A 57671-nucleotide genomic window follows, 5' to 3' on the forward strand; every position below is an offset into this window, starting at 1 on the left:
TTTATAACATCAGTTACTGGAAAAAGCAGGAGTATTGAATTATTGATTGAAAAAGATCAGTTACCTGAATTTAAGTAAGGGCAACTGATCAAAATATATGTGAAAGAGTACTAGTAATACATACTTAGGCAGACTAGTCAGTAAAGTGGTGTTATCAATATTTGCAGAAAAGGTGTTAACAGCAAAATATAAATGCAGCGCTAAAAATGGTGTCAGCAATATAAAGTATGAATAAGCTTTATCTTTAAGGTACAGCGACTTACTAATGAGTAAAAATACTAAAAGTAACGCTAACAAAGGAAGGCCTAAAGTAACGATATCAACCATTGATAAAGCAAAGTTAGGTGACAAGTCATAAAGGGCTGAAAGTACTTCGGTTGGAATCGCAATAGCCGAGCCATAACCTATGACTGGTATAGATAAATAGGCAAATAAACAGCCAAAAATAAATAAAAGTAGTACGTTATATTTCATAACCCCATTCCATGGTTTGTTCATTATTAGCCTTACGCTAACTAATAATGAACAAATAATCCACTACTTTTTCAGTACCTTACATCGTTAAAATGTCTTAACTTTAAAGGCTAGGTTTTCTACCGCACAGCCTGTACTACTGGTGTTTACACGGTAATAATGAGTATTGTCAGTGGCATTTAAGTCCAATAAAAACTCATCGTGCTGGGCTACTGCCTGCTGCTCTTGAGTTAAACACATAGCTTGTACAAGCGAACGTAATTTAGCATCTGAAAATATTGTGCCGAAACGCTGCATCGGCAGTGGCGGAATTTTAATACTAGGGAGTGCATAATCAACTGTTCGTTTAGCGAGATTAAAACCATCCTTTGTTACATCAATAACTGCACCAGCAGGCCAATAACTGATTGCTCCGTTGTTTTTAGCGTCAGATTTAACATGCACGACACCGCTTTTACCAATCACCGTCATTAGTGCGGTTTCACCAGCTCGAATTGATACAAGGGCGGTGGTCTCATCAATGCCAAAGCCATGCTGTTGCCCGGTATCTGCTAGTAATCTTGCCAAACGCATTGTTCTGTTGCGCTCGCTAAAGTGTGTATCAAGAACACCATAAGTAAAGCTGCCAAGCCCACCTTGTTTTTCATAGGTAAGACTATCAGCCGAAATCTTATCACCGCATTCATTTTCACAGCGCTCACTCGGCGCAGACACCGCAAACGAGCCTTCTCTCATTGCCGCTAAACTTGTACCATTTGAAATCATCGGCACTGTGCCGTAGGCATTTTTACCACCACTTTGCACCGCTGTACCTGCGCTTGTGCCAACAAGTAATGGTCTTTGTAAAATTGCGTGAGTCCAAGGATATTGCTTACCGTTATCATCAAACAGTACTTTTCTGGTTAAACTCTGATCGCCACCGTTAAACATAATCCCCGTGGCATTTTCAATTAGCTCAACTAAATGATCGACCCCTTTATCACAAAGCGATTTTTCGGCCTTAATTCGATCAGGGTAAATTGTCTCACGATTAAAAACGCCCATAGAGTCAGTGCGTAAAGAATCCAAACTCTCACATTGCTTACTGGTAATCGCTTTTGCTAAGGCGGGGGTTAGAGGTAACCAGCTTGATTCTACACCAGTAAAGTCTAATAGCCCTTCATAAAAGTCAGCTGATTCATATGGGTCTCTGCTTGAAGCCGTTACCGCTAAAATTGTTGGTGATTCTGTGGTTGTTTTTAATGAAGCAGCAACAAAGTCTAAAATATCATTGGCTGCACGTTCGTTATTATCACTTGTACTAACCTGCTCTTTTTGACGGGTAGAATCTGTATTTAATACAGCGACTTCAAGTGAGTCTATGACAAAGTTGTATTCTGAATCAGTGAGTTCGTTTAGTAACTTGTTATCTAAATCACGCCATGCCCATAAAATATCACTTTTAGTGATCACGCCTGACTTTTCACGTGCAATCTGTGCTAATACCTTAAGCGTTTGCTGACGATTTTTTTTATTCTTTGTTGGCCAATTTGTCTTTATTGCAGATAAAGCATCATTATTTAATCGATATTGATTAGTTTGTTTACCACTAACCTGTTTATTAGAAAGACAATTTTTAGGGCTCATACTTGAGCAGGTGGTCAAAGATCCGCCGACTAAGACCAACGTTTGCTGTTGATCATTTGCATAGACATTGCTGCCAAATGATGCGAAAAACAAACCAAATACCAAAGAAAAAGCTGAAGTTTGATATTTAGTCTTTTGCTCCTTAAGGATGTTCATATTGTTACACTCTTGTAAAAAAATATTAGAAAATTGCTTGCGCAGCTTTTTGTTGCTTGCTATAAAAAAAGGAACATTTAAAAACGCGATTAAGCTAGCACTGTATAGCTAGCTTTGTCAAAAGACCTTACGGATTGGAATTATGTTGAAAAACGCATTATCGCTTTGCACATATTTCTACTCACCACACTACCTTTCGGAGTGGTTTGACGAGTAGCCACACCTCACTTCCTGTGAGGGGCTAGTTGTGTCTATAACCCACTGCCCTGTCTAAAAATTATAACAATTATTCAAAACGTCACGGTTTTGCCGTGTGTTTTTTAAGACAAAGGTAAATCAATATGTTTCGTCAGTTATCAATTGCTGTAGCAATCAGTGCTGTGCCCAGTACAAACTGTGTATGCTCAAAACGACCAACAATCAGAAAAAATTGAACGAGTAGAAGTAACAGGATCACGAATTAAAGGGGTTGATTTAGAAGGAACCATCCCGCTTACAGTGCTTGACCAAGATGCAATCAAGCGCTCAGGAGCGAACACTATTCATGAATTATTAAAAGATTTATCCGTTTTTAAAGGCGGATCTGGTACCTTTTCTACATCTGAAAGTGGTGGTACATCAACCTCAACGCCAGCGGGTCAATCCGCTGCAAGCTTAAGAGGTATGGGCCCCTCAGCTACATTAACACTCATTAATGGCCGCCGTGTAGCACCTAGCTCGTTCGCAGCAGGCACTGAAAACTTTGTTGATGTGAACTCAATTCCGCTTGCTGCAATCGAGCGCATTGATATTTTAGCCACTGGCGCATCAGCAATTTATGGTGCTGATGCTGTCGCTGGTGTTATTAACTATATTCTCAAAGATGACTATCAAGGAGCTGAAGTAAACACTTCTTACACCAATAGTTTTGACAATCATGACGAAGCTAAGAAGCAACTTAACTTAGTCTACGGAACCAATATCGGTGAAAGTAACTTAACGATATTTGCTGATATTTACGACCGCAATGCCTTTAAAGCGACCGACAGAAGTTATACCGCAACACCTAATCTAGTGAATGGTTACTCATATTTACCGAAACTTGAGAACTCACCAAACATTTATTATTACAGCAGCCGAGATGGCAATGAACTACCAGCGCCAAACTGTAAAACAGAGCTTGTCACGACTGAGTATGGTGAGCAAATTTGTGCTTACTATGCTAACCAAGATGATTACCTAGAAACCCCATTTGAAAGCCTTTCAACTGGCTTTATGTTTAACAGCAGCTTAGGTGATTTAGATTGGCATACCGATTTCTTCTATAGCCAAACTAAATCAAAAGCCTATTCATCACCTGCACCAATCAATCAAATAAACGACGATGATGGTCCTTATATCATAGAAGATGCGCTATTCATTTATGATAACGCTGATGGCAGTAACGACCTTATGGAACAGCTTTATATTGATCCATTTACCACTCAAGCAGGACGAGAAGTGTATGGCTTTGCATTTGATGCACGTTTTAATTCACCGCGTACAGTTGAAGTTGAAACTAAAAACTTTCGCTTAGTCAGCAGCCTAGCAGGTTACATTGGGGACTGGAGTTGGGAGTCGGGAGTAACCTTCTCTCGTTCTAAGTCAGAGCAAGAAGCGATTGATGGAATTTACAACCGCTACCAATTTCATGCTGCAATCACTGGTGAATTATGCTCTGACGGATCATTAGCTACATACGATGGAACACAGCTCAATTGTTCGCAAGGTCAGTTAATGCCATTCTACAACCCTTTTTTACAGGGTGATGCTAATAATGATGCGGTGCTTGAACTTGCAAAAGCAAACCCAAGTAGAAGTGGTGAAAGTACAGTTTACGGATGGGATTTAAACTTTAATGGCGATTTATTTACGTTTAATGAGTTACCCATTTATGCTGCATTTGGTATTGAAGCTCGACGAGAAGAATTAAAAGATATTCCATCGTTAGACTCACAAGCCCGTCCTGAAAATGGTTATTTAGTTGATGTTTTTGGTTTTGGCTCGAGCTTATCAGAAGCAGACCGTACGCAATACGCTGCATTTGTAGAGTTGAATGTGCCACTCACTGAGCAGCTAGAACTGCAAGTTGCTGGTCGTTACGATCATTACGATGACTTTGGTGGAACGTTTAACCCTAAAGTGGGTTTAAGCTACCGCCCTTCAGATTCTCTAATTATTAGGAGCTCTTGGTCAACGTCGTTTAGAGCACCTTCATTAACTCAAGCTGGTGTAAAATTACGTACCACACAATCAAGCTTTGATTGCGGCGCAAATCAGGCAGTTGCAGACTTATACTGTATGGGTGATGGTACAGAAGTCAGTGTTAACAGCCTAGAACTTGGGAATCAAGCACTCAAAGCCGAGGAATCTGAAGCGCTCAGCATTGGCTTTGCATGGAGTCCATCTGTAAATACCAATCTAACTGTCGATTATTGGCATTTTGATCATGAGCAAGTCATCGATACCAATATGACTGCAGTGCTAGATAGAGCAATTACAGATGCTTCTCTTCGTCACTGTGGCTTAGTACCACAAGGGCAACAAGGTATTTCGTACGAGCAGCAGCTGTGTGAAGTAACCGATAATGCTGGCCTTAATATCGAAAGTGATGGCGCTAATCTTTCAGAGATCCTAACAAACTACATTAGTGAGTTTAATCCGCGCGAAGATGAGCTATTCCTGCCACTTTTTAGAGACCATGTTATTCCACTGGAAAATACCGGCACACAAACCTTAGCGGGAATTGACTTTAAGTTCGATCATCGTTTTCTTTTTGCAAAAGGCAATTTAACACTCGCTTTCGATGGTACACACTATTTAGAGTTTGAGCGAAATAAACCTGGCTCAGATGCAATCGAAAAATTAATCGGTACTTATCGCTACCCTGAAAATGTAGGCAGATTTTCTATTGATTGGGAAGCAGAGAGTTATTACTTAAATCTCGGTGCCAATTATACCAGTAGTTATGAGGATGATATCGAAGGGCTGCGTGGTCGTGAAATAGACGAACTAGAAGAGCTTGGCGAGCTTAACGAGGAGTTAAAACGTGACGTTGATGACTGGTTAGTATGGGATTTATCAGCTGGCTATTTTGTCAATGATGCATTATCAATCCGCGCTCGTATTGATAATATCTTCGATAAAGAACCGCCTAAACTATATGGTTCAAGCCGCGGGTTTGATTCAATCAATCATAATGCATATGGCACTCGCTATACGTTGAGTCTGAGCTATCGCTTTTAACATTAATGTGGGCGGCTCTATGTCGCCCACATTGCTAAGTTTGTGTTATCAATAACTCAAACTCGCGGCTCTCAGTGTTAATCTTTCTCAGCAAGGGCTACAATACCTTGCTTTTCTCACATTCTTCGAACAATCGTTAAGTGACTTTATGAAAAACAAACAGTTTGCGATGCCTGATGCGAGCATCATTTTGTTATGCGTCGCAGTCATCGCCTATTTAACCAGTTTATTTATAACACCCGGTGTGTTTAATGCCGAACAAGATAGTCACAGTGTTGAATTATCACAGTATCAAAAAGCAACAGAACATACACCACCCGCCATTTTTGCAGAAGGAGGAGGCATTGGTCTAGCCAATGTATTGTTTGAAGGCTTAGTCTCTGGTGACAAATATGGTGCAGCCATCGGGGTAATGGCATTTATTTTAATCACAGGTGGCGCCTTTGGCGTTATTTTAAAAACGGGTGCGATTAATAACGGCATTATGGCGCTGATTAATAAAACACAACACGTAGAGTGGATATTCATTCCTTTGCTATTTGTGCTTTTTTCATTAGGAGGCGCAGTATTTGGTATGGGTGAAGAAGCCATCGCCTTTTGTATTGTGTTATTCCCCATTATGAAACAACTCGGTTATGATGCAAAAGTAACTGTATTAACAACTTATGTTGCGACACAAATTGGCTTTGCTACCTCTTGGATGAACCCATTTAGTATCGCAATTGCTCAATCAATTGCAGAGATCCCGGTGTTTTCTGGTGCCGGATTCAGAATGGTTGCGTGGCTGGTTTTTACCTCATTTGGCCTTCTATTTACTATCCGATATGCTAATTCAATCAGATCGGCAAAGAACCTAAGTGCTCAAGAAAATAACAAGTCAATTAGCTTAGACAGCGCAGATAAGCTTATCTTAATAACCTTTATTGCAGGTATTATTTGGGTTATTTGGGGCGTGATGGCTCGGCAGTATTATATTCCTGAATTAGCAGCGCAATTCTTTTGCCTAGGTATTGCTTGCGCTGTAATCGCCAGCCTATTCAAAAAACAAACTGCCAATGAAAGCGCAAACGCATTTAAAGAAGGAGCCCAAGAGCTCTTACCTGCAGCGCTTTTAGTGGCACTTGCAAAAGGCGTTATTTTAATACTTGGCGGTAGCGATTTAACGTCGCCTTCAACCCTTAATACTTTGCTTTACTATAGCGCCACCAGCATCTCAGTTGTGCCCGATTATATTGCTGCTTGGGGCATGCTATTATTTCAAAGTGTATTTAACTTCTTTGTTTCGTCAGGTTCAGGACAAGCAGCCATAACAATGCCGCTAATGTCGCCGCTCGGTGATTTGTTAAATATCTCACGTCAAATTGTGGTGTTGGCATTTCAGTTGGGTGATGGTTTAACGAATATTTTTATTCCTACTTCTGCTAGTCTCATTGGCTGTTTAGGTATTGTTAAATTAGATTGGAGTGAATGGGCACGTTTTATTTGGCGCTTCACTTTAGCTTTGTTTGGCCTTGCCAGTGGTTTTATTTTTCTCGCACACTTTATTAACTATCAGTAAAAGATTTAATTATGTTAACACTTATAAAAGGCGCAGACGTTTTCGCCCCCTCACCTTTAGGCATTCAAGATGTTCTTATTGCTGGCACAAAAATAGTTGATATACAGCCTGAAATAACTATCGATACCTATCAGGGGATTACCACGGTCGATGGCACTCATTGTATTTTGGCCCCGGGGTTTGTAGATTCACTCGTTCATATAACTGGCGGTGGCGGCGAAGCTGGCTTTGCAAGTAGAACACCAGAAATGAACCTGACTGATGCAACACTGCATGGTACAACAACCGTTATTGCAGCTCTTGGCACTGACTCAAGTAGCCGAACTCATAGTAATTTGATTGCTAAAGCAAAAGAGCTGAAAGAGCTTGGGCTCAACGTTTTTTGCCATTCGGGCTCATATCATTTACCTGCGAAAACACTGACAGGCTCAATCACCAGCGACTTAATGTACATAGATGAGTTTATTGGCGTGGGAGAAGTTGCTATATCTGATCATCGCAGTAGCCAACCCACAGTACAACAGCTTGCAGAACTGGCTGCAGAGGCAAAAGTGGCCGGCATGTTAAGTGGTAAAAAAGGCACTGTCAGCATTCATGTTGGCCCTGTTGACACACATTTATCGTTATTACATGAGGTTGATAAGCTAACCGATATTTCGCTGGCACAATTTTACCCAACTCACATGAATCGTAATATCGACTTACTTAATGCTGGGGTCGATTTTTGTAAAGCCGGTGGCACTATCGATTTTACTACAAGTACAACCGAGTATGACCTTGCTCATGGTGAATACTCTGCCGCACACGCACTAGCTTACTGCCTAGAGAATAAAGTCGACCCAACAAAACTAACCATGAGCTCAGATGGCCATGCAAGCCTTCCTATTTTTGACAAAAGCTTTAACCTGCTTGGCCTTGAAGTAGGTAAAGAGTCCACATTGCATGGCTCGTTTGTAGAAGCAGTGCAAAAATATAATGTTTCGATTGAACACGCTTTAATGGCTGTTACATCAAACCCTGCGCAGATACTGGGTATAAATAAAGGTGTAATTAAGCAAAATGCAGATGCCGACCTTGTGTTACTTGATAAAACAACGCTTGCGCCAACAGAATGCTGGTCAAAGGGTGTTCATATGGTGAGTAGAGGCAAAGCCCTTGTGAAGGGCGCCTTTGAGTAAGGCCGCATCGGCGGCCTTAAACACTATGCTAAACATGTTCAGAAATGCGAGTAACGAGTAGTTGCTCGACTTTCACTCCTTCAACATCGACCACTTCAAACTTATAGCCACCGTAATTAATAAACTCTGCACGTTTAGGCAGGCGTTTCATGGTGTAGATCAAAAACCCTGCGACTGTTTCGTAATGAGACTGTTCAGGGAACTCTTCAATTTCAAGGACCTTAGCAAGCTCAACCACAGGTGTTAAACCATCGACCAGCCAAGATGAATTATCACGTTGAATAATTAACTCTTCACCCTGGTGGCTAATTAAGTCGCCCATAAATCCTTTCATTAAATCTTTAACAGTAACAATACCTACCATTAGCGCGTACTCATTAACCACTACGGCAAACGGCTCTGCCGCTTTTTTGAAAGTATTTAGCGCCTCTGAAAGACTCAATGTTTCTGGCAGATAAAAAATATCTTGGCTTATTAATTCATTATCGATTTCGGCAGTTTGCCCTTTTAGCACCTTGCGTAAGATATCTTTTGATTCAACCGAGCCAATTAATTTATCTAAACTACCATCACACACTAAAAAGTGATTATGAGGGTGCTCAATAATTTTGGTTGCAACTTCTTGAGCATCAGCTTTTACATCAAAAAACACAATTTGATCGCGAGGAGTCATCACACTCGATAAAAAACGTGCTTCTAAATCAAATACATTGCCAATTAGCTCATATTCTTGTTGCTGTAAGCTGCCGTACTCTGCCCCTGCATCCATCATCGCAACGATGTCTTCTGTGGTGACAATATCTTCTCGTTCAGCGGGTACTTTAAACGCGCGTAAAACCAAATTAGTTATACCATTAAAGAAAACAACAAAAGGAGTTAACGCAAAAGTCACCCAGCGCATAATGGACACCACGTTTACCGCAACCGCCTCTGGCATAATCATGGCTAACCGTTTAGGTAATAAGTCAGCAAATAAAATAAACAAAGAGGTAATACTCAAAAACGAAATTAAAAAGCTGATTTGACTCAATAACGGGCCTTGATAAATCATGCCTAAGATTTGTTCTATGTAAGGAGATAATGCTTGCTCACCAACAATACCACCTAAAATGGCAATTGCGTTGAGGGCAATTTGTATCATGGCAAAAAATGCCCCAGGTTGCTCTTGCAAGCTAAGCACTGCTTGGGCTTTTTTGTTGCCTTCGTCCACCATCACTCGTAATTTGATCTTACGAGATGCCGCAATCGCAATTTCGCTCATTGCAAACAATGCACTGATCAAAATTAAAATCATGATAATGAGTAAATCACTCATTGTAGCTCCTAATAATTAAGCGCATTCAGAGTGTTGAATGCAAACAACTTTTTGCTCGTTTAGGCTACATAGAGTTTGGCGAGAATGGACAAAAAGCAGCTGATTATAGCCACTTTGTAGTAATCAACAAGTGCTATTTTTAATCGTTAGCAGCAAAGCCTTTATTTAATTTTTCAAGAGTCACAGGATTGATATTTTTATTGCAAGCAAAGTATAACTGAGGTGTGCCAACGGGCAGTTTAAATATCGGTTTTAAATCTTCAAGGGTGCTGTCGTTATCGCGCTCATATTTAAATTGCTCATCACTAAGGATAACTAAATCGATACTTGAGCGTCTGCTTTTCAGTATATCGTAAATGTTGTCAAAACTATCAAGTAAGATCAGCTGATTACGCTCATCAAAGCCGTTTTCTTTTAGGTAAATGTGTGAATAGTTATTTTTTAATACTGCAATTCGGTATTTCTTAGCTTCATCTATGTTAGCTATAGTTACTTGCTCAGATTTAAACGAATAAAATGACGCCGAAAAGCCACCAATTTTCGCTACCCAAGTAAACTTATCTTCGCGTGCCGGAAGCCTTGCCATAGAAAAGATGCAGGTATTGCTATCACGCAATGCAGCGTTATATGAAATTGACCAAGAATTTACTGACAGCTTATAATCTACGCCACTTTTTTCTAAACCTGATTTAACTTTATCAACCACAGTGCCAGTTAATACGCCATTTTCATCTAGGTATTGAAAATTAGGAAAGTTTTCGGTCACCACAGTGATCGCTGCAAAACAAGGTTGCAGAAAAAGCAGCAATGACAGGGTTAGAATTGTGCGCATGATGAGCGATACCAAATAAATTATAATTATTTTTTATAATAATATAGCTCGAAGTTGCAGATATTGAAATATTATTTAGTAAAAAGGAATGAGCGGAAATAGGGTGTTTCCGCTCTAGAGTCAATTACTTATTCATTGCATTAATTAAGAATGCTGAGATTTTAGCGCCTTCTCTTAGCGTTGTTTCAGAACTTGTTTGACCAATTAATGAGCTGTCTGTGAATGGTGCAATTTCCATCATGTCAGCACCAGTAATTGGGAACTCGTCAGCCAATGCAAGTAGAATGTCTAATGCATGCTGAGGTGTTAAACCGCCGGCTTCTGGTGTTCCTGTCGCTGAAGCAAAGCTTTCATCAAGTGCATCAATATCAAAGCTCACGTAAAGCTCATCAACATTATCTGCTTTAAGCTGTGCAATTACTTCTTTAGCAACTGCTTTAGCGCCACGTTCAATGATTTCATGTGCCCAATGTTGTTTAACACCAAACGTGTCTTCCCAATGTTGCTTAGGCTTACCACTAGAGCGGATACCAAATTGAATTAAGTTGCGTGGAGCTGGTAAGTACTCAAGAATATGTGTACACCATGAACCAAAGCATAAATCGATACCTAAACGTTCTACTAATAAGTCTGTATGAGCATCAAAATGAATGATTGCAGTGCGTTTACCCGCATCACGCTTTGCTTTTAAGTAAGCTTTTGTCAGCGGGTAGCTAATTGAATGGTCACCACCGATACCAAAAATCCCCTTATCTGGGTAATTGGCATAAAAGCCGTCACAGACATCTTCAGTGATAGACAAAGGCGATACATGATATTCGCTTTTTTCATCAGCATATAACGCTTTTTGACAGTTTGTAATGGTTGCATCGTTAAGGTATTTATCATGAAGTAAATGTGGGATCACACGAACATCACCTAAATCAAAGGCGCGCGCTTGTGGTTGTTGATCAATCAAGGTAGAGCGTAAAAATAATGGACCCCAGTTAGCACCACGTAAAATACCACCTCCACAGTCAGAGCTAATACCTAAAATTACCGCTTTGTGTTCAGACTCTGCCAGTGTTTCAAGTGACTCTTTCCAAAGCACATCAACATTATCTGTTTGGCCGTATAATTTAGTACGCAGCGCATCTTTACGTTCTTTTGCTGTATTAACTGTAAATACGCCATCGCCAGGAGGACAAAGACACTGACTTAGTTTTTCGTGGAAGGCTTTTTGTGTGTTACTCATCTCTACTCCGCTGATCTTTATCTGCATATTCATGCGTAATTAAAAAAGTTACGCAATTAAGTTTGTGTATAGTCTGGATTTTTGAGACTCAACAATCACTTGCTCAACCAAACCTATAACTCACTGATATTAAATAGTTATAATTTTAATGCAGATGAATTTAAACTGCTCTAGTCAAATAAGAGCGCTGTATTTGGGCAGGTATAACATGCGCGAAAAGAAAGTCAAATTTTGCGGCAACCTAGGTGATTGCCGCTATAGATTTATATTCAAACGAAGTGAATACTCATTATTCATAGCCTCTTGGCTTCTTGGTTTTGATTACTGCAATGTAAGCATGCCAACTGGCATAGCTCAATAAAGGCATAATAACGATAAACCCAGCAGTGCCTGTAATAAAGCCGACAAACACTAAACACAAGATCAAGCCAGCCCAAACAACCATAGCACCAAAATTGGTTTTAACCGCGTTCATCGAAGAAATTACCGCAGTCATAATATCAACACGGCGTTCCATCATAATTTGCGGGGTAAATGCTGAAATCGCAAATACAGTGACCAGTAAAATACCACCAACCATACTACCTAGCGTTAAAAACGCAGATAACTGCTCAAAACTCGGGTTAACAACGTTCGGGTACAATGCATGAATAAGTGCAGCTAAGCGCATCCAAACAATCATAATTACCATTAATAACACCGCAAAGCCCCATTCACCTGCTGGGTTTCTAAACATCGATTTAAGGCTGTGCATTAAAGTGGGTTTGTGGCCTTTTTCAAGCTCCCATGCAACATCGTAAAGTCCGGCAGCAAAAGCAGGGCCAATTAATGCAAAGCCAACGACTGCAGGCAATATAACTAAGTGCGTATCAAACTGATAAACAAAATACATGATAGTCGCAGGTATCAAGGTAAATACTAATCCGTAGACTAGACTCAGTATGGGCGCATTAGCGATATCTTTAAATGCAAGTGCTAACCAATGAAAAGGCGCACCAATTGAAATTTTCGAGCTTTCTAAACAGCGTGCAAACTCATGGTGTTTACTCATAGAAGATGAAGCAGGCATAATATATCCTCTTTTATCGTTACTTCTTTAGGTTTAGGTTATCTGTGCGATTCTTGCAACATTGGTGATCTAATAGGACATCTGTCCTGTACTTTAAACGCATATGATTAAAGTATTACGCTTTAGACAAAAATAAGGTTTAATAATGGAAAAGGTATTTCACTTAGGGCTTACTCGTCAGGACTTAAACGGCGCAACCCTTGCGATTGTCCCTGGCGATCCTGACCGCTCAGCACGCATTTCAACACTTCTCGATAACCCTGAATGCTTAGCGAAGACCCGTGAATTTCATGTATACCGAGGTGAGCTAAACGGGCACAGCGTTGTAGTTTGTTCTACCGGTATTGGCGGCCCATCTACATCAATTGCTGTTGAAGAGCTTGCTCAGCTAGGTATTGATACCTTTTTGCGTATTGGCACGACCGGTGCAATTCAGCCACACATTAACGAAGGCGACATTTTAATTAGCCAAGCTTCAGTTCGTTTAGATGGTGCTAGCCAGCATTTCGCACCACTAAGCTACCCTGCTGTGTCTGACTTCTTTGCAACACAAGCGATGGTAAATGCATGTGATAAGCTAGGAATTAATTTCCACATTGGTATTACTGCATCGAGTGATACTTTCTACCCGGGTCAAGAACGTTACGATACTTATTCTGGCTATGTTCCTCGCTCATTCCAAGGCAGCTGTGAAGAGTGGCAAAAACTAGGCGTGATGAATTATGAAATGGAATCAGCAACACTATTTACTATGTGTGCTGCCCTTGGCTTACGCGCAGCCTGTGTTGCAGGGGTATTAGTAAATCGTACTAAACAAGAAATTCCGAATGTTGACCACGGCGAGATTGAGAAAAAATCAGTCGCCGTCGTCATTGAAGCTGCAAAACTATTGCTAAGCTAGTTTAGCAACACAGTGCTCAAATGCTGGTGGGTTTGCAAAGCTTGCCAGCACACTTTTAGCCACCTCATATTGATTTTCTGCCCCTTGTGTTTCTAACAAGGTGATTGACTTAACTGTTTTATCATCAAAGGTTAAGCCCGCAAGATAAAACTGACTCAATGCACTTTGTAATGGCGAAAGGCTTGGGCTATAGGCTGCATTTTCAGCATAACTTCCGTAAAAGTCACCTTCATCAAAAGTCGTTAATTTAACCGCACTAAAGTTACCTGTGTAAGGCACGTATGCATTGAGTGCCAATTGAATAAGTTTAGCATCATCAATCGAAAGATCAGTAAACTGTTTATCGCTTTGCTTATTAGAAAAAAAACAGGCTTCATTGCCTAGGTCTTTCGGGCCAAATGAATAAGGTAATAACTCATGAAGATTAAAATCGCGTTCTGGCAATAAAATCTCAAGTGAGTCTGCGGTGCTCAATTCATTCATAAATTGACGGCAGTAACCACAAGGTGCATCGCTAATAGCAATTTTTAACACTGCTTGCGCGCCATTAAGCCATGCATTATTAATGGCTGATTGCTCAGCATGAACGACCAAACTCAATGCTTGATGAGAAAACTCAACATTTGCGCCAAAATAGAAATTTGTCTCGCCTTGCTTGTTTAACCCTACAGCAATAGCGCCAACATAGAATTTAGAAATAGGCGCGACAGAAAATAAACTTGCGACGGGTACACAGGCTTTTAGTAACTCAAGTTGGCTAACTTGAAACTGCTGACAAAGAGAAGAAATATCAGATTGAGATAAGATGCCACGTTGCTGTTTAAGCTGGGCAAAAAGAGAATTTTTTTGTTGATCATTGAAGCTAAACGGCTCTGAATTTTGAGCTAGTTTGCTTGCATCTATCCTAGTTGCTGTCATAACAAATTATAATTATTAATTGGCTAAACAGTTTAAAAGGTTACGTAATGAATTGCTAGGTTTTGGCGGTAAACATCAAGGTAAATCGCACAATAAAAGCTAAAAATTAGCGGTATTTGTAAGCCCAGATATACACAACAAAATAGCGATGACAAGCTCGACCAATTATTGACGAACCAGCCAATTTTTTGCTTTGTTAAAACATTCAAAGTTTTCAGCTTGTAAGTTATAGCGCTTTGCTTTTTGCATAAATAAGTCGTGCATAAATCCATCAAAACTTACAACAATTGCTACAACAGCTTCTTTCAAAGAGTTTGCCACTTCCGGCATGATGGTGAATAAATCAGCAGGTGCGAAATTGTGCGTCATTTCAGACACATCAACGAGTATTTTCTTTGACCCATGTAATTCTGAATATTGTTGGGCAATTTGGTAAAAATTTATCACATCCTGTGCACTAGCAGTCCCTCTTAACGTCATCATCACGAGTGACGTCGATGCATCATAAGTGATGCAAGTAGACACGTTTGGCATAAGTTACTCTAAAAAAGCGTGGGGGTTGATTTGGCTTAACAGTAGCTGAATCAAAAAGCTGGGCTATTTTATTAATATCGCCTCTCTAGTCAACACCTAGCAATAAAATAGGTATGACCAGTTGTGAAATTCAGATTTTAGGATTAGATCTAATTTAAAGAATTGTTATGCAAATTCATACCTCATTTACTTTAAACGCAAGTATGAATTTTCCTTTCATAGAATCAAACTTTATCAGATAAACCTATATTTAGTTAAAATTTATAATATTTAGCGTTATTTAGACAGCAAAATGGGTGAGCAATTTTTATGCTCATTTTTTAATGGATTGGTGTGTCATGAAAGCGCGATTGGTTATATTATTTGGCTTGAGTTTGTCAATGCGCTGATTTAAATCGAAAAAATAGCCTCTTTAACAGCACTGGTATCCAGTATGGCGCATCAACTTAATACCCCTATTGGCACCATAGTGACCGCAAGTTCATTAATGCCGGCATCGTCGAAGAATTTAAAGCGCTCAATGTGTCTATTCACCTTGATAAACCAATGAGCAAAATACAGCTGCCAAGCTTTATTAGTCATCGTTTATACCCTTTGAGTAAACATCTGGGTAAACAAATTGAGTTTAAAATTCATGGAGATGAGGGTGTTATTACGTCTTATCCAACTATTTTAAATGATGTATTAAAAACCTTGGTAATTAATTCCTGTGAGCATGCCTTTGTTAATACTGACCAAGGTGTTGTCGAAGTAATAATTAAAGCCTATACACATGTAGTTGAAATTACCTACCAAGATAACGGCGTTGGAATAAACGACGAAATACTTCATGAAATACTCACGCCATTTTACACCACTAATTTAGGCGGTAATCATTTGGGGCTCGGTTTAAACGTAGTATTTAACGCAGTTAAATATAACCTAAGAGGGAAAATCGGCGCCGAGTCATGTAAGCGCGGCGCACGATTTGTTATTAGCCTACCAATCGATGCTCGATTGGTTGATGACACCAGCTATTAACCGGTATTACGCATACCTGCAGCAATACCTGTCATAGTGATCATTAATGCATTATCAATATCGCCCTCTGAACCCTCGTCAGCTTCGCGTGAACGACGTAGTAACTCAACTTGTAATAAGTTAAGTGGATCTGTGTACGGATTACGAAGCCCGATTGACTCTTTGATCCAAGGTTGGTCTGCAAGTAAGCTCTTTTGCGGGCTAAGCGACTGAACAAGCTCAATAGCCTCGCTCAATTCTTGACGTAACTTCACGCCTAATGGCTTATATTGTTCAGTTACTAGTGCATCATCGTAATGCGCACTTAACCATGTATCAGCTTTACTAAATACCATCTCTAGCATCTCTAAACGAGCACGGAAGAATGGCCATTTTAAGCTCATTTCATGAAGTGTCTCGATGCCATACTTATCTAACGCAGCTTTTAGGCCTGTTAATGCGCCTAACCAAGCTGGCAGCATTAAACGGTTTTGGCTCCATGCAAAAATCCATGGAATAGCACGAAGGCTTTCTACCCCACCGTTCGGGTTACGCTTAGCTGGGCGAGAACCAAGTGGCAGTTTAGAAAGCTCTTGCTCTGGGGTTGCCATTCTAAAGTAAGGAACAAAGTTTTCATCATGGCGCACAACTTGACGGTAATGCTCACACGAATCTGCACTAATAAGCTCCATAACATCACGCCATTCGCTCTTCGGCTCTGGTGGCGGCAGAAGGTTACTTTCAAGAACAGCACCGGCATAAATATTTAAGCTTTGTAGCGCTACAGCAGGCAAACCAAACTTAAAGCGGATCATTTCACCTTGCTCTGTTACACGCAGGCCACCTTTTAATGAACCCGGAGGCTGTGAGCGAAGTGCTTGGGCAGCTGGTGCGCCACCGCGACCGACAGTACCACCACGGCCGTGGAATAAAATAAGCTCAATACCGCGATTTTCGGCTAATTGAACCAGCTTATCCATAGCTTCATATTGTGCCCAACCGGCAGCCATCATACCTGCATCTTTTGCTGAGTCAGAGTAGCCGATCATGACATTTTGTTGGTTTTGAATATGACCACGGTACCAAGTGTTATCAAGTAAACATTCGATAACCTCTTTACCATTATTTAAGTCGTCTAACGTTTCAAATAATGGCGCAACCGGTAAGTTAAACTTACAACCACTTTCTTTAAGCAGTAACTGTACTGCCAGCACATCAGATGCAGTGCGTGCCATCGAAATTATATACAAACCAAATGTTTGTGCATCTTGCGCTGCAATTACATCGAATGTATCTAGCACCTCTTGTACTTCTGGGCTTGGTTGCCAATGTTTTGGAATTAACGGACGTCGAGAGTTTAGCTCAGCAAGTAAAAACGCTTGTTTGTCTTCTTCTTGCCATTGATGGTAATCACCTAAACCTAAATAACGTGTTAGCTCCGAGAAAACATCACCATGACGCGATGAATCCTGACGTACATCAAGTTTTGCAAGGCGCAGACCAAAGCTGTTAATGCGGCGCAGAACATCAAGCAGCAAGCCATCAGCAACTACTTTCATGTTGGTCTTAATAAGCGAGCGATAACACACTTCGATTGGGTGCTTAATTTGCGCGATATCGGTAATTAAATCTTCAGAATCAGCGCGCTTTTTCTTTATTTTAGCGCCCAAATGCGTCACTGTTTCAGCAATTTGATTCTTTAATTTTTTAAGTACCGCACGATAAGGTTCAAAGTCTTGGCCGGCAAGCTCAATAAGCTCATCACTTGCATCCGACATAGATAGCTCATTGCTTAGCGTTTCGATATCACGCGAATACAAATCAAGTGCCATCCAGCGGCCATGATCAAGTACTTGCTGTGTGACTTCAGCAGTTACAAACGGGTTACCATCACGGTCGCCGCCCATCCAAGAAGTAAATTCAATTGGGCTGAAATCAATAGGTAGCTCTAGATCAAGCTCTGCTTTTACGTCTTCGCCAAACTCACGTAAGAAACGCGGAACAGCGTGCCATAAGCTATTTTCAATAACCGCAAAACCCCATTTAGCTTCATCAATTGGCGTTGGGCGTGAACGACGAATATCGTCGGTATGCCACGCTTGGCTAATAAGTTGGGCAATACGATTTAATAAATCTGCACGTTCACTAGGTAGGTTATCTTTACGCTCTAAAGAGGCAAGACAATCACTTAATTCAACGTGTTTATTAATCATTGTACGGCGTGTCACCTCAGTTGGGTGAGCCGTCAGTACTAAATTGATGTGGAGTTTTGAGAGTGTTTGTGCCAAGTGATTAGGATCAACTTGACCTTGCTTTGATGCTGTTGCTAACGCTTTTAATGTTTGAGTGAGAGGGTTTAGTTGGCAAAAACCAACATCATTAAAGCGCGATACGGTATGAAATTGTTCAGCAACATTAGCAAGATTCAAAAAATGATTAAATGAGCGTGCAACCGGTAATAGTTCTTCATCTGTGAGAGCGTGTAGTACTTCGATAAGCGCTTGTCTGTCGGCTTCGTTACCACTACGTGACGATTTAGATAAAGCGCGAATCTCTTCTACCTTATCTAAAATGGCTTGTCCTTGTGCATCTTTAATGGTTTGACCCAGCATTTGTCCAAGCATACTAACATTACCGCGAAGTGCAGCGTATTGTTCACTCATTCTCATACTCCTTTCTTTAACTAAGTTGAAAGTACTTACTGCACAGTATTTAGCCAAGCACGAACGCAGCTAAATACTGATCCCTTTTATTAATATCATTGTCAGCGTTAATTTAATAGATCGAATTTTCTAACATACTCGTAAAAAAGAATAACCAATCTATAAACATAAAAGTGTAATAAATACGCAGCTTAGTCAGCTGCAAAGCGTTAAAGCCAGCTTGATTGGTAAAATGGACTTACCAATTAAAAAGGTAAAATCCCCGTAAATTAAGGCATCCTTAATGTTTGCATGGTCAAATCTTTACCCGCCTTTTTTTATGTGTTTGTAGGGTTAGAGCAAGACAAACAGAGCTACTATCATTTTATTAGTTGGTGATATTTTGAGCGAAAAAAATTTTCAAATATTTTTAGAACAGGTCAAAAATGCAACTCTATATTTTGTGCGGTGCAGGCAGTGAAATTGCAAATGCTTATTTCACTACTCTTCATAAACAAATAAACACGGGTCATATCGTAACCATCAGTCGAGGTGAATTTAAGGCAAGTTTTAATGAATCTGTAAGCAATGAGATAAGCCACCAGCATTTTATTACTGACTACTCAGAGCAAAGCTTAAGTGGTATTGCGAAAGAACTTGCCAGTGGCCACTATGAATTAACACAACTGATGATATTTAATGGCCTACTGCATGATCCAGAGCACGTACCTGAACGTAAACTTGAACAAATATCTGAGCAGCACTTTATAAATAGCATGCAGACAAACGCCCTACTGCCAATTCGCTGTGTGGCTTTATTCTCAACGCTTTTAAAGCCACAAGTTTCAACTGTGGTGTGTGCCCTTAGTGCACGTGTTGGTAGCATTAGTGATAACAAGTTAGGCGGTTGGTATAGCTATCGGGCATCGAAGGCGGCATTAAATATGTTATTTAAATCTGCAGCAATTGAACTTAGCAGACGCTATAAAAAATGCCACTGCGTGTTATTTCACCCAGGTACTACTGATACGCCATTATCAAAGCCCTTTCAAGCTAATGTGCCCGAAGGAAAGCTATTTACCCCTGAGTTTGTAGCCGAGCAGCTGCATTCATTGATAAGTGATGCTAACTATTTACAACAATCACAAAACCCTGCCTACTTTGACTGGCAAGGAAAACCCATAGACTGGTAACAGGAAATTTATGCATTTTACAAAACAAGCCATTGCTGATTTAGAAAACCGCTACCGCGCTCATTTAATTAATAGTTTGTCGGGGTTTAAAAGTGCCAACTTAGTCGGCACTCAAAATAGCAACGGCCAAACTAATTTAGCGATTGTCAGTTCAGTATTTCATCTTGGCGCACATCCCCCTTTAGTGGGTATGATAATTAGGCCCCATTCAGTGCCTCGCCATACCCTAGAGAACTTATTAGCCACTAAACAGTACACGATTAACCACGTAAACAAAGACATTTATAACAAAGCACATCAAACATCGGCACGCTACGACAAGGACGAGTCTGAATTTGATGCAACAGGGCTCAGTACTGAATACCTAAATGAATTTACAGCGCCTTTTGTTAAAGAAAGTAAGCTTAAATATGCGCTTGAGCTGAGAGAACACCACCACCTTGCCATCAATGGCACTGAGCTGATCATAGGTGAAATAACCGACATTTACTTAGATGAGGCTTGCTTGCAAGAAGATGGCTTTGTCGATATTGAAGCCATTGACACAGTCGCAGTGAGCGGGCTTGATAGTTACCATGTAACTGAACGTTTAGCCCGCTTAGCGTATGCTAAAAAATAACCTTTAATTTAAGCACTAGATTATAAATGGCTTAGGCGCATGGGTTAACACCTCAAAACCAGATTCGGTGACAACTATGTCATCTTCTAGGCGCACACCACCGTAGCCTGGTATATAAATGCCAGGCTCAATAGTGATCACATTACCAACTTCAAGGTTGTAGTCTGTCAATGTGTTAATAAATGGCACTTCATGTAAAAATAGCCCTAAACCATGGCCCAGGCCTTTACCTGCGTACTCACCAAAGCCCGCCTCAGCAATCACCTTGTTTGACATGGCATTTAAATCTAAACAGTTAACACCTGGTTTAACCATTTCAAGTGCCGCATTTTGTGCATCGAGTACAGTATTATAAATACGGGTTTGTTTTTCTGACGCTTCGCCAATGATGTAACTGCGAGTCATATCAGAGCGATAGCCATTTACAACAGCACCAAAGTCAAGGGTTACAAAGTCACCTTGCTTTAAAACCTGATCTGACGGGTTACCATGCGGTAAGGCAGAGCGTTCTGCAAATAGCATGATAGTGGCAAACGACATACCTTCTGAGCCAAGCTTTTGCATTCTAAATTCAAGCTCTAAGGCAAGGTCTCGCTCAGTTACCCCCGGTTTAAAATAAGGTAGTGTTTGTGCTAATGCTTCATCAGCGATGGCCGCAGCAGCTTTAATTTGTGCAACTTCCCAGTTGTCTTTAACGCGTCTAAGTTTTTCAATTAAACCGTTTACCGCTGTTAAAGTGTGGCCGCTTAGCTCATCTGCCACACCTTGCCAAATTGCTACCGTGACATAGCTTGCATCAAATGCGACATTGCTGTTTGGGTTAAGGTGCCTGTTTATACAATGGCCAAGAGTTTCGTTGTCTCTGTCTCGACAAACAATTTCGAACCCTGTTGTTTCAGCAATTGCACGTTGATGGTAACGGTAATCAGTGATCAACACACACGCATTTTGAGTAATTAATGCATAAGCAGCATTACCGCTAAAACCACTTAAGTAACGAATATTTTCATGACCAAGTACTAACATGGCGCTGTAACCTTGTTGCTCTAGCAAGGCTTTAAATTCAGCTTGTCTTTTTAAGTAATTAACTTGCATTGTCGCTCCTTATTTTTGCGCATGCTAACAGTTATAACCATAAATACGAATATTATGCGATTAGTCGCAGTGAGTTTGCATCGGGTGTTTACTCAAGCCACAATGCACAAAAAACCAAGGAGTACTCAATGACAACATATGGTATTGGCACACAAACGCCAGAGCAGGCGCTTGACTCTTTGTCAGATATGACAACAGATTTAACCCCTATTCAAAATGACGAATTTCATGCGCGCATCGCAAAAGCACAAGCGTATATGCAAGCAAACAATATTGATGCAATTTACTTAAATGCAGGCACTAACCTAGCCTACTTTACAGGGATGCGTTGGTACGCCAGTGAGCGTTTAGTTGGCGCTATTTTACCTGCTAAAGGTGATGTGCAATACATAGCGCCGTTTTTTGAAATCGGCAGCTTAAACGATTTTATGGTGATTGATGGCCCAATTCGTGGCTGGCAAGAGCACGAAAACCCTTATCAACGGTGTGTAGATGTTCTTACAGAAATGGGCATTAGCAAAAATGGCACCCTTGGTATTGATGAAAGCGCACAATTTTTTATCTACGACGGCATTAATAAAGCGAACGGCAATTACAACATTGTTAACGCACAGTGCGTAACAGCTCATTGCCGCATGCATAAATCAGCCAGTGAACTTGCCTTAATGCAACGTGCTATGGACATGACTTTAGAAGTACATAAAGCAACGGCAAGTATGCTTTATGAAGGTATCACCACCACTGAAGTTGAAGCCTTTATTAAAAAAGCGCACCAAAAAGTCGGCGCACCGGGTAACTATTTTTGTATTGTGTTATTTGGTGTTGCGTCGTCTTTCCCGCATGGCGTTAAAAACCCGCAAACCCTTAAAAAAGGTGATGTGGTACTGATTGATACTGGCTGTAAAGTACATGATTACCTCTCTGACATTACCCGTACTTATGTATTTGGTGAAGCAACCGATCGCCAACGTATGTTTTGGCAACACGAGAAAAATGCCCAACTTGCTGCTTTTGCTGCCGCAAAAAATGGTGAGCCATGTGGCAAAGTAGACGATGCTGCAAGGCAGTACCTAGCCGAAAATGGCATGGGTCCAGAGTATCAAACACCAGGCTGTCCACACAGAACAGGTCATGGCATTGGTTTAGATATTCATGAATGGCCATACCTAGTTGGTGGTAACCCTACCCCACTCGCACCAGGTATGTGTTTTAGTAACGAACCCATGTTAGTAATACCGGATGAGTTTGGTATTCGCTTAGAAGATCATTTTTATATGACAGACGAAGGTCCGCGCTGGTTTACCGAGCCTGCTCATAGCATTGATGACCCATTTGGGTTAGCTAAATAAAATTCAAATAAACTTTATAAGGCCAGTTTTCTGGCCTTTTTTGTATCGAAATTATTACAATCATTAACAGTGTGGATATTTTAGAGACAACCTATCAGCTTTTATCATGTTATGATTTCAAGAATTTAACCTAACATAATTACGGAGAATAAATGGGTTTACGTTTTAAAGTTCCACATACCCTGATACTGCTGCTGGGCATGATGGTTGTTGCGCTTATAGCTACCTGGTTAGTACCACAAGGTTTTTTCACTACTACATTGAGTGAATCTGGCCGCGAAATGGTTGTTGCCGGCACCTATCAAACAGTTGCTGAGCGCCATTACCTAACCCCATGGGATTTATTACAAGCCATACCTCGCGCTTTTGCTGCTGCTCAAGATGTTATTTTCTTTGTGTTAATTGTTGGCGGTGTATTAGCTGTTGCACGTGCCACAGGCACTGTTGATGCACTCATTGGTAGGCTTTTAGAGCGACATGGTAAAAAGCCGCAACGATTAATCTTTATGGTGGTGTTTTGCTTTGCCTTAGCATCAAGCAGTATCGGTACCGCCGGTGAATATATTCCTTTTGTTATTATTCTTGTAGCGCTTTGTAAGGCAATGCGACTAGATGCAATGACTGCCGTAGGTATGATAGTCGCAGGTTATGGTATTGGTTATGGTGTTTCGGCATTTAACCCATTTACGGTATTAATCGCACAGCAAATTGCAGGTATTCCTGTTTACTCTGGCCTATGGTTACGTTTAGCTATATTTATTCCATTTGTGCTCATTGGTTTTCATCATGTTTGGCAATACACCAAAAAGGTAGCGAACGATCCGTCTAAATCAATGATGATTGGCGTGCCTTGCCCACTGGAAAATCAAACAGCAACAAGTTACCCAGCACTTGCCCTGCGCCATAAACTAGTTTTAGGCAGCTTTATTATTACCCTTGCAATTGCAGTATGGGGCATCGCAACGAAGGGCTGGTACTTATACGAGCTAGGTGGTGTTTTTATTGCTTGGGGTGTAGTTGTAGCCATTTTAGGCAAACTCTCTGCTGATGAAGCAGCTAACAAATTTATAGAAGGCGTGTCTGATCTTGTTACTACCGCAGTGTTAATTGGTGTTGCACGTGGTATTGCACTTATTTTAGAAGACGGCCAAATCCTGCATAGCCTTGTACATGGCATGTCGTTACCGCTTTCTTATGTATCAGCTGAAATATCTGCAATTGGCATGTTGGTTATTCAAACCCTGCTTAATACCTTTATTCCTTCTGGTTCAGGGCAAGCTTATGTCACCATGCCACTAATGGCGCCACTAGGTGATTTAGTGGGTGTACCAAGACAAGTTGCCGTGCTTGCTTATCAATTTGGTGATGGCTTTTCAAATATGATCATTCCTACCAATGCTGTACTGATGGGCATTTTAGGGATGGCTGGTGTGCCTTACGGTCATTGGTTTAGATTCTGTTTACCACTACTAATTAAACTAATGGTCGCAGCATCGGTTGTATTAGTTTTAGCAGTAATGTTTGGGTATGGCTTAGATGTGCAGCCCACACTAAATTAAGTTAGTTGAGTGAGCTAATTGGCTCCAAAGTTAATGATGCCCGCTAACACCTTTGTGTTAGCGTGGCTCTGTGCATTACATGCCACGAAATATTGTCAGATGAAAAGCTAATTATAAAAACTTATGTACGAAAGCTTTTAATTCGTCTTTCTCAGCTTCACTAGCAAATGAATTTGCCGGAATGATCAAGATTGTGGATTGACAATATACGTTATGAGTTCTTTAAATAGTTTGTGATGTACGTAGTGAGGTTTCTTTAGCAGAAAGTAAGGGTTTTACAGATTTAGCCTCTTCTTGATAACGGTTTCTCGTATCCCATAAATCTACGGAGTGCTGGATATTAAGCCAAAACTCTGGGGTATTCCCTAACGCAGCAGCTAGCTTAATTGCAAGTGGCGCCGTTAAGCTACCGCCATTAATCAAGTTACTAACTGTATTTCTATGCACACCCATTGCTTCAGCTAAAGTTTTTGATGTAATGTCCATAGGCTCTAAAAACTCTAGCTTCAGCATTTCCCCTACACTCACTGGACGACGCTTTGTTATACGCATAACTCTTACCTCAATACTTATGAGGGTCTAAATAGGTGTTTTCTGCTACACCATCAACCCACTTAAAAATCAATCGATACTGTTTGTTCACTCGTATTGAACACAAATCTTTCAAGTTACCTTCAAGATGTTCAAACCGGTTACCTGGTGGTACTCTTAAGTCAGATTCAGCCTTTGCTGCATCTAATATTTCTAGCTTACGATATAAAGCATTCTCGATAACCTTAGGGATTAGTCGATGCCGCTTATCCTCTTCATAGAATGCTTCGAGCCACTCATCCTTAAAATCTACAGCCATATCCTTGCACTGTCCTATTGTGCATCAGTATAGAAATAATAGCGCACAGTCATAATGTGCACAACATATACGTTTAAAAATCACTCTGGGCACTTTTGTCGTGTATAAACTTATTCGTAGAAAACCATTTTTAGATATAAATGGGTTAGTGCTTAAGGTAAGCTCTATGCCAAAATCAGAAAATAAGCTGTACCTTTATTATGCCCCAAAACAAGTTAGGGTAAATGATCTAATAGCTGCTTTAAGCGTGCAAATATATAGTTGCTTATCTAGCCAAACTTAGGTGTAATGTAAGCATAATAATCACTGAGTAATGCAGGGATAGCTTAGATAAGATAGACACGCCAGTAACGTTGGCTTGATATCGCTTAGGCCAGAAAAAACAAGTTCCCATAACACAAACAACACCAACTCTGACACACCGAGCAGGTAGCGGCTCAGTCCAACAAGCGATTATGCAACACAAACTGCGTGTCGCATAAATACTAAAATGTTAGGTTACAAAGCAATATCGGAGAGTATATTAAGCTATTGTATTAAATGAGATAATTGACTTATGTTCAGGCATATGGTATCGTTAGAGCGTTTTTCATCGCTAGTAAAACTTGTTTTGAAGCGGCTCTAACGATACCATATGCTGGTAACCCATTTTTTATTTTATCCTTATTTTTCAATAGCTTATTTAAGTTCTTTGCTTTTCCTTTCTTAGAAAAGGTTTTTGTCTTTACGTGTGTTATTTTGTTCATGTTGCAGATCTCCGATAGTGCAATTAATGGACTTATTTCTACGTTCATTATACCATATCTGCTTGAAAAACTTAAGAATAATGAGTAGTTTGTAACCTAGCAAGTCATTAAAGCAGGACAAAAAACAGTTGGTTTTTGCTCCTGCGTCGCTTATTTTAACCAACTATTTTTTGCCTCTTAATGAGGCGTTAGAGTTACAAAGGAAGTCTAGTGCTATACAAAAGTTCATATTGGAAAGAACCACTTATAGATAGTGCAAAACTTTTTGATGAATATAAAAGCTACGCAGAGCTAGATGAACAATCGCTTGTTCGAATAGAAAAGGATATTTTTGTTGGTTTCTATTCTATCCGAAAGCTCTTGGATACGATTAAAGTTACTGATGAATTAAAGACTAAAAAGTATACCTTGCAGTGGCATAAACACCTAGGAACTGACGTTACATTCATCAATAATCATAAAATAGATGAACTGTATGATCTGGGTGCTCCAAATAAAGAAAACAGAGATCTTTGGTTTATTGCAAGTCGACTCATTCATAGTTACATATTTTCTATATGTGAATCTGAAAATGGTGGTTTTTTGGGTGTGTACTTTACTTCTGATAGCGATAAAAACAAAAAGCTATATTATCTTTCTGTAGATGAAATTATTGCCATATTTGAAGAAGTTGGAAATAATTATGTTACAGAGTTCAGTTGGAAAAAAGACTCTGAATCAGGTGCTGAGACTCTGTCGGCAAAGTAGCTCTAACAAGCCATTGCAGTTGGCTTTCTTCACTGCGTTCGTTATTTTAGCCAACAATTAAAAGCCCCTTATGCGGGCGTTACCGAATAAAAACTCTGTCCAAAAAGGAGTTAAAACCACAGGCTTCAACTCACTAATAATAAATATTAAGGGCTAACGACATGCCTTATTAGTTTTAGGCAGGCTTTAAACTTTACGTTCTGTACAGCACTTTAATTACATGCCAACCAAAGCGCGTTTTCACTAGATGTGGCTCTAAGATTTCGCCGCTGAATGCTACTTTGTCAAACTGGGGCACCATTTGCCCGCGTCTGAATTCACCTAAGTCGCCGCCTTTTTTACCCGACGGACAGGTTGAATGTTTTTTAGCTAGAGTCTGAAATTTAGCACCCTTTTTAAGTTGCTTGATGATGTCTTCAGCTTGTTCTTTATGTTTAACAAGAATGTGCAGTGCGTGCGCTGTATTTGCCATGGAAAATCTCGAAAATTAAAACGCGCATATTTTATCACGGCAATCACCACTGAGCTACTAAGGCTATTTATGTTTGCTCGTTGCTTGCAAAAACCCTTTTACCAAACAAAATTGCGCTAAATAATAACTACACATTATTGCGATATCTGCATGCGCTATTTCTAAATAAAAACGATTAAGGCCAAGAATAGAGTCTGATATTACAAACACTGCCCCACCTAACACTAAAAAGCCGTTCGACTTATCCGTCATCCAAGTAAGGCTTGCCATTATGGTAAGTACCAACATATAGAAAAGCACAGGGATGAGCAGGTGATTTAAGTTTGGATAGAATAAGCAAAAAGCGATGATGGCCAAAAATAGATAAAGAAGTACAACGTCTAGTCGCCAGTTTTTAATTGGCAACATGGTAATGATATAAAAAGCGTGGCTGACAAAAAACGCCGCTAAACCGCCTATAAACAGTTGCCCCGTATCAAGGGCTAGCAACACATCACCTAGTGCGGAAAAACTAAGAGCAAATAATAAAGTAATAAAAGTGCGATTTTGTAACTGACTGCGCCCTTTTAGCACCATCACAATCAAAAAGCAGATTGGTGATATTTTAAATAGCGCCATAAAAGGGTGAGGCAATGCTGGCTGTAATAGCAGTAAAGCAATGTAGGCCGAACTAAAGATTAGAAAGAGGATGTTCATATTCTTATTATTGTGATTTGTTCCCAATAACGAGAATAGCAAGCTTTACTCTAAATGTTTATAAAAAACCGCTCACAAAGATGGCACAGATTGCACTGACCATCAAACAAGATGACTGGGCAGTGAGTTTGCAAGATTAACCGCTTACCTGCACAACTTGTTTTCCGGTAAAGCCACCAGCAAGTTGTTTATTTAAAGCGGCTGAAACGGCTTCTGGAGTAAAATCAACAGCATGAATTTGCGGTAATTTGATCTCGCCACGGGCTGCATTATCGAGTAATAAGTTACCCATAAAGCTTAGCTTTTGCTGCGCACATAAGCTATTTGCTAGCCAAGCTCCGCCTAAGGATACAATGCCAATATTTGGTGCGCGTCTAAACATAAGTTCTTGCTCAAACTTAGGTAATTCATTTAAACAAGCAATACGGCCACAAAAGCGCATTAGCTCAACATTGCGAATGGTGGTATCGCCACCAATACAATCAAGCACCGCATCAAAACCTTGCGGACCTAATTCACGGCGAATTTTATCTTCAAGTTTTGGGTCTTTGTAATCAAACACCACATCAGCACCTAATTGCTTAAGTAACTTATGATTGTGTTTGCTGGCAGTGGTAAACACAGTTGCACCACGTTGCTTAGCAAATTGAATAGCGAATTGGCCAACGCCGCCTGCACCTGCATCAATAAACAGTGAATCCCCTTCGCTTAGCTGCAACTTATCAAGAGCAATTAATGCTGTCATACCTGAACAAGGTAAGGTTGCAGCGTCTGCCGGTGATACGTTATCTGGCACAACCGATACCGCATAGTTTGGTACCGTTGTGTATTCAGATAACACACCTTGGTCACCAAGACTGGCGTGCCATACAACACGTGCACCCACACCAGGGAATACACCTTTATTTGCTTGAACAACCACCCCAACAGCATCATGGCCTAATACATGCGGGTAATGCCATTTGCAAAAACCTTGTTTTGCAAAGTTGGCATCACCATGATTTAAGCCCACATATTCAACTTTTATCAAGAGCTCGTTGCCTTCAGGGCTCGGTACTGGCACAGAAAGCTCAGATAACGCAATCGCGTCATTTGGCTCAAGCAGTGCGAGCGCGCGCATTGTTGACGGAAGATCTGTAGTTTGTTGAATATGTGACATTGAATACTCTGGGTTAAAGGTTGTTTAGTTCAAAGCTCCAGCGACCATTAAACGCTTGATAAGCACTTACTTTGGCCTGTAACGAAGCAATTGTTGAATCAACAGCGTTCTCTTGCGCTATTAAAACATCCTGTCTCGCATCTAACAACTCTAAGTAAGGAATTTGTCCTTCTTGATACATTGCTTGAGCTTGACCAAATGCTTTATTCGCATAATTAAAACGCTGATCAGCATAACTTAACTGTTGCTGTTGTTTGACTAGTCTTTGTAAAGTAAGTTCACTATCGCTAATGGCTTTTAATACTTTACTTTGATAGTCACTGTAAGCGGCTTCACTTAAAAACTGCTGTGCATCACGCTGAGCTAATAATGCAGGATAGCTGAGTAATGACCATTCAACTTTTGGCGTTACTTGCCATTGTTGCACGGTATCTTCTAAGCCATTACTGGTTAAGCTCACCACACCTGCAAACCCTGCCAGACTAATATCTGGCAGTAATGCTTTTGAGGCGGCAACACTTAGCGAATAAGCCTGACTAAACTGATACAAAGCACTGGTGATATCTGGTCTGAGTGCCATTGCTTCACTGGCTTTATTAAACGACACGCTAAATTCGTGGCTTAATAACTCAGGCTCTTCTATCAAGGTTATGTCGCTTGCAAGTCGACCAGTTAGTACCGCAAGGGTTGCGAGGTCACGATATTGCAAGTAACTAAGCTCAGGAATAAGCGCTTGTTGCTGCTTTAACTGCGCAAGAGTACGGTTAAGATCAAGCTCATTCGCAACCCCCTCTTCTACTCGCGCTTTGAGCACATCTATACTTTGCTCGAGCGCCTCGATTTGCATCTCAATGATAGCTTGCTTTTGTACATTACCTTGATAGCTCACATAGCCTTGTACCACAGCTGAAACCACTTCAACCTGTAATGCTCTTAGCTGCTCTGCTTGGTTTAGTGCACCTGCATTAGCAGCATCGACTAACGCTGTAATACGACCAAACAAATCAAGCTGCCAATTAACATTAACCCCTGCGTTTGACTGGCGCGTAATAGCGCCATCTAAGCTGCTGCGCTCTGCGCCCACGCTTAGGCTGCCCTGCGGATAATAATCCGCGCGGGCTGCACCTAAACGGGCAATGGCTGCATCAAGTTGAAGTTGACTGGTTTTTAGGTCGTGATTCATTGCTAATGCATCAGTCACTAAATTGTTTAACTGCGGCGAATCTAAACGGCGCCACCAATTATTTTCGCTTGCACCTTCGTTTTGTTCACCAATTTGTGTATCGCTAACAAATTGTGTCAGGCTCACTTGCTGCTGTTGCATATCGACGCTTTGTGCGCAGCCTGCCAGTGCTCCGGCTAACAGCATTGCACTAACTAGTTTGCCGTGTTTAAAGATTGCATTAAGAGGCTTATGCATCGTGTTGCTCCTTCTGCGATTTTTTAGTGACTAACATATAAAACACCGGGGTGAACAATAAGCCGAACACAGTTACACCAATCATACCTGAGAACACTGCGTTCCCCATGGCATGACGCATCTCTGCACCTGCACCTGTTGCTAAAACAAGGGGTACAACACCTGCTGTAAAGGCAATTGATGTCATTAAAATTGGGCGAAGTCGTAAGCGACACGCTTTAATAATGGCTTCAAGGTGAGACAGCCCCGTTTTATGCTGATCTCGTGCAAATTCAACCATCAAGATGGCGTTTTTGCTTGCCAGTGCAACCAGTACGATTAATGCGATTTGCGTGAAGATGTTGTTGTCATCACCAACAAGCCACACACCTAACAAGGCCGAGAAAATCGTCATAGGCACAATCAAAATAATGGCCAGTGGTAATCTTAAGCTCTCGTATTGCGCAGCAAGTACCATAAACACAAGTAATACAACCAGTGGGAAAACATACACCATGGTATTACCCGCTAATATTTGTTGATACGTTACTTCTGTCCACTCAAACTCAATACCATTTGGTAATGTATCGGCAAGGATTGCTTCAATCGCATGATGTGCTTGGTCTGAGCTATAACCTGGTGCTGGGCTACCATTTAGTTCAGCTGTTGGATAACCGTTATAGTGCATTACACGATCTGGGCCTGTTGTAGGCGTGACAGTTAATACAGAGCCTAATGGCACCATCTCACCCATACGGTTACGTACTTTAAGATTCAAGATTTGATCTGGATCTTGACGGTAATCTGCATCAGCTTGCGCATTGACCTGATAAGTACGACCAAACAAGTTAAAGTCATTGACGTACACAGAACCTAAGTACACTTGTAAGGCATTAAATACTTCATCAAGTGGAATACCTTGAATAAGCGCTTGCTCACGATCAATGTCGATATCCATTTGTGGTACTTGAATTCTAAAGGTTGAGTAAAGGCCCATTAACGCAGGGTCTTGCTGTGCTTTAGCAATGGTTGCTTGTAAGCTATTAAAGAGTGCCTCAAAGCCTTTGTTAGCACGGTCTTCAATTTGTAGTTTAAAGCCACCTGTTGTTCCTAAACCTTGAATTGGTGGTGGTGGGAATACCGCAACAAACGCTTCATCAATAGTCGCAAACCTTTGATTTAACTGAGCCGCAATTGCCATTGCTGACATACTCGGATCTTGGCGTTCTTCAAAAGGTGCTAGTGGAGTAAACATAATGCCACTGTTAGGGCTATTTGTGAAACCATTCACAGATAAACCAGGAAACGACACTGTGTTTGCAACACCCGGTACTTGTAATGCAATTTGTTCCATTTCTTGCACGACTTCTTGAGTTCTATCTAAGCTTGCCGCATCTGGTAGCTGTGCCACAGCCACTAAATATTGCTTATCTTGCTGTGGGATAAAACCGCCTGGTACAGCATCGAACAATTTAACTGTGCCACCAACAAGCGCAACATAAGCAACTAATACAATTACACTCATACGAATTAGCTTTTGCACGAGCTTTTCGTAGCCATTGGCGCCTTTATCAAACAAGCGGTTAAAAGGTTTAAATAACCAGTTACCGAATACACGGTTTAATAACTTAGTTAAGCGATCTGGTTTTGCATCATGGCCTTTTAGTAACAGCGCTGATAATGCAGGTGATAGTGTTAACGAGTTAAACGCTGAGATAACCGTAGAAATAGTAATGGTTAATGCAAATTGCTTATAAAATTGACCAGATAAACCTGTAATGAAAGCAGTAGGAATAAATACCGCACATAGGACAAGTGCAATGGCGATAATTGGCCCTGTTACTTCGGTCATCGCAACACGGGTTGCTTCAAGCGGTGATAAGCCCTGCTCGATATTACGCTCAACGTTTTCAACTACAACAATGGCATCATCAACAACAATACCAATGGCAAGAACCAAGCCGAATAACGATAAGGTATTAATAGATACACCAAGCCATTGCATAACCGCAAACGTACCAATCAATGACACCGGTACCGCAATCAGTGGAATAACCGATGCACGCCATGTTTGTAAGAACACCACTACAACAATAACCACTAACGCAATTGCCTCTAGTAGCGTTTTAATTACAGCATCAATTGAGCCGCGTACGAATACAGTTGGGTCATAAACAATGTCGTATTCAACTCCTGCCGGAAAGTCTTTTGATAAACCTTTCATGGTTTCACGCACTTGATCAGACAGCTCAATCGCATTTGAACCCGGGCGCTGGAATACTGGCATTGCAAGGGCTGGTTGACCATCTAACATCGCTCTTAGTGCATAAGTGTCTTGGCCTAATTCAAGGCGTGCAACATCACTTAGGCGTGTAAGCTGACCTTGCTCACCCACTTTGATGATCACATTTTCAAATTCTTCTTTTGAGCTTAAGCGCCCTTTTACATTCATCAGAATTTGAAATTGATTACTTTTCGAAGTTGGTTGTGCACCTAAACTACCCGCAGCAACCTGCTGGTTTTGCGCGCGTAATGCATTTACTACGTCCATGGCTGTTAAGTCACGTGCAGAGAGTGCATCAGGGTTAAGCCAAACACGCATTGAGTACTGGCCACCGCCAAACATACGAACATCACCCACACCTGGAAGACGAGCAATTTGATCTTTGATATACAAATCAGCATAGTTCGCTAAGTAAGTTGTATCATGCGTTTTTTCTGGTGAATATAAATGCACCACCATGGTTAAATCTGGTGATGATTTTTCAGCTACAACACCTAAACGCTGAACTTCTTGCGGTAAGCGTGGAAGCGCACTGTTAACACGGTTTTGCACTTGTACTTGCGCACGGTCTAAATCAGTTCCTAATGCAAAGGTAACTGTTAAAGTCATACGGCCATCACTGGTTGCTTGCGAAAACATATACAACATGTTTTCTGTACCATTGATTTCTTGTTCAAGCGGCGTTGCTACCGTTTCGGCAATCACCGTTGGGTTTGCACCCGGGTAACTTGCCGTCACAACAACAGTTGGAGGCACTACCTCTGGGTACTCACTCACTGGCAATTGAAATAACGAGATTGCCCCTGCGATGAGAAAGATAAGCGACAGCATCGCTGCAAAGATGGGTCGCTGGATAAAAAAGTGTGAAAATTTCATTTTGACCTACTGTTTAGCAACCAAATCTGAGTGATTATTTGAAAGAGTGAATGCAATTCCATCGCTATTAATAGTGACTGTGTTTGGTGAAATAGGCATACCAGGGCCAACACGCGCCGGGCCATTTACAGCAATCACATCATTTTCGTTTAGACCCGATGTAATCGCTCGTAAGCTGCCGTAACGCTCACCCACAGTCACTAATTTATATTCAAGAACATTGCCTTCACCTACGGTAAGTACAAAGCGATTCTTTAAATCAGTACCAATTGCACGTTCTGGCACGATGACTTTTTCGCTCACTTTATTGGCAGCAAGTTTGATACGAGCAAATGAACCTGCACGTAATTGTTGTTCATCGTTTTCAAACACTGCACGTACACGAAGAGTGCCGGTAGTTTCGTTGATTTGGTTATCAATGAAGTTGATTTTGCCATTGTAGTTAAAGCTGGTTTGACCTACTTTTTGCATCACAACCGCTTGTTCACTTTGCGCTGTCACATCAGCAAATGACCGATTCCACGTACGCTCATCAATATCAAAATAAGCATACATTTGCTGGTTTGAAACAATGCTTGTTAATACGCTTTGACCTGCAAGAACATTGTTACCTTTGGTGATATTCGCGCGCGATACAACGCCATCAATTGGCGAACGCACTTGAGTAAATGCTAAATCAAGCTCTGCAGCAGTAAGCTCAGCCTGAAGAGCTAACAATTGCGCTTCGCGTTGTCTTAGAGTTGATTTTCGAGACTCAGCTTGCTCCGTTGAAATCGCTTTTCGCTCTGTTAAGCGATCTGCGCGTTTTGCTTCGCTTTTAGCTTGCTCAAGTGCTGCTTTAGCACTTTCGATTTGTGCCTTTAAGCTATCTACTACGGCAGCAAATGAGCGAGCATCAAGGGTGAAAAGCAAATCGCCTTCTTTTACGCTGTCACCTTCTTTAAAGTTAATTTTATCGATAACACCCGAAACACGCGGCATAAGTGCAACTTCTTGTGGCGCTTCTAAGCGCGTTGTATAGGTGTGCCAATTTTGTACAGGCTTAACAAGCACTTGTGCTACATCGATTGGTTGTAAATGTTGTTGCTGCGCTGCTTGATTGGCTTCTGTGCCACATCCTGCAAGCGTTAAGCTCGCAATGGTCACTGCCACTGCAAGAATAGATTTGTTCATCACGACTCTCCTGTTAATAGATTGGAGACAATGTTACGGAACTAATTAGCGGATAAAAATAATGGATTTTTAAATTCATTAATGCCAAAATGGCACCAATAAAGTTTAAGGAACTGCTATGGATACCACCAGCCGCTTATTAATGTTGCTTGAAGTGATTGAACGAGGCTCATTTGCCAAGGCCGCAGAGTCTAGAAATATAGACCGTTCTGTTATTTCAAAACAAATTAGCCGTCTTGAAGATGAATTAGGGGTGCGTTTACTTAATCGTACTACGCGATCTTTTTCATTGACTGCTGCTGGCGCAGAAATGGTAAAAAAAGCAGCTGAACTCAGAGATTTGCTATCAGATACCGTAAGACTTGCAGAGAATTACCACCAAGAACCCCGTGGTACGTTAAAAATTACCTCATCAAGTATTATCGGTAAGCGTTATATTCAGCCAGTCATTAACGACTTTCAAAAACGTTTCCCGCAAGTTGAAGTAGAGCTTCGTTTAGACGACAGACTGATTGATTTAGTATCAGAGGGCTATGATTTAGCTTTTCGTGTTGGCGAACCAAAAGACTCATCATTCATTGCTCGTAAAATCGCCCGCAACCGTATGTTACTTTTAGCCTCACCTGAGTTCATCGAAACATACGGTATGCCTAAACATGTTGAAGACTTAAAAGAATTACCTGCTGCTAGCTATTCAAGCCCAAGTAAACGCATTGGCGGTATTCGTTATCGTAATGCCGATGGCGATATTATTGAACAAAATATCAAAAGCGTCTTTCGTGCGAACGATGCCGAAGTACTTTTGATGAAGGCAATTTCAGGCAATGCTTATGTTTTAGCACCGGCCTTTATTCTTGATGACGAAGTAAAACGTGGCGATCTCGTGCCCATTTTAACCGATATGGAATTACTCGATTACAGCGCGGTGTATGCGGTTTACCCACACAGAGACTTACCTGTAAGAACACGATTATTCTTTGATGCTATGCGTGAATACATAGGCAAAGATATTCCAGTATGGGAAGCTAACATTCCTGACTTTGACACTATGTACAAAGGCTAACTTGCGAAGCTTGAGTCGCTAAGTCGCTTTATTTTGTTGGCTTAACTCATAAGCCGTTACCACTCTATTTCGACCTTGTTGCTTAGCTTGGTATAGGGCATCATCAGCACGCTTAATAAAGCTTTTAAGGGTTTGGTTTGGCATGTAGCAAGCAACACCAATACTAATTGTCAGATTAATGGCTTGCTCATCAATGTTGTGGATGGTTGTTGCTAAGTGCTCGCGCAGCATATCTGCAAATTCATAGGCACTTTGCGGGTCGCTATCAGGTAAGAAAATAGCAAACTCCTCACCGCCGATACGAAATACGTAGCCTTTACTAATGCGCTGCCTGAAGAAACTGGTTACTTCAATTAAAATGCGGTCGCCCACATCGTGGCCGTATTGATCATTAATATTCTTAAAGTAATCAAGGTCGAGCATTAAAATAAACAAGCCATTTTTGTTTTTAAGTTCAACTTCAAAATAATGGGTCATCGCCAAGCGATTACCAGCTCCGGTTAAAGGATCAAGTAAGGCTAAGTTTTCGAGCCGCTTACCATATTCTGCACGGCTATTCTCAAAAGTATGCGATACCGCCCAGATACTGATGTAGGTAAACGAAAAATTAAGTAAAAAGTTAACACTATTGAGAGGTTCAAGACTTGATTTGGTTAATAGAATAACACCTTGTAGCACAGCCACTATCAGCGACAAAACTTTGCCGTATTGTTTACCTAATAACAGATAAAACAGGACCGGTAGTGAGCAAGTCCAAATAAACAACAAACTTTTAATGTCGCTGAGATACGTGCCTAACGTGATGAGTAGCGATAAGAAAACGCACAATGTGAGTGATTGCCAAAGATGACCATTGCGTCTTCGAGTATAAAAAAAGATATAAAAACAAAACGATGCAAAAACGACTTCTAATGCCCCAAGGACAAAAAAGTCATTAATAAAAAGATTAAAACCGGCGAATATTCCTGCCAATACACCCAAACAAAAGCCCATCCATTTAAGAACGTTATTTCGTAATGCTTGAGTGCCTCTTAGCGCCCCAATATCCATCAGGTTTCTCGTTATTGTTTAAGTTGCCTAATTTTAACGCGAAACAAGAATTATAGGAACAAATTATTAAGCAAACTTGCATAAAAATGCAAACGTTTACATAAACACCAGAAAAACTAATACTTTTTGACTTTTATTTTCAAATGAGAAAATGTGCTATAAAGTACAAGATGCTAACAAGCAGCGATTTTACTGCGCGTTCAAGCACAACGAGCACCTAGCAGCTAATCATTAATCAAGTCACTGACCTCTTCAATTAACTCATCAAACTCATCGCGTACGTTACGACGCTGTTTATCGGTTAATGTAGGTTTTAGCTCCAATAGTAAGTTAACGTAGTTATCGAGATTTTTATCATCGGCGGCAACTAACTCATCGCTCATAAATGCAAAACGGTCATTAATGATAACAGCGAGTTGACTATCAAAATCTGCTGGTTTTTGCTTTTGCATAAATAGCGCTTTTAATGCATCTAAACGCTTTTGCTTGTACTGCATCCACAGTAAAAATGTACTGACTCGCGTATTTGATGAGTTCTCTATCAGTGTTTTTTGCTGTGCCGTGAGCTTAGTACCGAACCATTCTTTGTAGTTTTCAAGGTTTTCTTCTAAACGTTCTTTTCTATGTTGCTCTGGCGTTTTCTCTTCGTGCTCTTGGTATTCATCGTTAATGTTTTCTTGCAGTGAAGCAACAAACTCAACACGTTGTTCATAAGAAAGAGCGTTTGCTAAATCGATAAGTTCAGGCTCGATTTTATCAACCAGCGTTTGCCAATGCTGCTTTGCTTGAACAAAGTGTGCTTTAAGTTCGTTATGGTCAACTTGCTTATCTAACATGGCCTTTAAACTTTCAAGATCACGTTTGTATAAAGGAAGTTGTGTTTCTCGATGCCAATCGCGGCTGGTTTTGACGATATGCTTAAATTTATCAGCTTGGTCACTGTTGAGGTCAACATAATCATCAATCCAAAACCCTGATAACCAACCTAAGTTATTGTAAGTGAAGCTAGGAGAACACCCCGCTACTGTAAACAATAAACTAAATACGATTAGATACTTTGATAGCTTTTTCATTGTAGTTTTTTCAAATCCTGTTTCAAAACAAAGTAAACATACCACCGAGAACAAATATTCAGCAATAGCAATTAAATGAAATTAATTATCATTTAAGTATTGACGAATAGCTAAACCTAAGTAATAATCGTTATCAACAACTTGGTTCGCTAAACTATTCTCACAGCAACATCATACTGTTAAAGGCTTTGATGCTGTTTTGCCAAGTTAGTTCAAGACGTAACTCTTGATTGTCGTCTGTTTCCTCGACCCAAACATAGACATAAAACGTTACACTTTACTTGCTACATTGCTCATATCGGTGACGGTAGATATGACACGAAAAAGCCCGCTACGGGCTTTTTTTATTTCTTTAATTTTTCTGTAAAATCTGTATCTTAAGCCTACTTGTTAATTGCAAAGCTTGCCGCTGTCTATAAATTGGGCATTTGCAGCTGTTAGGGCTAAACTAAAAGTGATGTTTTGCTCAGTGGCTGTTTGGCAATGCATTTTATCAATAGCTCAATGCTTTGCTGTTGATACCTAACACACATTTGGAGGCAGACTATGATCAAGCCTAATTTTAAAACACTATTGCTCGCTAGCACGTTAATCTTGTCACCTTTAGCAAATGCCAGTCTTGAAGATGCCCAATTAGCGGCGAATGAAGGTCGTTTTGAAGAAGCACTTCATGAATTTAATTACCTTGCAGACAGAGGTTATGCCCCAGCAATGTATGAGCTTGCTAAAATGTACGAAGGTGGCTTTGGTGTACAACGCAACTACCAAAAAGCGGCAGAGTTGTACGAAAAGGCAGTAAAAAAAGTACATGCTGATTCAATGTTTGCATTGGGTGTGCTTTATCAAGAAGGTAAAGGTGTCAAACTTGATAAAGAAAAAGCAATTTCATTATATGAAATGGCATCACAAAAAAATCACCCGGCAGCTCAGTTTAATTTAGGGGTTATGTACGCCAATGGCGAAGGGGTAATTCAAGATTACCGTACAGCGCTTAGCTGGTACCAAAAAGCGGCAGCAAATAACTTTACTCTTGCTCAGTTTAATATGGCCTTGATGTATTACGAGGGTTTAGGAGTTCCTAAGAACCTCGAGAAATCATACATTTGGAATACCATTGCTGAATACAACGGCAACATGGATGCAAGCCATAGCCGCAAGCTTGATGAGCGTAATATGATGCCAGCAGAAATTGAAGCAGCGAAAGAAAAAGCTGACGCGATTTATGCAAAAATACAGGCAGGTTTATACGCACCTGACGGGCGTCTCTAACAAGCAGTGTACTTGCGCTTATCAGCGCAAGTACATCCATTTTAATAGTTTGATCAGCAACTTATTTTGCTTTAGCAACAAGCTGGTACGTGGATTAAACTTACCTGATACTAGGGTATTTCGTGCGTGGCTAAAGGTTTTAAAGCCCTCAATACCATGATAGTGCCCCATCCCTGACTCACCAATACCACCAAATGGTAGTTGATCTGCTGTTACCTGCATCAGTACATCGTTAATTGCCAATGTACCACTTCTGATTGATGAACTTAACTTACTTATTTTGTCTTTGTCATGACCCAAAATATACAAGGCAAGAGGTGATGAATCGGCATTGATAGTGTCAATCACCTGTTGCAGTGATTCATAACTCATAATTGGCAGTAAAGGACCAAAGATCTCTTCTTGCATAACCCGCATATCGTCATTTACTTGCGTTAAAATATGCAAACCCATGCGATGTTTAAGTTCATCGACTTGATGCCCTTCTATTGGCTCGAACACTTGAGCCCCTTTGTCTTTTGCATCATTTAATGTCGCAATTAAACGTTGATATTGCCTATCAGAGACAATCGAAGTGAGGTTCTTACCTTCAACACCTTGTTTAAAGTGCTTTTTATACAGCTCACTGAGTTGCAGAACTAACTGATGCTCAAGCTTTTTGGGCACAAACACATAATCAGGCGCAACACATATTTGCCCTGCGTTGTTTAACTTGCCAAATAACAGAGTTTTTGCAGCCTCTTTGATATTCACATCATCAAGAATCACCACCGGTGATTTACCGCCTAACTCAAGGGTAACTGGGGTGAGGTTTTTACTGGCTGCTTGCATCACTTTACGCCCTACTGATGTTGAGCCAGTAAATAGTAAATGAGCAAAAGGTAAATCACAAAAAGAGGCGGCAGTGCCGGCTTCGCCTTCAACAATAATGCAGTGCTCAGCAACGTCACCGTCCATTATTTGCTTAATAACAGCATTGGTATGTGGGGTAAATTCGCTTAGTTTTAACATCACGCGGTTACCCGCCGCTAATGCGCTAAGAGCCGGTACTAATGCTAATTGAATGGGGTAATTCCACGGCGCGATAACACCCACGACCCCTTTAGGTTGGTAATGAATATGTGCCGATGAAGGCCATAAACTGATACCCACACTGCGTGATTCGTTTCGTGACCATTTAGGTAAGCGCTTTATGGTGTCGGTTAATGATTTTACCGTTGGCAATAAGTCACCCAGTACCGTATCGAACTCGGTACGGTAACCAAAGTCTTTACTTGTTGCTGAAACTAAGGCTTGCTCATTTTCAATTAGGCGGGATTTAATCGTTTTTAAAAGCTTTATACGCTTATCAATAGCTAAATAAGGCTCGGCCATAAAAGCATCGTTGAGTTTTATAAATTCACTCTGTAATTGTGCGTGTATATCAGTCAAAACATCATCTCTTGATAAACGATTTTAGCCACTATAACTAGCTATATTTATCTGAGCAACTTAATAAATGTAAAAACAGCGCTCATAGTGAGCGCTGTTATTGGTTGGAATAGGTTGAAAACTTAAAGGCTTAACTAAAAACCAAATACCACTGCGGCAATAGTCATAGTAACTACCGTGATCATCGCAATAGCAATTATGTTCAGTGCAAAGCCAGAGCGGATCATATCGCGCATTTGAATTTGCCCAGAGCCGAACACTATTGCATTAGGCGGTGTCGCAACTGGCATCATGAACGCACAGCTACACGCAATAGCCGCAGGAATTACCCATACCAGCGGTGTACCAAATACTGACTCAGCAACTGGGCCTAATAGTGGTAAGAATCCTGCCGCTGTGGCTGTGTTACTGGTGATCTCAGTTAAGAAAGTGATTAAGGTTGCCACAGCCAGTACACTTAATACCAATGGAATTGCACTCGCCCCTTCAATCATGTGAGCAATGTATTCAGCAAGACCAGATGATTTAATTTGCGCAGCCAGTGTTAAGCCACCACCGAATAGTAGTAACACGCCCCACGGTACTTTAGCTGCACTTTCCCAATCAAGAATACGCTCACCATCACCTTTGTTTGCTGGTAACACGAACAGCAATAATGCTGCCGCTATAGCAATGCCGGTATCAGAGATTTTCAAGCCTGAAAAATCAGCCAGTAGAGGTCTGAAGATCCAGCATACTGCCGCTAAAACAAACACGGCTGCTACGCCTTTTTCAGCGCGTTGCATTGCACCAAGCTCTTGTAACTGCGATAAGAATAACGATTTAGTATCTTTACTTGCTGCTTTGGCACAATCGGTATCTACTTTATAAGCAAACTTAGTTAACCAAACCCAACATAAAGCCAGCATAACAGTTGCAAGTGGTACACCTACTTTCATCCACTCAGCAAAGCCAATATCAATTTTGTAGCTGTCTGATAAATACGCAGCCATAAGTGCATTAGGTGGGGTACCAATTAAAGTAGCAATACCACCGATACTTGCACCGTAAGCGATTGATAATAATAACGCTTTACCAAATTGATCATTTTCAGGGTTAGACTGTTTAACCAACATAGTAATTGACATAGCAATTGGTAGCATCATCACAGCAGTTGCTGTATTTGACATCCACATTGATAAAAATGCCGTTACTAACATCATGGCTAAAATTTGTAGGCTTGGCTTAGTACCAGCACGAAGCATGGTATTAAGCGCAATACGCTTATGTAAACCCCAACGCTCCATTGCGATTGAGATCAAAAAGCCGCCTAAGAATAAAAAGATCAAAGGGTGTGCATAAGGTGACGCGACCCCTTTGATTGCTGCAATGCCAGCAAGAGGTGATATAACCAGTGGCAATAATGAAGTAGCAGGAATTGGCACAACTTCGCTTACCCACCAAGAAGCCATCCAAAATGCAAGGCCTGCGGTACGTAGTGCTGATACACTCATACCCGCTGGTGGATCGATTAAGCAAGTTAATAACATCACTAATGGGCCCAGTAGTAACATCACTGTGCTCATTAATGGGCGTGGCTGTGAGCCATCTTTTGTTTGATTTACTAATGACATACCAACTCCTTAGAACTTGTATTTAAGGCCAATTGCAACGCTGTTGTCTGATTCAAGTTCTAAATCTAAATCAGTATAGAATAAGTATGCTGTGGTTTGTTTATCAAAAACATAGTCTACACCTGCTGTCCATTGTTTACCTTCTTCAGCATGGCGAATTTTTGAATCGTCTTTAACATATTGCAGCTTAGGTACCCATTTATCGATTGCATAGCTTGCGCTAAGTGCATAGCCATTACCTTCTTTCGTACCGTCGGTTGTTTCGCTACGCTGGAGTAAACCCGCTAACTGTAGGTTATCAAGTTTCCATGCTGCAACAACACGGCTTGCTGTCAACTTGTTAAGTGCATCAACATGACTGATAGCAACATAATAGTCTTTAGATTTTAATGCACGGTCACCATAAATAACCGTTGCCGCAAAACCATCTTCATCGTTGCTACTGTCATCTTTTGGTGCATAAGTTAACGCAAGTGATGCGCCACCATATGTTTTTGAGCTGTAGGTAATGGTATCGCCGATACGGTCTTGACCTGGGATCAGCTGTGCAATATCTGCTTGGGTTTCGTTAAAACCGTCTACTTTACCTTCTGAGTATTTAAAACGAGTGTCGTTACGACCGACAACCACTTCACCAAAATCGCCTGCAAGGCCTAAGTATGTATTACGAGCTGAAAATGGCTCACTGGTATCGTCATGCTCAAAACCTTTCACTTGAACTTCGTATTTGAATACTGCTTTAAGCGACTCAGTTAGTTTGTGGCTACCTTTAATACCAATACGAGAAAAAGGTGCCTCGATTTGCGTACCTTCATCTGCATAACGCATAACGCCTGTATCTGTGTTTGCTATTTGAACTTCTGCTTTACCGTATACCGCGTAGTCTGCTGCCATTGCTGAGCCAGCTGTGCTCGCTAAAATCACGGCCGCTGCTACGCGTGTTTTTGTATGAGTGAATATTGTTGTCATTATGCGCCCCTTATTAGGTTCAAATTGTTGTTCCTAACTATTAAGGCAAGTTGGTTGCCAACTTGGTTAATTTTAAAAAAGCTGTTAAATAACAGTGAATTAACTTTGTTGATATAAAAGTAGCTGTTTTTTATGGGTGGATATCCACACATTTTTAAAAATGTGCTGTCACCAGTTCCACCCATTGTGAAGAGTTTAATGTGAGAGAGTTGCTTAGTCTTTGAACATTTCGCGATTAATGCCGTATTTGGTCATCTTGTCGTAGAGGGTTTTACGTGCAATTTGTAATGTGACCATGGTGTCTTTTATGCTGCCGTTGTTTCGTTCTAGCGCTTCTTCGATGAGTGACTGCTCGTAAAAGCTAATCTTCTCGGCAAGGCTTAAGTCTTGAGCAAGCTCGTTGTCACTGTTTGCATCACTGTACGAGGCAAAGGCCAGATCAGAGCCTAGCAATACCGCACGTTCGGCCTGATTTCTAAGCTCTCGTACATTACCCGGCCAATCGTAGGCAAGAAGTCGTTGTTTTGCTTCACTACTTAGTGGTGCAGGTGGTTTATGAAAACGTGTCGCCGCTATCGAGCTAAAATGTTTAAACAACAGTGGAATATCAGCCTTTCTGTCTCGTAATGCCGGAATATTCACTTTAACTAAGTTTAAGCGGTAATATAAATCGGCTCTAAACTCCCCTGCTTCGACCAGTGTCATTAAGTCTACTTTGGTCGCTGCAACTATACGCACGTCTAAATCAATGGCGTGGTTATCACCTACAGGTGTTACTTTACGCTCTTCAAGCACCCTTAATAACTTTACTTGTAAACTTGCAGGCGTTGACTCTATCTCATCTAAAAAGACAGTACCGCCTTTAGCAAATTCAAACTTACCTTGGCGAGATTGCGTAGCACCTGTATATGCGCCACTGGCTGCACCAAATAGCTCACTTTCAATCAGTTGCTCGGGGATTGCGCCGCAGTTTATGGCAACAAAGTTAGCCGCTGATCTGTTACTTTGATCATGTAAGTAACGGGCAACTAATTCTTTACCAGTTCCAGTTTCACCTTCTATTAGAACATCGGCGGGAGTATCTATAACCGCATTGAGTAAATGCATCATTTGTTGCATTTGCTCGGTTTCACCTAAAATTCGCACACCGGGCGCAGAGGTTTTCTCTACAGCAATTTTTAAGGCGCGGTTTTCCATCACTAAAGCACGTTTTTCTGAAGCGCGTGCAATACAGTCTAAAAATTGCTCTGTCAGTGGCTTTTCGAATAAATCATAAGCGCCAAGTTGCATGGCTTTAACAGCAACAGATACATCGGCAAAGCCGGTAAGAAAAATAACCGGTAGTTCACTATCGAAGGCTTTCACTTGTTCTAAAAATGCCAAACCGTCCATTTTTGGCATGTTTATGTCACTTAAAACAATCCCTTCAAAACGACGACTCAATTTTGAAAGTGCCGCCGTTGGCTCACTAAAACACTGAACTTGATAACCTTCAATCTCAAGGAGTTGCTTTAATGAATCGCGTATCACCGCTTCGTCATCAATAACGATTACCTGATTACAGGTCGCTGCAACTACACTCATGATGGTTCCTTATTTGTTTGTAAGGTTATTATAAATTGTGCACCACCTTCAGGGCGGTTATGCGCAGATAATCGACCGTTAAATGAGTCGATAATTTGCCGTGAAATAGATAAACCCAAACCTAAACCGTTGCTGGTTTTAGTACTGTAAAATGGCTCAAAGATGTTACCCAATGCATGTTGATCAATACCTGGGCCTGTATCAAGAATAGAGAGTTTTACGCGGTCGTCGAATAGTTCGAGGTCGAAACTCAATTCGCGCTTTTCAGATTCACTCATTGCTTGGCTAGCATTGGTGATCACGTTGACCAAGACTTGTTCAAACTTAACGCTATCGACCCACACCGTTATGTTTGCATCAATATCAGCAGCTTTTACCTCGATATCGTCTTGCTTTAACTGGGCGCTGGCGATCATTAACGCATTTTTTAACATGCTCGCTAAGCTTTGCTGCCTAAGTTGGGTTTGTGCGGGTTTACTAAAATGTTTAAGCTGAGCGACAATTTTGTGAACACGCTCTATTAGAGATTGCACCAGCACTAAATTTTCGCTGGCTTGTTCAATATTGCCTTTAATAAGCAGCCTCTTTGCACTTACTAAATAAGTGTTCATGGCACTTAAGGGCTGATTGATTTCATGGTTAATGCCCGCACTTAATTGACCTATCGTTGCAAGCTTAGCTGTTTGGATCAGTGCTTTTTGCGCTTTTTCGAGCGCTTGGGTTCGTTCAATTACTTCTTGCTCAAGGCTATGTCTTGAAAACAAGAGCTTTTTGTAGCCCGCAAAGCGCACCATCGCCATATGAATAAGCACAACAGCAATAGCATAAAACACACTAAACCAAAGCAGCCGAGGTATTTGCGCAAGCTCCACATTAGTTACATCCACCAGCACACTGGCTTTGGCATTTATAATGTCTATTGTTTCTGTGGCACTAATAAAGCGCGCTTGCTTGCCATTAAGCTGAATATTTTGCTGTGCGGTTTGTTCACTTAAAGACTTATGATTATGATTAAGTAAACTCGGTTTATGAGACAAGTAGCGGCGCGACTTAACCAAAGCAGCCATTTGTTCGTCGTTAAGCGATTCAAGTGACTTTAATCGCCAGTCCTCAACGTCTGACATCACAATAACGCTATCTTCTAGTGCAATATAAAAGTGGGTGCTGTCTGATGCATTAAGTAGCTGGCGGTCTTGTTCAAACTTTTTAGCATTCACTTTTAAAGTGACAACGGCAATAACTTTGCCTTTATCAATAACCGGCTCTGAAAAGTAAATGCCCCGCTCACTTGAGCGCATACCTAAAGCAAAATAAGCTACTTTTTCACCTTGCTTGGCTAAATAAAAATAAGGTCGAAAAGCAAAGTTACTACCCAAAAAGGTGTAATCAACTTGCCAGTTACTACTTGCCACCACCGAGCCTGTTAAATCCATTAAATAGACATCTGATGCACCGCTGGCACGTTGAATATCTTCTAAATAATAATTAACAGCTTGCTCGCCTATACCTTGCTTAACCACAAAAGATTTAACTAAATCATTGGCACTGACTAAGGTCGGAATTGTTTTAAATCGGGCTAATTCGCTTGAAAAATAATGACTTAACTGAGTAGCTTGAACACGGCTTTGTTGCTCTGCTTGTTGATAGTCGTGAGCGCGTCCGACGTAAAAAACTAATACAAGCAACAATAAAAGCATTGCACCTGCAATAACTAACTTTTTACTTAATGACGACATTCAAACCTTTGCGAGCAGCGCAACTAGAAATTGAACTGGTAGTGTAACGATAAATCTTCTGTTGTACCAGCGACAGCGCCATTGTCCATTCGTGGATCAAACACATTATATTTTTTGCCTAACAGGTTTTCTGCTTTAAGCATTAGTTGACTGTTTGCGTTTAACTGCCATTTCAAGCTGCCACCTAATAAGCTATAGGCAGACTGTTTAAAGTGAGCACCGGTAACAGAACTTACTTCTACTTTATCACGCCACAATAGGTTTAAACTCACTTGCCAGCTGTCAGATAAATTATAACTACTCACTAAGCTTGCAAAACGCTTAAAGCTCGCATTAATTGGATCTTCAAAGTATTGCGTATAGGTACCTGTTACAGTGAACTCTTTACTTGATTGCCAAGTAGCATCAAGCTCAATACCACTGTTTTGAGTATTAAATGAGTTTGTAAAAGTAAACAAGGCATCATTAGATTGCGTTGGCTCAATATTTATAAAATCATTGAGTTCATTATAAAAAAGCACAGCATTAGCTTGTAACTCTGAGGTTTGATAATGCCAAACAAGCTCAGTGGTTTTTACCGACTCAGAGCGAAGTGACGGGTTGCCTACAGTGACATCATCATTTGAAAAAAGCTCATTCGTAACCGGGGTTCTGAACGATTCGCCATATTGCAGTTTAACGGTATGCTCTGGGTTTATTACATAAACACCCGCAAGTCGAGGCGAAAGTTTACTGTCGATGTCTTTCACATCGTCGTAGCGTGCCCCTACAAATAAAGTAAGTGCCTCTGAATAAGGTATTTTTAACTGCCCGTAGGCACTATATGTTTCGAAGGTATATTTAAGTGATGCAAATTCAGGAAAGTCCATTACAGTCACGATACCTTGCTGATAATAAGCGGGGTCAATAATCACTAACATCGACTCATCATCATAGTAATTAGTACGCCCCCCTGCTTCGACTTGTTTCGCCTCTGCGTATTCTATACCCGCCGCAAGCTGCCATTGATTTTCAAATTGATAACTCAGTTCAGTCTCAAATTTGCTATCGGTCGTTTGCCAAGCTGGACCAAGTAAAAAGTCAGGTATATCGTCAAACGCAGCGATTAAACCAGCACTTGAGATATTATGTTTAGTGTACGAGTAACTAGAGTCTAGTTTTAACTTATCGTTATTAATCCAGTTATATTTAACGCCAACAAAGGTGTTATCACTGGTGTGTTGATTTTGCGTTGAATAGCCGGCAAGGTTTAAAAATTCATCAAGAGAGGTTTCATTGTAGCGCGCGCGTAGTTTCAGCTTTTTGTAATCAACACCCGCTTCTAGGTAAAGCGCCTCAAGAGGGTCTTTTACTCCTTGCAGGTAGCTTTCGCCGTCTTTTTGATCATACGAAAAACTCGCAAAGAGTGATGTATCATCACTTAAAGAGGTATTGAACTGCCCTGTTGCCCCGTAGCGACCATTATTGCCAACCACAAGTTGCAGAGCATTTCGCTCTTTAGAAGTAACAATATTCATCACCCCTAAAAACGCATTACTGCCATACAGCGCCGAGCCTGGACCGCGAATAAACTCAATTTTTTCAATGATTTCAATAGGAATATAAGGCATGTAAACAGAGGCTTTACCAAATGATGATTCATTGACACGCTCACCATTGATCATCACCAGTACATTGCCGCTATCAAGGTATACACCTCGAGCATGATCTTTAGGCACAGCACCAACCCAATCGCCACGGGTTGATTGCATACCCGGCACAAAGTTCATTACCTCATAGGCGTTATCAACACCAAGTGCTTGAATTTGTTTACGACTAAAGACACTCATTGTCGAGGGAACAGAAGACAGGGTTTCGCTGGTTTTACTAGCAATATCGACTTGCACATTAAGCAAGTCTTCAAAACTTAAAGAGAATAAGTCTTGCTCGTCAGTCGCATTTGCAACCATTGGAATGGTTGAGGCAACTGCAATTGAAAAAAGTGCTGAACATCTTAAAAGCTTCACGCTGCGAGATACCTGTACTAATAGCCCATGCTGCAAAAGCAACACCTTGTTTACACTATTAATACAAAAGATTGGCAAGCTTGCAATGTTTTTATAGTTTTAGTTGATGAGTTCTCGGAAGTAGATACAAAAAAACCCACTTTCAGATAAAAATGGGTTTTAATTTTGTTGAGCCAAGCTTAATTAAGCTGTTTCAACATTACCAGTACGCTTTGCCTTGATGTACTTATATAAACCAATAAGTGACGCCGCTATCCAGAAAATTTCGATAACAAAACTAGCAAGGTTAAAGTTATAACAAAGGCTAATTAGTAACAGAATCGCGCCTGTTAAGTTCATCATGTTGTACACAAGGCCGGTTGGCGATGCTTTATTCAGTTGTAATAAAAAGAAAGCACCAACCACTAAGAATGTGCCTGTCATGCCAATAATATCAAATAAAAGTGCTATCACGTGCGTGAGTCCATTTTGTTCATGTGTTTATACCCATACAACTGGCCCAATCCATGGGGTGGGTTGTTTTCATTCATTGAAACAGCAAACCGGTCAATAGTATCAGAGCATGAGGAAGAAACGAGGATAAATGTCCGTTTTTTTAATTCTATTTATGGGTCACTTTACCACCGATGATTTTTAGAGCAGGTGCGCCGCGGATCATGGTTTCGCGGGCGAATTGACGTTGGCAGTCAGGGCAGATACCTGTTTCATTGGTAAAGTCTTGGCTAATACGTTCAACAAAACATTTAACCAACGCTCCTTTTCCACCTTTGCGGTATTTAAATAATTGGGTTTTACATTGTGAGCAAAAAATATCGACTGTTTTGGTCGGGCCTTTTTTGTTTGGTTTTGCCATTACAACTACATTGCTAAAATAAAACCTTACCTTAACATGTTAGGGCCAGAGCCCCAAAACTAAGCCGATAACAGAAAACTGTAATATTGAATAACTTGCATTAACTAAGAACAATTTTAATGGGCGTTGTTCAAAAATATAGCCAATACCTAAGGCACAGCTAACCCAGCACAGGCCAATAATAAACCCTGTGCCAACAGCTACTCCCACATTGACATTTGCGCCAATAAATAACGATAAACTAAATGCAATTAAACAACATAAAACAAAGCTGCCGCCAAACACCATTACTGGGTTGATGCTTTGCAGGTCAAGTTCAGTTAAACCACAGCTTTCCATCCAAATACGTTTAAAAAGCCAAGGTGAATACCACACAGCGCCTAATAGAAAAGATGCAAGGGCAGCAAAAAAGATCGCGAAGAAATTAAGTTCAGAAAAATGCATACACCAGACTCATACAACTAACAGGGTTAATTTGACTTTAGTTAAGGATCAGCGATGCAGCAAATCAAAAAGGCTGAGATTTGTACCCATTTACACTTAAACCATACTTTTGCATTAAACCTTGGATTATTTCAGTTTAATAAACAATCAATCTAGTGTTGTACGGGTTTTTTCTGTAATTTACGTTGTAGGGTTCTTCTGTGCATATTCAGTTGGCGCGCAGTTTCAGAGATATTACCATTGTTGCTATGCAATACATGTTGAATATGCTCCCACTCAAGACGCTCTGGCGACATTATCTGGCTTGGCTCTTGGTTTACCGATGAGGCACCAGCTTCAACATCACCCAAGATTGTTTTTAATAATGAATTGAAATCGACAGGCTTTGGTAAGTAGTCATCAGCACCTAAACGTATCGCTTCTACTGCACTGGCAATACTGGCAAACCCCGTGAGCAATACGATACGAGCTGAAGGAAATTGTTCTCTTAAAGGTTTAATTAGCGCAAGGCCGTTATCATCCCCGAGTTTTAAATCCACCAGAAAGTGGCTTGCCTCAAAAGTGGTTGTTTTTTGTAAAGCTTGCTCAGCGTTATGAGCAAGTGAACATGTGAAGCCTTGTTTTGCAAAGCGCCTCGCAAGCGTGCTGGCTAGGTTTACATCGTCTTCAATAATTAAAAGTTTCATACAATTTTTAAACTAACCATCGCAATCGCGCCTTGCTGTGGGTGATTACTGAGTGTTAATGAGCCATTTAAGCGCTCTAAGGTTACATTAGAAAGCATAACTGCCATTCCCATTCCATCGCTACTTGGCATGAGCTGACCGCCTAATGATGCCATTTGTTGCTCGCTAAATCCTTGACCGAAATCACGTAACGACAATGAAAGTATTTGCTCATCGATTTGCCATTTAGCTTCGATGTTGTGTTGCTGATTATGGTTATTTGCCGATACGGCGTTTTGCAACAAGTTTAAAATAGCCGGTAACAGCATAGCATCACTTAAAATCGAACAATCAGGGGCATCATTTAGCCACTGTAAGCTTTGCTCAGGAAAATGCAGAGTCATCGCATCTTGAATGGTGTTTTGTAATGTTTTAGCACTAATCGCTTGTTGTGTTTCACCGGTTCTTAGTGCATTTGAAAGTGACCTAAAATGAGCAAGTTGCTCTTTACACTGAGCTAATGGCTTGGCCATTTCTTGCACAATGGGGTCATCAGCTTGTTGCTCTTGTAGCTCTTCAAATAATAGCTGTAAGTTTGCTATCGGCGTTGCAAGTTGATGCGTTACTTGTGCGGCAGCGCCATCAAGCGTTAATAATTGCTCATGCCTTAATTGTTGCTCGCGGGTACGGGAAATAGTAGCTTCTCTGGCTCTTAACGTACTATTTAATGTGCCAATTACAAAGGCAATAACGATGGCGCTTATAACAAAGTTAATCCACATACCAATAAAATGATGAGTCATCTGCATTTGGTGCATGGTGTGTTCGGGCATTTTTATCAGTAAAAAACTATAAGCTGCGATTGCCAGCACAGCTGTGTAAGCAAGCCCTTTCGCATTAACAGTCACCGCCGCTATCATTATTGGTAACAGTAATAACGAAACAAATGCATTTGTTGCTCCACCACTTAAGGAGAGCAAAATAGTTAAAAACAATAAGTCGGCTGTCAACTGCATCAACACAGCTGCTGGCTTGGCTTTCGTGACATTTCGGTAAGCGAATATACTTAACAGCTGAAAGATTGCTTCAATACAAATTACAGCAAGTAAAGGAAATAATGGAATTTGGTATTCAAACAGAAAATACACCGCAATCACAGCTACAAACTGCACGGCGATTGCGGCGCTTCTTAAAATTAATAGGCGACTGAGCGCCGGATCGGTTTGCATAACGGACTCTTTAAGCTTAATCATCGTCCATTGAAATTGTAAAAACAGCACAAGGCGTTCCTTGATGAAACACCATTTGCCATTGTTTACCATTAAAACGCCACAGTGACATACGCACTGAGTAGTTAAACTCTGAGCGAGCTGAACGTCTAAAGGCCGCTTGATAGCTTAGCTGTGCAATATCATCACTAAGCATTCGGCCTTTAAAATGTTGATTATAAAACTGAGGTACCACCTCAGTTGGCAGGCGGGTTAAAACTTGGAACTTATTAAATGACGTGCCATCAGCGGCTATTTCAATAAAATCATCATCAAGTAATGCATCAAGCGCTTCAGCAGATTGCCGTACCTCTGGCTCAAGGAGCTGTCGCTCTGCATCAATTAAATGATTAAATAACGTCTCTTTAATTTTACCGCCCATAGTAACCCTTACTGTTTGAGCACTTTACCGCCCTTCATAACAAACTGAACCTGACTAAGTTCGCTAATGTTATCAAGTACATTCATATTCACGCTGATAATATCTGCTTGTTTACCAACACTCAAGTCACCGAGGTTATCACTTTGACCTAATAGTTTAGCAGCTTCAACGGTGGCAGATTTAATAGCTTGCTTTGGCGTCATGCCATACTTTACCAATAACTCAAACTCTTTAGCATTATCACCATGCTTAGATACGCCTGAATCTGTACCAAAGGCTATTTTAACCTTGTTTTTTAATGCTAATTTAAACGATGCTTCCATTTTTGGCGCAACTACTTCAACTTTATCAGCAATTGCTTTTGGCATATTAGGGTTATTTAGCACTTCTTCTTTTACTGTTGCGCCAGCGAGTAACGTTGGAACTAAATACGCGTCTTGCTTTTTAAAAAGCTTAACCGTGTCTTTATCTAAAAAAGAGCCATGCTCGATTGAATCAACACCCGCTCTAAGTGCTGCTTTTATACCTTCTGTGCCATGAGCATGAGCGGTCACTTTGCGGCCTAAATGATGGGCTGTGTTTACAATGGCACTGAGTTCTTCATCAGTAAATTGCTGATTAACCCCTGCCGCTGTATTACTTAATACACCACCTGTCGCGGTAATTTTAATTACATCGGCACCGCTTTTAATTACATCGCGTACTGCACGAGTGCAATCGGCAGCGCCATCACACACCCCTAAGCCACCCCCTTCTGTCGCTTTGGTGATATCACGGCGATAGCCATGCATATCACCGTGACCACCGGTCGGTGTGATCATATCCCCTGCTGCAAAAATGCGCGGGCCAACAATGTCGCCACGTTCAACTGCTCGCTTTAGTGGAAAGATAACTTGATAGCTGCTACCTAGGTCGCGCACAGAGGTAAAACCTGCATCAACCGTACGTTGTAAGTACTTTAGAGAACGAAGAGCGTAATCGGCTTCGTATTCAGTTGCCCATTGGTGTGGGTTACGTTTTACATCTCGCTCAAAGGTAACATGAACGTGCATATCAATCAGACCCGGCAATACCATCTGATTTTTTAAATCAATAACATCTGCATCACTAAGGTTTAATTGCTGCTTTGTTAGAAAACCAGCTTTTATTGCGGCAATTTTATTGTCTTCAATAACCAGCGTTTGCTGCTCTTCGACATCTTGATCAGTGCCTGCCAGCATCTTTCCAGCATGAATAATGGTGGTTTGTGCATTAACAGCAAACGTAGATAATAAAGACAGTACCGATAATGTGCTTATTTTTGGGTTTATTTTTTTCATAATCGCCTCTTTTTTATACTAGGTTTAACTTAAATACTGAGTAAATGCCATTATTTACGACATAGCGCAGCAATGAACTAGTGTTAACAAGTGAATTTTGATATAACTTCGGAAAAATTTAACAAGTCTGACCACATAAAGAGAACACATTATGTCTTATGCCCAAATTACTGGCTGGGGTAAATGTATACCACCAGCAAGCATCAGCAATGATGAAATTAGCAATATTGTTGATACCAACGATGAATGGATCACAACACGTACAGGCATCAAATCTCGCCGTGTCAGCCATGTTTCTACTGCCGATTTAGCGACCGTTGCCGCAAAGCAAGCCCTTGCTTGTGCTGGGGTTGATGGTAAAGACATTGATCTTGTACTTCTTGCGACTTGTACACCATCAACTATGGTGGCAAATACAGCCTCTTTAGTGCAAAAAAATATTGGTGCAGTTGGCGCAGCAGCAATGGATACTAACGCTGCATGTTCAGGCTTTTTATATGCATTACAAGCAGCAACGGCACAAATTCGTGCGGGCATGATCAAAAAAGCGGTCGTTATTGCTGCTGAGCGCATGACTTGGTACATCAACTGGGCGCGCCGCGACAGTGCTGTATTATTCGGTGATGGTGCGGGTGCCGTTGTATTAGAAGCTTCAGATACACCATCAGGTTTACTTGCGACTAAAACCGGGTGTGACAGTGAAGATCGCGATATCTTGCACATCGAAAACTTTGGTAGCGATTTAAATAAGTACGAGCCAATTGGCCCGTCTAACTTATTATTCGAAGGTCGCGAGATCTTCAAGCGTGCTGTTAAAGGTATGAGTGAAGCTTGTGACGACGTGCTAAACCAAGCACAGTTAGAGCTTGATGACATTGACGTATTAGTTCCTCACCAAGCCAATTTACGTATTATCCAAGCTATTCAACAACGTTTGAAAGTAGCTGATGAAAAAGTAATGGTGAACATTGCCGACTACGGTAATACGTCTGCTGCAACAATTGCGATTGCAATTTGTGAAGCTGTTGAGCAAGGCCTTATCAAACCAAACTCAAACATTATGTCAGCGGCCTTTGGTGCAGGTTTAACTTGGGCGGCAAGTTACATTAAATGGGGCGAACGCGTGACACCAATTGCGGTATCTGATGCAGCCTTACCTAAGTGTGATAAAACAGGCCTTGAACTTGTTGCACCAGCTGTTGCAGCATGTAAAGCGGCAGAGTAATCCTCGACACTCTTTAGTAGAAAAGCGCGGCTTAGTCCGCGTTTTTTTATGAGCAAAAAATGGACTATATAATGGAATTATTAGGCATACATCACGCTGCAATCATTTGTAGCAACTATGAAAAATCAAAGCATTTTTATAATGAAATTTTAAAACTGCCGATTATCCACGAACTATACCGTGCTGAACGTGACTCGTATAAGTTAGATTTAGCACTTCCTGATGGTAGCCAATTAGAATTGTTTTCGTTTCCTGGAGCGCCACAAAGACCAAGCTATCCAGAGGCACAAGGGCTACGCCAATTTGGCGTTTAAAGTTGCTGATATTGCAAAATCTAAGCAGTACTTAGAACAACAAGGCATTTCGGTTGAAGAAATAAGAGTGGATGAAATCACCGGGAAGCAATTTACATTTTTTGCCGATCCCGATGATTTACCTTTAGAGCTTTACCAACTCTAGATTATTGGAAGCGATCTTGTAGGTAATTAAACACAGCGCGAATACCCAGTGCTTCACCCCCTGCAGGACGACCTGGTAATGAACGTAAGTTCCAAGCCATCACATCAAAGTGAACCCACGGCGTGCTTGGCTCGACAAACTCTTTTAAATAAAGCGCAGCAGTGATCGCACCACCGAATGGGCTTGATGCACAGTTAGCAATATCTGCTACGTCGCTTTTTAATAATGCTTTGTATTGATCAAATAACGGTAATTGCCAAATTGGATCATGACAGCTTTCGCCAGCATCCATTAATTTGTTCGCAACATCTCGGTCATTTGCGAAAAAGCCCGGCAATTCAGTACCTAAAGCGATACGACAGGCACCTGTTAGGGTTGCAAAGTCAACAATCAGCTCTGGGTTGTCGTTTTGCGCTTCAGCAAGTGCATCGCACAGTACTAAACGGCCTTCAGCGTCCGTGTTATCAATTTCTACAGTGATCCCTTTGCGTGTTTTGATCACATCACCGGGTCTAAATGCATTACGAGAAACCGCATTTTCAACCGCAGGTACCAATACTCGTAAGCGAATTGGTAAGTTGGCAGCCATAATTAACTGTGCAAGGCCAATAACATGCGCGGCACCGCCCATGTCTTTTTTCATGTTACGCATGCCTGAACTTGGTTTTAAATCTAAACCACCAGAATCAAAGCAGACACCCTTACCAACTAAGGTGATCTGCGGAGCATCTTTTGCACCCCAACGTAAATCAAGTAAACGCGGTTTATTCTCAGACGCACGACCAACCATATGAATTGTCGGGTAGTTTTGCTCTAATAATTCATCACCAACCCACTCACTAAACTCACCATCAAAGGTGTCGGCTAAATCAGCCATCACTTGTGATAGGTGTTGCGGCATCATATCTGCAGCAGGCGTATTAACTAAATCACGCACTAAATTAATAGCACTTGCATGCTGCGATAAACGCTTAACTAAGCTTTCATCTTTAATAGCTAGTGTGGCACGTGGCGATGGTTTTTCTTTATATTCACTAAACTCGTAACCACCTAACACAAAACCCAGCGCTACTTGTTCTACAAATTTGTCATCACCTTGAATTTGATAACAACCTGCTGGCAGTTTTGTTGATAAGTCACCTGCTAACCAAAAGTCTTGTAAATCATTAACTAAACAATACACATGCTCAAGTGAACCGGTTTCACTATCAGCAATTAAGGCCATGCCTTTGTTTTTAAAATCACAATTTGTTAGCCAATTTTGTAAGGCTTGCGGCTGCTCGGTTAACCACGTTGATAGGTCAGCTTTAGCAATAAATGACAGGGGAATTCCCGTAGAAGAATGGCGAATTAATGAACTCATTAAACGACTCGATATAAAGAAAAGGTATTTAAGCATACCAATATCTTGATACAAAAGGTATAGGCAAAATCAGATAAGCAAAACCTAATCAGTCTTTGTTTTGTTTCTCTTTTTCTTCTTTTTCTACTTGTTGATCAATCTCTTTAATCGACTTATTGATATTAAATGAACTAGGTAGCACATCAACACCAACCCATTGACCTAGTTTTACAACCAAAGGAATTGTCACTGGGGCAAAAGGTAATACAGCAAATACGCCTAAACCGAGTCCTTTTAATATATCTAAAAATTGCTCATTGGCAGTATGCAATTCTTCTTTAGTAGCTTGGCCTTGGGTGTATCGCCTATAGATATGAAGCATCTCTTTTGTTTCTTGCTTTTCTTGGGCAAGTGCGATTTTAAGTGCTACCATAGCGCGCTTGAAGCGTAGTGTCTGACGCTTTTTGGTAATTTTGGCCACTCTGAATGGGGCTCGATGAATAACTTTGTATAATCGCATTTGGCTATTTTCACACAGCATGTTAAGTTCACAAAGCATAATTTACTTATATTAGTTTTTGTTTTATTCTTAATACCCTATTCGTAATTGTTTTTCAGTATTAAACATGAACAAACCTATACAACAGGCTGAGTCAAAACCCCAAAAGCCGGCCCCAGATGAATGTTGTGGTGGTGGTAGCTGTTGCCCTTGCGTATGGGATGAATACCGAGAAAAATTAAAGCAATGGCAATTAAACAATATTCCGCAACAAGCCAAATAAACCGTTCCAAACCCGATTTCGCCCAAAAACAACTCAAAAATTTCCTTTTTTAAATTTTTTTTAGATATTTTATATACTTTCTTACACCAAAAAGAAAAGTTAAGAATAAATTATCCCCTTTAATTTCATGCACATAATTAAAAAAACAATAATAACGCCCAAATAAAAACGCCAAAAACAACATCCCATTAACAATTTGCAAAATAAATTTACAGGCTGTA

General features: G+C 40.8%; 50 protein-coding genes and 2 pseudogenes. 15 read left to right on the forward strand and 37 right to left on the reverse strand.

Annotated elements, in window-relative coordinates:
* Nucleotides 1–60: 60 nt before the first annotated feature.
* Entirely contained in the window at nucleotides 61–498 is a 438-nt protein-coding gene (locus tag HUS62_RS14420; protein WP_175080069.1) for a hypothetical protein, read from the reverse strand.
* A 63-nt stretch (nucleotides 499–561) separates the two neighbouring features.
* Nucleotides 562–2256 carry a cyanophycinase gene (locus HUS62_RS14425; RefSeq protein ID WP_258536786.1) on the reverse strand — a complete coding sequence of 565 codons (1695 nt, stop codon included), beginning with the start codon at nucleotides 2254–2256 and terminating at the stop codon, nucleotides 562–564.
* A 341-nt stretch (nucleotides 2257–2597) separates the two neighbouring features.
* Here HUS62_RS14425 and HUS62_RS14430 point away from each other — a divergent pair.
* The 3 genes and pseudogenes from HUS62_RS14430 (at nucleotide 2598) to iadA (ending at nucleotide 8256) form a co-directional block, all read left to right on the forward strand.
* Nucleotides 2598–5520 (forward strand): annotated as a pseudogene (locus HUS62_RS14430) (TonB-dependent receptor domain-containing protein).
* 148 nt (nucleotides 5521–5668) lie between these two features.
* On the forward strand, nucleotides 5669–7078 hold the full coding sequence (gene yfcC / locus HUS62_RS14435; protein WP_175080070.1) for a putative basic amino acid antiporter YfcC: 1410 nt from the start codon (nucleotides 5669–5671) through the stop codon (nucleotides 7076–7078).
* 11 nt (nucleotides 7079–7089) lie between these two features.
* Nucleotides 7090–8256, forward strand: coding sequence for a beta-aspartyl-peptidase (iadA, locus tag HUS62_RS14440; protein ID WP_175080071.1), 1167 nt, complete (start codon nucleotides 7090–7092; stop codon nucleotides 8254–8256).
* A gap of 28 nt (nucleotides 8257–8284) precedes the next feature.
* Here iadA and HUS62_RS14445 read toward each other — a convergent pair whose 3' ends face one another.
* From HUS62_RS14445 to HUS62_RS14460, 4 genes are all read right to left on the reverse strand, one after another.
* On the reverse strand, nucleotides 8285–9571 hold the full coding sequence (locus HUS62_RS14445) for a hemolysin family protein (protein WP_175080072.1): 1287 nt from the start codon (nucleotides 9569–9571) through the stop codon (nucleotides 8285–8287).
* A gap of 139 nt (nucleotides 9572–9710) precedes the next feature.
* Nucleotides 9711–10403, reverse strand: a complete 693-nt coding sequence (locus HUS62_RS14450; protein WP_175080073.1) for an ABC transporter substrate-binding protein — start codon at nucleotides 10401–10403, stop codon at nucleotides 9711–9713.
* A 124-nt stretch (nucleotides 10404–10527) separates the two neighbouring features.
* On the reverse strand, nucleotides 10528–11637 hold the full coding sequence (locus HUS62_RS14455; RefSeq protein ID WP_175080074.1) for an arginase family protein: 1110 nt from the start codon (nucleotides 11635–11637) through the stop codon (nucleotides 10528–10530).
* A gap of 289 nt (nucleotides 11638–11926) precedes the next feature.
* A complete protein-coding gene (locus HUS62_RS14460; RefSeq protein WP_175080075.1) occupies nucleotides 11927–12706 on the reverse strand; it encodes a DUF2189 domain-containing protein in 780 nt (259 codons plus the stop codon).
* A 145-nt stretch (nucleotides 12707–12851) separates the two neighbouring features.
* Here HUS62_RS14460 and udp point away from each other — a divergent pair, with 145 nt between their 5' ends.
* Entirely contained in the window at nucleotides 12852–13607 is a 756-nt protein-coding gene (gene udp / locus HUS62_RS14465; protein WP_175080076.1) for a uridine phosphorylase, read from the forward strand.
* On the opposite strand, the gene cdd is transcribed toward udp, so the two are convergent.
* The 3 genes from cdd to HUS62_RS14480 all read right to left on the reverse strand — a co-directional run bounded on the left by cdd (nucleotide 13599) and on the right by HUS62_RS14480 (nucleotide 15641).
* Nucleotides 13599–14525: a cytidine deaminase gene (gene cdd / locus HUS62_RS14470; protein ID WP_175080077.1), complete on the reverse strand. Its 927-nt coding sequence runs from the start codon at nucleotides 14523–14525 to the stop codon at nucleotides 13599–13601. The genes udp and cdd overlap by 9 nt on opposite strands.
* Nucleotides 14526–14690: 165 nt before the next feature.
* Entirely contained in the window at nucleotides 14691–15059 is a 369-nt protein-coding gene (locus HUS62_RS14475) for a hypothetical protein (protein WP_175080078.1), read from the reverse strand.
* A gap of 441 nt (nucleotides 15060–15500) precedes the next feature.
* A complete protein-coding gene (locus tag HUS62_RS14480) occupies nucleotides 15501–15641 on the reverse strand; it encodes a hypothetical protein (protein WP_175080079.1) in 141 nt (46 codons plus the stop codon).
* A gap of 12 nt (nucleotides 15642–15653) precedes the next feature.
* On the opposite strand from HUS62_RS14480, the gene HUS62_RS14485 reads away from it, so the two are divergent.
* Nucleotides 15654–16079, forward strand: a complete 426-nt coding sequence (locus tag HUS62_RS14485; protein WP_175080080.1) for an ATP-binding protein — start codon at nucleotides 15654–15656, stop codon at nucleotides 16077–16079.
* Here the strand turns inward: HUS62_RS14485 and ppc are convergent.
* Entirely contained in the window at nucleotides 16076–18721 is a 2646-nt protein-coding gene (ppc, locus tag HUS62_RS14490) for a phosphoenolpyruvate carboxylase (protein ID WP_175080081.1), read from the reverse strand. The two genes, HUS62_RS14485 and ppc, sit on opposite strands and share 4 nt — an antisense overlap.
* Before the next feature lie 425 nt (nucleotides 18722–19146).
* Here ppc and HUS62_RS14495 point away from each other — a divergent pair, with 425 nt between their 5' ends.
* Both HUS62_RS14495 and HUS62_RS14500 read left to right on the forward strand, forming a co-directional pair.
* Nucleotides 19147–19893 carry an SDR family NAD(P)-dependent oxidoreductase gene (locus tag HUS62_RS14495; protein ID WP_175080082.1) on the forward strand — a complete coding sequence of 249 codons (747 nt, stop codon included), beginning with the start codon at nucleotides 19147–19149 and terminating at the stop codon, nucleotides 19891–19893.
* A 10-nt stretch (nucleotides 19894–19903) separates the two neighbouring features.
* A complete protein-coding gene (locus HUS62_RS14500; RefSeq protein WP_175080083.1) occupies nucleotides 19904–20512 on the forward strand; it encodes a flavin reductase family protein in 609 nt (202 codons plus the stop codon).
* A 15-nt stretch (nucleotides 20513–20527) separates the two neighbouring features.
* On the opposite strand, the gene HUS62_RS14505 is transcribed toward HUS62_RS14500, so the two are convergent.
* A complete protein-coding gene (locus HUS62_RS14505) occupies nucleotides 20528–21607 on the reverse strand; it encodes a Xaa-Pro peptidase family protein (protein WP_175080084.1) in 1080 nt (359 codons plus the stop codon).
* A 128-nt stretch (nucleotides 21608–21735) separates the two neighbouring features.
* Between HUS62_RS14505 and HUS62_RS14510 the strand changes: the two genes are divergently transcribed.
* Together HUS62_RS14510 and HUS62_RS14515 are read left to right on the forward strand one after the other, a co-directional pair.
* A complete protein-coding gene (locus HUS62_RS14510) occupies nucleotides 21736–22956 on the forward strand; it encodes a Xaa-Pro peptidase family protein (protein WP_175080085.1) in 1221 nt (406 codons plus the stop codon).
* 152 nt (nucleotides 22957–23108) lie between these two features.
* Nucleotides 23109–24515: a YfcC family protein gene (locus HUS62_RS14515; RefSeq protein WP_175080086.1), complete on the forward strand. Its 1407-nt coding sequence runs from the start codon at nucleotides 23109–23111 to the stop codon at nucleotides 24513–24515.
* 222 nt (nucleotides 24516–24737) lie between these two features.
* Here HUS62_RS14515 and HUS62_RS14520 read toward each other — a convergent pair whose 3' ends face one another.
* The 3 genes from HUS62_RS14520 to HUS62_RS14530 form a co-directional block, all read right to left on the reverse strand.
* Nucleotides 24738–25067, reverse strand: a complete 330-nt coding sequence (locus HUS62_RS14520) for a HigA family addiction module antitoxin (RefSeq protein WP_175080087.1) — start codon at nucleotides 25065–25067, stop codon at nucleotides 24738–24740.
* A 10-nt stretch (nucleotides 25068–25077) separates the two neighbouring features.
* Nucleotides 25078–25365 (reverse strand): type II toxin-antitoxin system RelE/ParE family toxin, encoded by a 288-nt coding sequence (locus tag HUS62_RS14525; RefSeq protein WP_175080088.1) that lies wholly within the window; start codon nucleotides 25363–25365, stop codon nucleotides 25078–25080.
* A gap of 560 nt (nucleotides 25366–25925) precedes the next feature.
* Nucleotides 25926–26111: a hypothetical protein gene (locus HUS62_RS14530; RefSeq protein ID WP_175080089.1), complete on the reverse strand. Its 186-nt coding sequence runs from the start codon at nucleotides 26109–26111 to the stop codon at nucleotides 25926–25928.
* A gap of 210 nt (nucleotides 26112–26321) precedes the next feature.
* Here HUS62_RS14530 and HUS62_RS14535 point away from each other — a divergent pair, with 210 nt between their 5' ends.
* The gene (locus HUS62_RS14535; protein WP_175080090.1) at nucleotides 26322–26858 is read left to right on the forward strand and encodes a hypothetical protein; all 537 of its coding nucleotides are present in this window, start codon (nucleotides 26322–26324) and stop codon (nucleotides 26856–26858) included.
* Between the two features lie 193 nt (nucleotides 26859–27051).
* Here HUS62_RS14535 and ppiC read toward each other — a convergent pair whose 3' ends face one another.
* The 6 genes from ppiC to HUS62_RS14565 form a co-directional block, all read right to left on the reverse strand.
* A complete protein-coding gene (gene ppiC, locus HUS62_RS14540) occupies nucleotides 27052–27330 on the reverse strand; it encodes a peptidylprolyl isomerase PpiC (protein ID WP_055021968.1) in 279 nt (92 codons plus the stop codon).
* 63 nt (nucleotides 27331–27393) lie between these two features.
* Nucleotides 27394–28026: a lysoplasmalogenase gene (locus tag HUS62_RS14545; protein ID WP_175080091.1), complete on the reverse strand. Its 633-nt coding sequence runs from the start codon at nucleotides 28024–28026 to the stop codon at nucleotides 27394–27396.
* Between the two features lie 136 nt (nucleotides 28027–28162).
* The gene (locus HUS62_RS14550; protein ID WP_175080092.1) at nucleotides 28163–29185 is read right to left on the reverse strand and encodes a zinc-binding dehydrogenase; all 1023 of its coding nucleotides are present in this window, start codon (nucleotides 29183–29185) and stop codon (nucleotides 28163–28165) included.
* A gap of 13 nt (nucleotides 29186–29198) precedes the next feature.
* On the reverse strand, nucleotides 29199–30605 hold the full coding sequence (locus HUS62_RS14555; RefSeq protein ID WP_175080093.1) for a TolC family protein: 1407 nt from the start codon (nucleotides 30603–30605) through the stop codon (nucleotides 29199–29201).
* Nucleotides 30598–33744 carry an efflux RND transporter permease subunit gene (locus tag HUS62_RS14560; protein ID WP_175080094.1) on the reverse strand — a complete coding sequence of 1049 codons (3147 nt, stop codon included), beginning with the start codon at nucleotides 33742–33744 and terminating at the stop codon, nucleotides 30598–30600. Before HUS62_RS14560 ends, HUS62_RS14555 begins: the two co-directional genes overlap by 8 nt.
* 6 nt (nucleotides 33745–33750) lie before the next feature.
* Nucleotides 33751–34917: an efflux RND transporter periplasmic adaptor subunit gene (locus tag HUS62_RS14565; RefSeq protein WP_175080095.1), complete on the reverse strand. Its 1167-nt coding sequence runs from the start codon at nucleotides 34915–34917 to the stop codon at nucleotides 33751–33753.
* 118 nt (nucleotides 34918–35035) lie between these two features.
* On the opposite strand from HUS62_RS14565, the gene HUS62_RS14570 reads away from it, so the two are divergent.
* Nucleotides 35036–35980: a LysR family transcriptional regulator gene (locus HUS62_RS14570; protein WP_055199166.1), complete on the forward strand. Its 945-nt coding sequence runs from the start codon at nucleotides 35036–35038 to the stop codon at nucleotides 35978–35980.
* Nucleotides 35981–35998: 18 nt separating this feature from the next.
* On the opposite strand, the gene HUS62_RS14575 is transcribed toward HUS62_RS14570, so the two are convergent.
* Nucleotides 35999–37030 carry a GGDEF domain-containing protein gene (locus HUS62_RS14575; RefSeq protein WP_175080096.1) on the reverse strand — a complete coding sequence of 344 codons (1032 nt, stop codon included), beginning with the start codon at nucleotides 37028–37030 and terminating at the stop codon, nucleotides 35999–36001.
* Nucleotides 37031–37254: 224 nt separating this feature from the next.
* Nucleotides 37255–38103, reverse strand: a complete 849-nt coding sequence (locus tag HUS62_RS14580) for a DUF6279 family lipoprotein (protein WP_175080097.1) — start codon at nucleotides 38101–38103, stop codon at nucleotides 37255–37257.
* Nucleotides 38104–38649: 546 nt separating this feature from the next.
* Between HUS62_RS14580 and HUS62_RS14585 the strand changes: the two genes are divergently transcribed.
* The gene (locus HUS62_RS14585; protein WP_175080098.1) at nucleotides 38650–39372 is read left to right on the forward strand and encodes a tetratricopeptide repeat protein; all 723 of its coding nucleotides are present in this window, start codon (nucleotides 38650–38652) and stop codon (nucleotides 39370–39372) included.
* A 21-nt stretch (nucleotides 39373–39393) separates the two neighbouring features.
* On the opposite strand, the gene HUS62_RS14590 is transcribed toward HUS62_RS14585, so the two are convergent.
* The 13 genes from HUS62_RS14590 to HUS62_RS14650 all read right to left on the reverse strand — a co-directional run bounded on the left by HUS62_RS14590 (nucleotide 39394) and on the right by HUS62_RS14650 (nucleotide 53642).
* Nucleotides 39394–40746, reverse strand: a complete 1353-nt coding sequence (locus HUS62_RS14590; RefSeq protein WP_175080131.1) for a coniferyl aldehyde dehydrogenase — start codon at nucleotides 40744–40746, stop codon at nucleotides 39394–39396.
* Between the two features lie 191 nt (nucleotides 40747–40937).
* Complete coding sequence (locus tag HUS62_RS14595) at nucleotides 40938–42368, reverse strand: SLC13 family permease (protein WP_251604343.1); 1431 nt, start codon at nucleotides 42366–42368, stop codon at nucleotides 40938–40940.
* Between the two features lie 57 nt (nucleotides 42369–42425).
* Nucleotides 42426–43385 carry a porin gene (locus HUS62_RS14600; RefSeq protein WP_175080100.1) on the reverse strand — a complete coding sequence of 320 codons (960 nt, stop codon included), beginning with the start codon at nucleotides 43383–43385 and terminating at the stop codon, nucleotides 42426–42428.
* 213 nt (nucleotides 43386–43598) lie between these two features.
* Nucleotides 43599–44969, reverse strand: a complete 1371-nt coding sequence (locus tag HUS62_RS14605; protein ID WP_175080101.1) for a sigma-54 dependent transcriptional regulator — start codon at nucleotides 44967–44969, stop codon at nucleotides 43599–43601.
* Nucleotides 44966–46705 carry an ATP-binding protein gene (locus tag HUS62_RS14610; protein WP_130167552.1) on the reverse strand — a complete coding sequence of 580 codons (1740 nt, stop codon included), beginning with the start codon at nucleotides 46703–46705 and terminating at the stop codon, nucleotides 44966–44968. The genes HUS62_RS14605 and HUS62_RS14610 overlap by 4 nt, the downstream gene beginning before the upstream one ends.
* A 23-nt stretch (nucleotides 46706–46728) precedes the next feature.
* Nucleotides 46729–48747, reverse strand: coding sequence for a TonB-dependent siderophore receptor (locus HUS62_RS14615; protein WP_258536787.1), 2019 nt, complete (start codon nucleotides 48745–48747; stop codon nucleotides 46729–46731).
* Nucleotides 48748–48894: 147 nt separating this feature from the next.
* Entirely contained in the window at nucleotides 48895–49164 is a 270-nt protein-coding gene (locus tag HUS62_RS14620) for a hypothetical protein (protein WP_054552127.1), read from the reverse strand.
* Between the two features lie 148 nt (nucleotides 49165–49312).
* A complete protein-coding gene (locus HUS62_RS14625; RefSeq protein ID WP_054563976.1) occupies nucleotides 49313–49564 on the reverse strand; it encodes a hypothetical protein in 252 nt (83 codons plus the stop codon).
* A 39-nt stretch (nucleotides 49565–49603) separates the two neighbouring features.
* Nucleotides 49604–50008, reverse strand: a complete 405-nt coding sequence (locus HUS62_RS14630; protein ID WP_175080102.1) for a DUF1761 domain-containing protein — start codon at nucleotides 50006–50008, stop codon at nucleotides 49604–49606.
* Nucleotides 50009–50160: 152 nt separating this feature from the next.
* On the reverse strand, nucleotides 50161–50694 hold the full coding sequence (locus HUS62_RS14635; protein WP_175080103.1) for a response regulator transcription factor: 534 nt from the start codon (nucleotides 50692–50694) through the stop codon (nucleotides 50161–50163).
* Entirely contained in the window at nucleotides 50691–51902 is a 1212-nt protein-coding gene (locus HUS62_RS14640) for a HAMP domain-containing sensor histidine kinase (RefSeq protein WP_175080104.1), read from the reverse strand. The genes HUS62_RS14635 and HUS62_RS14640 overlap by 4 nt, the downstream gene beginning before the upstream one ends.
* A 16-nt stretch (nucleotides 51903–51918) precedes the next feature.
* A complete protein-coding gene (locus tag HUS62_RS14645; protein WP_054563972.1) occupies nucleotides 51919–52323 on the reverse strand; it encodes a DUF4440 domain-containing protein in 405 nt (134 codons plus the stop codon).
* An 8-nt stretch (nucleotides 52324–52331) separates the two neighbouring features.
* Nucleotides 52332–53642 (reverse strand): amidohydrolase family protein, encoded by a 1311-nt coding sequence (locus tag HUS62_RS14650; RefSeq protein ID WP_175080105.1) that lies wholly within the window; start codon nucleotides 53640–53642, stop codon nucleotides 52332–52334.
* 151 nt (nucleotides 53643–53793) lie between these two features.
* On the opposite strand from HUS62_RS14650, the gene HUS62_RS14655 reads away from it, so the two are divergent.
* A complete protein-coding gene (locus HUS62_RS14655; RefSeq protein WP_175080106.1) occupies nucleotides 53794–54867 on the forward strand; it encodes a ketoacyl-ACP synthase III in 1074 nt (357 codons plus the stop codon).
* A 71-nt stretch (nucleotides 54868–54938) separates the two neighbouring features.
* Nucleotides 54939–55326 (forward strand): annotated as a pseudogene (locus HUS62_RS14660) (VOC family protein).
* A gap of 1 nt (nucleotide 55327) precedes the next feature.
* Here HUS62_RS14660 and HUS62_RS14665 read toward each other — a convergent pair.
* On the reverse strand, nucleotides 55328–56689 hold the full coding sequence (locus HUS62_RS14665; protein ID WP_175080107.1) for a M17 family metallopeptidase: 1362 nt from the start codon (nucleotides 56687–56689) through the stop codon (nucleotides 55328–55330).
* 88 nt (nucleotides 56690–56777) lie between these two features.
* The gene (locus tag HUS62_RS14670; RefSeq protein ID WP_054563995.1) at nucleotides 56778–57188 is read right to left on the reverse strand and encodes a hypothetical protein; all 411 of its coding nucleotides are present in this window, start codon (nucleotides 57186–57188) and stop codon (nucleotides 56778–56780) included.
* Nucleotides 57189–57294: 106 nt separating this feature from the next.
* On the opposite strand from HUS62_RS14670, the gene HUS62_RS14675 reads away from it, so the two are divergent.
* A complete protein-coding gene (locus tag HUS62_RS14675; protein WP_175080108.1) occupies nucleotides 57295–57450 on the forward strand; it encodes an oxidoreductase-like domain-containing protein in 156 nt (51 codons plus the stop codon).
* Nucleotides 57451–57671: the final 221 nt, after the last annotated feature.

It is taken from the genome of Pseudoalteromonas sp. 0303 (assembly GCF_013349995.1).
GTDB lineage: Bacteria > Pseudomonadota > Gammaproteobacteria > Enterobacterales > Alteromonadaceae > Pseudoalteromonas.

What these genes read in the sequence shown, in the direction of transcription:
- HUS62_RS14420 (WP_175080069.1), bottom strand. Translation starts at nt 498, where the DNA reads ATGAACAAACCATGGAATGGGGTTATGAAATATAACGTACTACTTTTA.
- HUS62_RS14425 (WP_258536786.1), bottom strand. Translation starts at nt 2,256, where the DNA reads ATGAACATCCTTAAGGAGCAAAAGACTAAATATCAAACTTCAGCTTTT.
- yfcC (WP_175080070.1), top strand. Translation starts at nt 5,669, where the DNA reads ATGAAAAACAAACAGTTTGCGATGCCTGATGCGAGCATCATTTTGTTA.
- iadA (WP_175080071.1), top strand. Translation starts at nt 7,090, where the DNA reads ATGTTAACACTTATAAAAGGCGCAGACGTTTTCGCCCCCTCACCTTTA.
- HUS62_RS14445 (WP_175080072.1), bottom strand. Translation starts at nt 9,571, where the DNA reads ATGAGTGATTTACTCATTATCATGATTTTAATTTTGATCAGTGCATTG.
- HUS62_RS14450 (WP_175080073.1), bottom strand. Translation starts at nt 10,403, where the DNA reads ATGCGCACAATTCTAACCCTGTCATTGCTGCTTTTTCTGCAACCTTGT.
- HUS62_RS14455 (WP_175080074.1), bottom strand. Translation starts at nt 11,637, where the DNA reads ATGAGTAACACACAAAAAGCCTTCCACGAAAAACTAAGTCAGTGTCTT.
- HUS62_RS14460 (WP_175080075.1), bottom strand. Translation starts at nt 12,706, where the DNA reads ATGCCTGCTTCATCTTCTATGAGTAAACACCATGAGTTTGCACGCTGT.
- udp (WP_175080076.1), top strand. Translation starts at nt 12,852, where the DNA reads ATGGAAAAGGTATTTCACTTAGGGCTTACTCGTCAGGACTTAAACGGC.
- cdd (WP_175080077.1), bottom strand. Translation starts at nt 14,525, where the DNA reads ATGACAGCAACTAGGATAGATGCAAGCAAACTAGCTCAAAATTCAGAG.
- HUS62_RS14475 (WP_175080078.1), bottom strand. Translation starts at nt 15,059, where the DNA reads ATGCCAAACGTGTCTACTTGCATCACTTATGATGCATCGACGTCACTC.
- HUS62_RS14480 (WP_175080079.1), bottom strand. Translation starts at nt 15,641, where the DNA reads ATGACTAATAAAGCTTGGCAGCTGTATTTTGCTCATTGGTTTATCAAG.
- ppc (WP_175080081.1), bottom strand. Translation starts at nt 18,721, where the DNA reads ATGAGTGAACAATACGCTGCACTTCGCGGTAATGTTAGTATGCTTGGA.
- HUS62_RS14495 (WP_175080082.1), top strand. Translation starts at nt 19,147, where the DNA reads ATGCAACTCTATATTTTGTGCGGTGCAGGCAGTGAAATTGCAAATGCT.
- HUS62_RS14500 (WP_175080083.1), top strand. Translation starts at nt 19,904, where the DNA reads ATGCATTTTACAAAACAAGCCATTGCTGATTTAGAAAACCGCTACCGC.
- HUS62_RS14505 (WP_175080084.1), bottom strand. Translation starts at nt 21,607, where the DNA reads ATGCAAGTTAATTACTTAAAAAGACAAGCTGAATTTAAAGCCTTGCTA.
- HUS62_RS14510 (WP_175080085.1), top strand. Translation starts at nt 21,736, where the DNA reads ATGACAACATATGGTATTGGCACACAAACGCCAGAGCAGGCGCTTGAC.
- HUS62_RS14515 (WP_175080086.1), top strand. Translation starts at nt 23,109, where the DNA reads ATGGGTTTACGTTTTAAAGTTCCACATACCCTGATACTGCTGCTGGGC.
- HUS62_RS14520 (WP_175080087.1), bottom strand. Translation starts at nt 25,067, where the DNA reads ATGCGTATAACAAAGCGTCGTCCAGTGAGTGTAGGGGAAATGCTGAAG.
- HUS62_RS14525 (WP_175080088.1), bottom strand. Translation starts at nt 25,365, where the DNA reads ATGGCTGTAGATTTTAAGGATGAGTGGCTCGAAGCATTCTATGAAGAG.
- HUS62_RS14530 (WP_175080089.1), bottom strand. Translation starts at nt 26,111, where the DNA reads ATGAACAAAATAACACACGTAAAGACAAAAACCTTTTCTAAGAAAGGA.
- ppiC (WP_055021968.1), bottom strand. Translation starts at nt 27,330, where the DNA reads ATGGCAAATACAGCGCACGCACTGCACATTCTTGTTAAACATAAAGAA.
- HUS62_RS14545 (WP_175080091.1), bottom strand. Translation starts at nt 28,026, where the DNA reads ATGAACATCCTCTTTCTAATCTTTAGTTCGGCCTACATTGCTTTACTG.
- HUS62_RS14550 (WP_175080092.1), bottom strand. Translation starts at nt 29,185, where the DNA reads ATGTCACATATTCAACAAACTACAGATCTTCCGTCAACAATGCGCGCG.
- HUS62_RS14555 (WP_175080093.1), bottom strand. Translation starts at nt 30,605, where the DNA reads ATGCATAAGCCTCTTAATGCAATCTTTAAACACGGCAAACTAGTTAGT.
- HUS62_RS14560 (WP_175080094.1), bottom strand. Translation starts at nt 33,744, where the DNA reads ATGAAATTTTCACACTTTTTTATCCAGCGACCCATCTTTGCAGCGATG.
- HUS62_RS14565 (WP_175080095.1), bottom strand. Translation starts at nt 34,917, where the DNA reads ATGAACAAATCTATTCTTGCAGTGGCAGTGACCATTGCGAGCTTAACG.
- HUS62_RS14570 (WP_055199166.1), top strand. Translation starts at nt 35,036, where the DNA reads ATGGATACCACCAGCCGCTTATTAATGTTGCTTGAAGTGATTGAACGA.
- HUS62_RS14575 (WP_175080096.1), bottom strand. Translation starts at nt 37,030, where the DNA reads ATGGATATTGGGGCGCTAAGAGGCACTCAAGCATTACGAAATAACGTT.
- HUS62_RS14580 (WP_175080097.1), bottom strand. Translation starts at nt 38,103, where the DNA reads ATGAAAAAGCTATCAAAGTATCTAATCGTATTTAGTTTATTGTTTACA.
- HUS62_RS14585 (WP_175080098.1), top strand. Translation starts at nt 38,650, where the DNA reads ATGATCAAGCCTAATTTTAAAACACTATTGCTCGCTAGCACGTTAATC.
- HUS62_RS14590 (WP_175080131.1), bottom strand. Translation starts at nt 40,746, where the DNA reads ATGGCCGAGCCTTATTTAGCTATTGATAAGCGTATAAAGCTTTTAAAA.
- HUS62_RS14595 (WP_251604343.1), bottom strand. Translation starts at nt 42,368, where the DNA reads ATGAGCACAGTGATGTTACTACTGGGCCCATTAGTGATGTTATTAACT.
- HUS62_RS14600 (WP_175080100.1), bottom strand. Translation starts at nt 43,385, where the DNA reads ATGACAACAATATTCACTCATACAAAAACACGCGTAGCAGCGGCCGTG.
- HUS62_RS14605 (WP_175080101.1), bottom strand. Translation starts at nt 44,969, where the DNA reads ATGAGTGTAGTTGCAGCGACCTGTAATCAGGTAATCGTTATTGATGAC.
- HUS62_RS14610 (WP_130167552.1), bottom strand. Translation starts at nt 46,705, where the DNA reads ATGTCGTCATTAAGTAAAAAGTTAGTTATTGCAGGTGCAATGCTTTTA.
- HUS62_RS14625 (WP_054563976.1), bottom strand. Translation starts at nt 49,564, where the DNA reads ATGGCAAAACCAAACAAAAAAGGCCCGACCAAAACAGTCGATATTTTT.
- HUS62_RS14630 (WP_175080102.1), bottom strand. Translation starts at nt 50,008, where the DNA reads ATGCATTTTTCTGAACTTAATTTCTTCGCGATCTTTTTTGCTGCCCTT.
- HUS62_RS14635 (WP_175080103.1), bottom strand. Translation starts at nt 50,694, where the DNA reads ATGAAACTTTTAATTATTGAAGACGATGTAAACCTAGCCAGCACGCTT.
- HUS62_RS14640 (WP_175080104.1), bottom strand. Translation starts at nt 51,902, where the DNA reads ATGCAAACCGATCCGGCGCTCAGTCGCCTATTAATTTTAAGAAGCGCC.
- HUS62_RS14645 (WP_054563972.1), bottom strand. Translation starts at nt 52,323, where the DNA reads ATGGGCGGTAAAATTAAAGAGACGTTATTTAATCATTTAATTGATGCA.
- HUS62_RS14650 (WP_175080105.1), bottom strand. Translation starts at nt 53,642, where the DNA reads ATGAAAAAAATAAACCCAAAAATAAGCACATTATCGGTACTGTCTTTA.
- HUS62_RS14655 (WP_175080106.1), top strand. Translation starts at nt 53,794, where the DNA reads ATGTCTTATGCCCAAATTACTGGCTGGGGTAAATGTATACCACCAGCA.
- HUS62_RS14665 (WP_175080107.1), bottom strand. Translation starts at nt 56,689, where the DNA reads ATGAGTTCATTAATTCGCCATTCTTCTACGGGAATTCCCCTGTCATTT.
- HUS62_RS14670 (WP_054563995.1), bottom strand. Translation starts at nt 57,188, where the DNA reads ATGCGATTATACAAAGTTATTCATCGAGCCCCATTCAGAGTGGCCAAA.
- HUS62_RS14675 (WP_175080108.1), top strand. Translation starts at nt 57,295, where the DNA reads ATGAACAAACCTATACAACAGGCTGAGTCAAAACCCCAAAAGCCGGCC.